Genomic DNA, 56012 nt, shown 5'->3' on the forward strand with positions numbered 1-56012 from the left:
TCCGGTGAGAAGCCGGTGCGGACGCGCCACTGTATCCGGGACGTAGATCCCGGGAGCCAGGTCGCTTGGCCACCGTGACCTCGTTTGTTGGGACGCGTCATCCCTGAGGAGGCACTATGAGTGGCCTGACCACTCCCACGTCCGTTCCCTTCCCCCGCCTGCGCCCATGGCTGCTGGCCGTACCCCTGCTCCTGTTGGTGGCCTATCTGGTCCTGATGGACAACGGAGCGATCTCACAGACCGGCAACTACCTCCACGAACTCATGCACGACGGGCGGCACCTGCTCGGCGTGCCGTGCCACTAGGGGTCGGCGTGGTGCGCACCCTGCTGGTCAGGGGGCTGCTTCTGGGCCTGCTGGCCGGGCTGATCGCCGGTGGTTTCGCGTTCGCCTTCGGCGAGCCGAGTGTGGACAGCGCGATCGCCCTGGAGGAAGCCGCCCAGCCGCCCGCGGCCGAGGCGGCCGGTCACAATCATGGAGAGGAGGCGGTGGTCAGCAGACCCGGCCAGAAAGCCGGGCTGTTCCTGGCCACCGGGTTGTACGGGCTGGCCGTGGGCGGAGTGTTCGCCCTGGTGTTCGCGGGGTTGCGGGGGCGGGTCGGCCCTCGCTCCGAGGGCGGGCTCGCGCTGGCCGCCGCGGCCACCGCTTTCGTGGCCATCATTCTCCTTCCATTCCTGAAATATCCCGCCAACCCACCAGCGGTCGGCGATCCGGAGACGATCAACAGCCGCACCCTGCTCTACGTGATCATGATCGGGGTCGGGCTGGCCTCGACCGCGATCGCGGTGGCGAGTGGGCGGCGGACGCAGGGCGGGCCGTGGGCACGCTGGCTCGTCACGGTGGTGACGTTCCTGGTGCCGGTGATCGCCGCCTGGGCGCTGCTGCCCGCGGTCAACGAGGTGCCCGCGAACTTCCCCGCGACCTTGCTGTGGGAGTTCAGGCTCGCGTCGCTGGGTACGCAACTGGTCTTCTGGACCGCGTTCGGCGTGCTCTTCGGCTGGGCCTGCGATCGAGCGGCCCGCCGCCCGGCCGCGGTTCCCGTCGCGGTGCCCACACCGAGCTGAGAGAGGTGCTGTTCGTACGGCAGGCCGGCACACCGGGAACGCGGTCGGCCTGCTTCCCCATGGACGAGAACGCCGACCCGTCGAGCCTAGCCAGAGCCGCCGCCCTGGCCAGGGCCAGATCCTGGACGGGTCTCGCGCTGGTGGCCCCGGCCAGGGCCGCCGATCAGACCGCCGCCGCCATGGGACTGCGGCCGTCGGTGGTCCAGGCTCTCGCGGAGGCCGATCACGGCAGTTGGCGCGGCCTGCCGTACGCGAAGGTCGCGGAGGCCGAGCCGGACGCCCTGGCGAGCTGGCTCGCCGACCCGCACGCCACGCCCCACGGCGGGGAGAGCCTGGCCGCGCTGGCGGCCCGCGTCGCGGCCTGGCTCGACGCGGAACGCCGGTCCCCCGCCATCGTGATCTGCGACGTGGGAGTGATCAGGGCCGCCCTTGGCCACGCGCTCGGGCTGAACCCCCTGGTCACCACCCGCTTCGACCTGGCGCCGTTGTCCACCACCGAACTGTCCAGCACACGCGGCGGCTGGCGCGTCGCGCATGTCAACCGGAAGGCCACCCTTTGATCGTCACCTACCCGTTCAGCGCCGTCGTCGGGCTCGCGGACCTGAAGCTGGCGCTGGTGCTCAACGCCGTCTCGCCGCGCGTGGGCGGCGTGCTCGTACGCGGCGAGAAGGGCACCGCCAAGTCCACCATCGTCCGCGCGCTGGCCGCCCAGCTCCCGCCCGTGGACGTCGTGGCGGGCTGCCGCTTCGCCTGCGATCCCGCCGCACCGGGCGACGAGTGCCCCGACGGGCCGCACGAGCCGGGCGAGCAGTGGCTACGCCGCCCCGCCTCGCTGGTGGAGCTGCCCGTCGGCGCCTCCGAGGACCGCCTGGCCGGCTCGCTCGACGTGGAGCGGGCGCTGACCGAGGGCGTGAAGGCGTTCGAGCCCGGCCTGCTGGCCGCCGCGCACCGCGGCGTGCTCTACGTGGACGAGGTGAACCTGCTCCACGACCATCTGGTGGACCTGCTGCTGGACGCGGCCGCCCTCGGGATCTGCTACGTCGAACGCGAGTCGGTGTCGGTACGGCACGCGGCCCGCTTCCTCCTGGTCGGCACCATGAACCCGGAGGAGGGCGAACTACGGCCGCAACTCCTCGACCGCTTCGGCCTGACGGTGGAGGTGAAGGCGTCCCGCGACCCCGCCGAACGGGCCGAGGTGGTACGGCGGCGCCTGGCCTTCGACGCCGATCCCGGCGCCTTCGCCGCCCGGTGGACGGCGGAGGAGTCTGCCCTGGCCGAACGGATCGCCCAGGCCAGGGCCAGGGTGCCCGGGGTGCGGCTGCCCGATGTCCGGCTCACGCAGATCGCCACGGTGTGCGCCGCGTTCGAGGTGGACGGCCTCCGCGCCGACCTGGTCACGGCCAACGCCGCCATCGCGCACGCCGCCTGGCAGGGCAGAGACGTCGTGACGACCGAGGACGTACGTGCCGCCGCCCGTTTGTCGCTGCCGCACCGGCGGCGGCGTGACCCGTTCGACGCGCCTGGTCTGGACGAGTCGCTGCTGGAGGACCTGCTGGCCCGGACGGGAGGAGACGACCCTCCCGACGGCTCCGACGATCCCGGAGGCGCCGACGGCCCTGGCGATCTTGGGGGTCCCGACGATCCCGGTGGTGCCGGAAGTCCTGGAGGTGCCGGTGGCGCCGACGATCGCGCGGCCTCCGGCGATCCTGCGGCCTCCGGCCCTGGCCGCCCGGACGGCGGGCCCGGAGACGCCGTGCCCGGCGGCCCGGCGGATGCGCACCTCCAGGACCCGGCGGGCTCGGCCGAGGAGCGACCCGGAGGCCCCAGCCGGGGCGCGTCCGGGGGCTCGGGTCAGGACGGGTCCGAGGATCCGGCGTCCTCAGCGGCGACGCCCGGAGGCGGCCAGGTGGCGGTGGTCGCGGAGCCGTACCGGGTGCCGCTGTTGAAGGTGCCGGGACTGGGCGAAGGCGTGGCGGGGCGGCGCTCGCGGGCACGGACGTCGCACGGCCGCGCCACCGGCTCGCGGTCGCCCGCCGGACGGGTCCGCGACCTCCACCTGCCGGCGACCATGCTGGCCGCGGCGCCGTACCAGAAAGAACGCGGACGCACCGGACCCGGCCTGCTGCTCCGCGAGGGCGACCTGCGCGAGGTCGTGCGCGAGGGCAGGGAGGGCAACCTCGTGCTGTTCGTGGTGGACGCGAGCGGCTCGATGGCCGCCCGCAAGCGGATGACCGCGGTCAAGACCGCCGTCCTGAGCCTGCTGCTCGACGCCTACCAGCGGCGGGACAAGATCGGCCTGGTCACTTTCAGGGGCGCCACCGCCGAGCTGGCGCTGCCGCCGACCTCGTCGGTCGAGGCGGGCGCCGCCAGGCTCCGCTCACTGCCCACCGGGGGCCGCACCCCGCTGGCGGCCGGGCTGGTACGCGCGGCGGAGGTGCTGCGGGTCGAGCGGTTGCGCGACCCCGCGCGGCGCCCGCTGCTGGTGGTGGTGACCGACGGCCGCGCCACCTCGGGCGGAGACGTGGACAGGGCCGCGGCCCTGCTCGGCGGTACGGCGAGCGTGGTCGTCGACTGCGAGAGCGGCCCGGTCCGGCTCGGCCTGGCCGTCAGGCTGGCGCGCCGGCTCCGGGCGCCGGCCATCTCGCTCGACTCGCTGTCCGACCTCGGCTCGGTCGTACGTGACTACAGGAAGGCGGTCTGACATGCCGCAGGGCAGGCCCGAGGTCGTCCCGGACGACGGACTCACCACGCGGCAACGCCGCACCAGGCCGTTGCTCATGGTGCACACCGGCCCCGGCAAAGGGAAGTCGACGGCGGCCTTCGGGATGGCGTTGCGGGCCTGGAACCAGGGCTGGCCGATCGGCGTGTTCCAGTTCGTGAAGTCGGCCAAGTGGCGCATCGGCGAGGAACGGGCTCTCACCGTACTCGGCGCCACCGGCGAGGGCGGTCCGGTGACCTGGCACAAGATGGGCGAGGGCTGGTCGTGGATCCAGCGGCCCGGGACGGAGGAGGACCACGCCGCCGACGCGCGCGAGGGCTGGGCGCAGATCAAGCGCGATCTGGCCGCCGAGACGTACCGCTTCTACGTGCTGGACGAGTTCACTTACCCGCTGAAGTGGGGGTGGCTCGACCTGGACGACGTACTGGAGACGCTCACCACCAGACCGGGCAGCCAGCATGTGGTGATCACCGGCAGGGACGCGCCCGAACGGTTGCTGGAGACGGCCGATCTGGTGACCGAGATGGGTAAGGTCCGCCATCCCATGGACGCCGGGCAGAAGGGGCAGAAAGGCATCGAGTGGTAGTCCCGCGCCTGGTCATCGCGGCGCCCTCGTCGGGCAGCGGCAAGACGACGGTGGCGACCGGCCTGATGGCCGCGCTGCGGGCTCGCGGGCTGGCGGTCTCGCCGCACAAGGTGGGGCCCGACTACATCGACCCCGGCTACCACGCGCTCGCCACCGGCCGTCCGGGGCGCAACCTCGACCCGTTTCTGGTCGGTGAGGAACACGTGGTGCCGCTGTTCGCGCACGGTGCCGCGGGGTGCGACATCGCGGTGGTCGAGGGTGTGATGGGCCTGTTCGACGGCAAGGGAGAGACGGACTTCGCCTCGACCGCGCACGTCGCCCGCCTCCTAGGCGCGCCGGTGGTGCTGGTCGTGGACGCGGCCAGGCAGAGCCGGTCCGTGGCCGCCGTCGTGCATGGTTTCGCCACGTTCGATCCGCGGGTGCGGGTGGGCGGGGTGGTGCTCAACCGCGTCGGGTCCGACAGGCACGAGGAGCTGTGCCGGGCCGCACTGGCCGAGGCGGGAGTACGGGTGCTGGGCGCGATCCGCCGCGACGACGCCGTCGCCACGCCCTCCCGGCACCTCGGCCTGGTGCCCGCGGCGGAACGAGCGGCCGAGGCGGTGTCCACGGTGGACCGGCTCGGCACGCTGGTGACCCGCTCGTGCGACCTCGAAGCCCTGGTACATCTGGCCCGCTCGGCACCTCCACTGACCGACACTCCCTGGGACCCGGCCGCGGCGATCGGGGAGCTGACCAACGAGGTAGCGGGCGGGATGACCCGCGAGGCGACCGGCGGGATGACCGCCGGGGTGACCGGCGAGGTGACCGCCGGGGCGACGGGCGGGGTGACCCGGCAGGCGGGCCGTGGTCCGGATCGGGCTGTGGTGGCGGTGGCGGGTGGGGCGGCGTTCACGTTCGGCTATGCCGAGCACGTAGAGCTGTTGCGGGCGGCAGGGGCCGAGGTGGCCGTGTTCGACCCGCTGCGCGATGAGGCCCTGCCCGCCGGGACGGGCGCGGTGGTGATCGGCGGCGGGTTCCCCGAGATGTACGCCGTGGAGCTGTCCGCCAACGAACCGCTGCGCGCGCAGGTGGCGGCCTTCGACGGCCCCATCGCGGCGGAGTGCGCCGGACTGCTGTACCTGTGCCGGGAACTGGACGGGCAGCCGATGTGCGGACGGGTGCCCGGCGTCGCCCGGATGAGCGACCGGCTCACGCTGGGCTACCGGGACGCGGTGGCCGTCCGGCGATCGCTGCTCACCGAGCCGGGCGAGCGGTTCAGCGGACACGAGTTCCACCGGACCGTGGTCGACTGGGCCGTGGCCGAACGGGCCACGGTCGAACGAGCCGCAGTCGAACAGGCCGGCGAGCCGCTCTTCCGCTGGGCGGGCGGCGCCGACGGGTTCGGCGATCCGCTGCTCACCGCGTCCTACCTGCACCTGCACTGGGCCGGCAGCCCGGCGTCGGCTCAGCGGCTGGTGTCGTCCTCCAGGTCACCCTCGGTCTTGAGGTAGACCTCCCGCAGCCCGTCCATGACCTCCGGGTCGGGATGCGCCCACATGCCCCGCTCGGCGGCCTCCAGCAGGCGTTCCGCGATGCCGTGCAGCGCCCACGGGTTCGACTTCGCCATGAACGCCTGGTTCTCCGGATCGAGCACGTACGTTTCCGTCAGCTTGTCGTACATCCAGTCGGCCAGCACCCCCGTCGTGGCGTCGTAGCCGAACAGGTAGTCCACGGTCGCGGCCAGCTCGAACGCGCCCTTGTAGCCGTGCCGCCGCATCGCGGCCAGCCACTGCGGGTTGACCACCCTGGCGCGGAAGATCCGCGAGGTCTCCTCGGACAGCGTCCGGGTGCGTACGGCGTCGGGGCGGGTGCTGTCGCCGACGTAGGCGGCCGGTGCCTTTCCGGTGAGCGCGCGGACCGTGGCGACCATGCCGCCGTGGTACTGGAAGTAGTCGTCGGAGTCGGCTATGTCGTGCTCGCGGGTGTCGACGTTCTTGGCCGCCACGGCGATCCTGCGATAGGCGCTCTCCATGTCGGGCCGGGCGGCGACGCCGTCGAGGTCACGGCCGTAGGCGAAGCCGCCCCAGACCGCGTACACCTCGGCCAGGTCCGCGTCGTCGCGCCAGTTGCCGCTGTCGATCAGCGGCAGCAGACCGGCCCCGTACGCGCCGGGCGCGGAGCCGAAGATCCGCATCGTGGCCCTGCGCTCGTCGCCGTGCGCCTCGGTGTCGGCGGCGACGTGGGCGCGGACGTAGTTGTCCTCGGCGGGTTCGTCCAGCCCGGCGGCCAGCCGTACGGCGTCGTCGAGCATGCTCACCACGTGCGGGAAGGCGTCTCGGAAGAAGCCGCTGATGCGGACGGTCACGTCGATCCTGGGACGGCCCAGTTCGGCGAGCGGGATCGGCTCCAGTGTGGTCACCCGGCGGGACGCCTCATCCCATTCGGGGCGGATGCCGAGCAGGGCCAGCACCTCGGCCACGTCGTCGCCGGCCGTACGCATGGCGCTGGTGCCCCAGACGGACAGGCCGACCGAGCGCGGCCAGTCGCCGGTGTCGGCACGGTAGCGCTCCAGCAGCGAATCGGCCATGGCCTGGCCCGTCTCCCAGGCGAGCCTGCTGGGCACCGCGCGCGGATCGACGGAGTAGAAGTTGCGCCCCGTCGGCAGAACGTTGATGAGCCCGCGCAGCGGGGAGCCGCTCGGCCCGGCCGGGACGTATCCGCCGTCCAGAGCGTGCAGGAGGTGGTCGAGCTCATCGGTGGTACGGGCCAGCCGGGGGACCACCTCGGTGGCGGCGAAGGTGAGGATCCGCGTCACGAGCTCCAGCCGCCCCATGGGGTGGTCAGCCTCAGCCGTCGTGAGGATCGTGCGGGCGATCTCCGGCGCCGCGTCCGGTGCCCAATCCCGTGCCTCCATCGCCTCCACCAGGGCGCGGGCGGTCGACTCGGCGGTGTCCACGCTGGTCAGGCTCGCCGTGCCGTCCTCGGCCAGGCCGAGCGCCTCCCGCAACCCGGGCAGGGTCTCCCTGCCCGCCCACATCTGCCTGGCCCGCAGCATCGCGAGCACCAGGTCCACCCGGACCTGTCCCTCGGGCGCCTGGCCGAGTACGTGCAGGCCGTCACGGATCTGCGCGTCCTTCACCTCGCACAGCCAGCCGTCCACGTGCAGGATGAAGTCGTCGAACTCGGTGTCGTGCGGCCGATCGGCCAACCCCAGATCGTGGTCCAGCCGGGCGGCCTGGATGAGCGTCCAGATCTGCGCCCTGATCGCGGGCAGCTTGGCCGGGTCCATCGCCGCGATCGAGGCGTGTTCGTCGAGGAGCTGTTCCAGCCGGGCGATGTCGCCGTACGTCTCGGCGCGGGCCATCGGCGGCACCATGTGGTCCACCAGCACCGCGTGCGCCCGCCGCTTGGCCTGCGTACCCTCGCCCGGGTCGTTCACCAGGAACGGGTACACGAGCGGCAGATCACCCAGCGCCGCGTCCGTGCCGCACGAGGCGGACATACCGGCCGACTTGCCCGGCAGCCACTCCAGGTTGCCGTGCTTGCCCACGTGCACCATCGCGTGCGCGCCGAACTCCTTCGACAGCCAGCGGTACGCGGCCAGGTAGTGGTGGCTGGGCGGCAGGTCGGGGTCGTGGTAGATGGCGATCGGGTTCTCGCCGAATCCGCGCGGCGGTTGCACCATCACCACCACGTTGCCCGCCCGCAGCGCGGCCAGCACGATGGCGCCCTCGTGCACGAACAGCTCGCCCGGTGGCGGGCCCCAATGGCGTTCCATGTCCGCGCGCAGGTCGCCGGGCAGCGTGCGGTACCACTGCCCGTAGGACTCCGCGGAGATGCGCACGGGGTTGCCCGCGAGATGCTCCTCGGTCAGCCAGTCCTGGTCCTGGCCGCCCGCGGCGATCAGCGCGTGGATCAGCGCGTCGCCGTCCTGCTCGGCCACGCCGGGAAAGCCGTCCCCCAGGTCGTAGCCCGCCTCGGCGAGTCTGGCGAGCAGTCGCACCGTGCTGGCGGGGGTGTCCAGGCCGACCGCGTTGCCGACCCTGGAGTGCTTGGTCGGGTACGCCGACAGCATCACGACCAGGCGGCGCTCGGCGGGCGGGGTGTGCCTGAGCAGGCCGTGCCGTACAGCGAGGCCGGCGACCCGTGCGGCCCGCTCGGCGTCGGCGACGTAGACCGTCAGCCCGTCCTCGTCGATCTCCTTGAACGAGAACGGCACCGTGATGATCCGCCCGTCGAACTCGGGGATCGCCACCTGGGAGGCGGCGTCGAGCGGAGACAGACCGTCGTCGTTCTCCTCCCACGCCTGTCTGCTGGTCGTCAGGCAGAGCCCCTGCAGGATCGGCACGTCCAGCTCGGCCAGCGCGCCCACGTCCCACGCCTCGTCGTCGCCACCGGCGCCCGCGGTGGCCGGACGGGAGCCGCCCGCGGCCAGTACGGTCACCACCAGCGCGTCCGCGGTACGCAGGAGGTCGAGCAGACCGGCCTCCGCGGTGCGGAGTGAGGAGCAGAAAATGGGCAGCGCCCGTCCGCCCTTGTCCTCGACCGCCTGGCACAGGGTCTCGACGAACGCGGTGTTGCCCGCCACGTGATGCGCCCGGTAGTAGAGCACGCCGACCACCGGCCCGCTCTCCCCCCGCGCGGTGCGCTCCAGGCGGCCCCAGGTGGGCGTGGGCTCGGGCCGGGCGAACCCGCGGCCGGTCAGCAGAACGGTGTCGGACAGGAAGGCGTGCAGCTCGGTCAGGTTGGCGGGCCCGCCGTGCGCCAGGTACGCGTGCGCCTCCGCGCAGACGCCACCGCTGACCGTGGACAGCTCCATCAGCTCGGCGTCTGGGGCCTGCTCGCCACCGAGCACCACCACCGGGCGCGGTCCCGCCAGCAGGTGGTCCAGCCCTTCCTCCCAGGCCCGGCGCCCGCCCAGCAGTCGTACCACGACCAGGTCGACACCCTCCAGCAGGGCGGGCAGGTCCTCGGCCGCCAGCCTGGCGGGGTTGCCCAGGCGGTAGGCGGCACCGCCGGCCCGAGCGCTCAGCAGGTCGGTGTCGGAAGTCGAGAGCAGCAGGACGGTATGGCTGTCGCCGAGCACGGCGCAATCCTCCCTCGGGGTCCTCGCCCCAGTAGCGGGTGTCACGACGGCAGGAGTCTCCTGGCTCCCGGATCAGCGCTCGCCCCGGCCTTCCCATCCGTCGCCGGACAGTGGCCTTCGTGGGGTTCGCTCCCCGGTCACAGTGGCGGGACCGCGCCGGTTTCGCACCGGCTTCCTCCCTTTGCCATCGCCTCCCGATCAGACCACGGCAGGGGCGACCACCGCAAGAAACTGGCGTTACCATCCTCTTCGTGTCCATAGCCGACTTTTCCGGACGTGTGCGCCCCGACGCCTGTCCGGGGGCGCTACAGGTGCACGAGGCCGCCGACGGCCCGCTTGCTCGGGTCCGCCTGCCCGGCGGCGCGGTGTCGGCCGCCCAGCTTCGCGAGCTGGCCGCCTGCGCCACCGACCTGGGCTCCGGGGTGATCGAGCTGACGTCCCGGGCGAACGTCCAGGTGCGCGGCCTGCGCTCGGCCACCGCCTTCGCCGAGCGGATGGCCTTTGTTGGGTTGCTGCCGTCGGCCGCGCACGAGCGGGTACGCAACATCGTCGCCTCGCCCCTGAGCGGACGCGGACCCGCGGGCCTGCTCGACACGCAGCCGCTGGTGGAGGCGCTGGACCAGGCGCTGTGCGCGTGTCTCCGGCTGGCCGGGCTGCCGGGACGGTTCCTGTTCGCGCTGGACGACGGGAGTGGCGACGTGGTGGGGCTCGGCGCGGACGTCACGTTCGTTGGGGGCACCGGCCGGCTGCTTCTGGCGGGGAGGGACTCCGGGCTCTCCTTGCGTGGGGAGGCGGCCGTGTCCTACATGATCGCCGCAGCCGAGGCGTTCCTCGACGAACGGGAGAGCGCCTCCGCGCTTGATACCGAGGTCCGGCAGGAGAGCGCCTCCGTGCGCGAGGGCGAGGCCCAGCGTGACAGCACCGCGTGGCGGATCGGGGAGCTGGAGGACGGCGCCGCCAGGATCGCCGCCCGGCTGGGCGGCGTCGCGGTCGACAGCCCGCCATTCGCTCCGGAGACACGGGGTGCGGGGCTCACCGAGCAGCGGGACGGGCGCGTGGCGCTGGAGGCGGTGGTTCCGCTCGGCCGGTTGACCGCCGCCCAGGCCCGCGCGATCGCCGCCGCCGCCGAATCCGGCGTCGCCGTGCGGCTGACGCCGTGGCGGACCGTGGTGCTCCTCGATCTGCCGCCATCCCACGCCGACCACGTGGCGCGGGCGCTCGACGCCGCCGGGCTGGTGACCGATCCGGCGTCGCCCTGGGTGGGCGTGACCGCCTGTACCGGCCGCCCCGGCTGTGCGAAAGCGCTGGCCGACGTACGGGAGGACGCGCGGCGCTGGGTGGCGGACCGCGATGGCCCCACGGCCATGCCCGTGCACTGGGCCGGTTGTGAGCGGCGTTGCGGGCTGCCCCGGGGGCCGGTCATCCAAATGGTCGCCACAGCCGACGGATACGTCGCCGCAACCGACGGGCACGTCACCACAACCGACTGATACGCCGCCACAACCGACGGATACCAGGAAAGGCAGCAGTGACCGACTACATCCGTGACGGCGCCGAGATCTACCGGCGGTCGTTCGCCACCATCCGTGCCGAGACGGACCTCAGCGGGATCCCGCCCGAGGTGGCCCAGGTGGTGGTGCGGATGATCCACGCCTGCGGCATGACCGACCTGGTGAACGACGTGGACTGGTCACCCTCGGTCGTCACGCGGGCCCGTGCGGCGCTGCGCGGCGGCGCTCCCGTGCTCTGTGACGCCATGATGGTCGCCTCCGGCGTGACCAGGCGCAGGCTGCCCGCGGGCAACGAGGTGCTGTGCACCCTCGGCGCTCCGGGGGTGGCCGAGCTGGCCGAGCGGCTCGGCACCACCCGCAGCGCCGCGGCGCTCGAACTCTGGCGCGACCGGCTCGACGGCGCCGTGGTGGCCATCGGTAACGCGCCGACGGCCCTGTTCCGGCTGCTCGAACTGGTCGCGGAAGGGGCGGGCAGGCCCGCGGCGGTGCTCGGCATCCCCGTGGGGTTCATCGGCGCGGCCGAGTCCAAGCGGGCGCTGGCCGAGAGCGGCCTCGAATACCTGGTGGTGCACGGCCGTCGCGGCGGCAGTGCGATGACGGCGGCGGCGGTCAACGCCATCGCGAGCGAAGCGGAGTGATCACGATGACCGGACGGCTGTACGGGGTGGGCCTCGGTCCCGGCGACCCTGAACTGGTCACGGTGAAGACGGCCAGGCTCATCGGCGAGGCCGAGGTGATCGCCTACCACGCCGCCAGGCACGGCCGCAGCATCGCCCGCTCCATCGCGCTGCCGTACATGAAGGAAGGGCAGATCGAGGAACTGCTGCTCTACCCGCTGACCACGGAGACCACCGACCATCCGGGCGGGTACCAGGGCGCGCTCGACGACTTCTACGCCGACTGCGCCGCCAGGCTGGCCGCGCATCTGGACGCGGGCAGGACCGTGGTCGTGCTGGCCGAGGGCGACCCGCTGTTCTACGGCTCCTACATGCACCTGCACAAGCGGCTCGCGCACCACTACCCGACGGAGGTGGTGCCCGGCGTCACCTCGGTCAGCGCCGCCTCCGCCGTGCTGGGCCGTCCGCTGGTGGAACGCGACGAGGTGCTCACCGTGCTGCCCGGCACGCTGCCCGCCGAGGCGCTGGCGGAGCGGTTGCGCGCCACCGACTCGGCCGCGGTGCTCAAGCTGGGCAGGACGTTCTCCAAGGTACGCGACGCGCTGGCCGAGGCCGGGCGGCTGGACGACGCCTGGTACGTCGAGCGCGCCACCATGGGAGCCGAACGAGTGGCGCCGCTCAAGGACGTGGACCCGGGCGACGTACCGTACTTCTCGCTGGCCCTGCTCACCAGCCCGGCCGAACGGACCTTCGTCCCCTCCCCCGCGCCGGCCGAGGTCACCGGCGAGGTCACCGTGGTGGGGCTCGGCCCCGCCGGACGGCCGTGGTTGACGCCGGAGGCGCAGGAGGCGCTGGCGGCGGCCACCGACCTGGTCGGGTACGGCCCGTACGTGGACCGGGTGGCGCCGAACCCGCGCCAGCGCCGCCACCGTACCGACAACCGGGTCGAGGCCGAGCGGGCCAGGCACGCGCTGGATCTGGCGCGCGAAGGCGCGCGGGTGGCGGTGGTCTCCTCCGGCGATCCCGGTGTGTTCGCGATGGCCAGCGCCGTGCTGGAGGCGGCGGTGGACTTCCCGGACGTGCCCGTGCGCGTGGTGCCCGGGCTGACGGCCGCGCAGGCGGTGGCGAGCCGGGTGGGCGCGCCGCTGGGCCACGACTATTGCGTGCTGTCGCTGTCCGACCTGCTCAAGCCGTGGGAGGTGGTGGCCGACCGGCTGGCCGCCGCGGCCCGGGCCGATCTGGTGCTGGCGCTGTACAACCCGGCCTCGCGCAGCCGTACCTGGCAGCTCGCCGCCGCCCGCGACGTGCTGCTGGAGCACCGTGACGCGGCCACCCCCGTGGTGATCGGCCGCGACGTCGGCGGCGCGCACGAGAGCGTCACCGTCACCACGCTCGGCGAACTGGATCCCGCGCGCGTGGACATGCGCTGCCTGCTGATCGTCGGCTCCTCGACCACCCGCGTGGCGAAGAACGGAACCGTCTACACCCCGCGCCGCTATCCGTGAACCCACTCCACGGCCGCCGCCACGGTGTCCACCAGCCGGACACCCTCGGGCAGCGGCGGCCGGTTCACCATGATCACGGGTAGCCCGAGCCGCCGGGCCGCGGTGAGCTTCGCGGTGGTCAGCTGACCGCCGCTGTCCTTGGTGACCAGCACGTCGAGGCGGTGCTCGCGGATGAGCGCGAGTTCGCCTTCGACGGTGTACGGCCCGCGGTCGAGCAGCACGTGCACGTTGGCGGGGACGGGCGGCTCGGGCGGATCGACCGACCTGGCCAGCAGCCACACCCCGGCGAGCCCGCTGAAAACCGGCAGGCTCCGGCGCCCGGTAGTGAGGAACACCCGCGCAGGCTCGGGCAGGAGGTCGGCGGCGGCCCGCAGGGAGCCGACCCGCTGCCAGGCGTCGCCCGGCTCCTCCTGCCAGCCCGGTCGCCGCAGCACCAGCAGCGGCACACCCGTGCTCGCCGACGCGACGGCCGCCGAAGCGGTCATCCGCGCCGCGAACGGATGGGTGGCGTCCACCACCGCGTCGACTCCCTCGGCGACCAGCCAGGCGGCCAGCCCCTCAGGGCCGCCGAACCCGCCCTCGCGCACCTCGCCGACCGGCAGCCGCGGGTTGGTGACCCGCCCGGCCAGGGACGACACGACGCGCACACCCGGGTCGGCGGCCAGCTCCGCGGCCAGCGCCCTGGCCTCGGCCGTGCCACCGAGGATCAGGATCCGTCTCACGTCCTCGTCCCGGCCGACGCTGGCGAGGGTCACGTCCTCGTCCCGGCCGGCGCTGGAGGGAGTCATGTCCTCGTCCGGTCGGCGCTGTAGAGGTGGCTGTCGGGGAACTCCGACGCCGACAGCACCCGGCCCACGACGATGACCGCCGTACGCCGGATCCCGGCCGCTTTGACCTGGCCGGCGATGTCGGCCAGCGTCCCGCGCAGGATCACCTCGTCCGCCCTGCTGGCCCGCGCCACCACCGCGACCGGGCAGCCCAGCCCGTAGGACGGCTGCAACTCCGCCACCACCGCGTCGATCCGCTGTACGGCCAGGTGCAGCACCAGCGTCGCGCCACTCGCCCCGAGCGTCGCCAGGTCCTCGCCGTCGGGCATCGGCGTGGCGCGCCCCGAGACGCGCGTCAGGATGACCGTCTGGCCGACCCCGGGCACGGTCAGCTCCCTGCCGAGCGAGGCCGCGGCCGCCGCGAACGCCGGCACCCCCGGGACCACCTCGTACGGCACCCCGAGCGCGTCCAGTCGCCGCATCTGCTCGGCCACGGCGCTGAAGACGGACGGGTCGCCGGAGTGCAGCCGCGCCACGTCCAGCCCGGCCCGGTGCGCGGTCACCAGCTCTGTGACGATCTCGTCGAGCGTCAGGTTCGCGGTGTCGACCAGTCTGGCCGCCGGCGGGCAGGACGCAAGGAGCTCGCGGGGCACCAGCGAACCGGCGTACAGGCACACCGGCGCGGACTCCAGCCGCCGCACCCCGCGTAACGTGATCAGGTCGGCGGCTCCGGGGCCGGCCCCGATGAAGTACACGGTCATGGCACGTCCCTCCTGGGACCCTCCCCGAGCAAGCACACGGTCATGGCAGGTCCTTCCTGGTCACCGACCAGATGGTCACCGGCATCGCGGGCCGCCATCCGGTGAAGGCCCCGACGGGCGAGGCCCGCTGTACGGCCAGGCGCACCAGATCGCCGCCGAGCCGGCCGTACCACTGCCCGACGACGGCCTCGGACTCCAGGGTGACGGCGTTCACCACGAGCCTGCCGCCGGGGCGCAGCGCCGCCCAGCAGCGCTCCAGCAGTCCCGGCACGGTGGCGCCGCCACCGACGAACACCGCGTCCGGCGCGGGCAGCCCCTCCAGCGCCGCCGGAGCCCGGCCTTCGACGACCCGCAGCGCGGGCACCCCGAGGGCGTCGGCGTTGCGCCGGATCGCGGCGGCCCGGTCGGCCCGGCTCTCGATCGCCACTGCCGCGCATGACGGGTGGCCGCGCAGCCACTCGACGGCGATGCTGCCCGCCCCCGCTCCCACGTCCCAAAGCAGCTCTCCGGGCAGGGGCGCGAGCCGCGACAGGCTGACCGCGCGGACCTCGCGCTTGGTGAGCTGGCCGTCGTGCTCGTACGCCGTGTCGGGCAGCCCGGGGACCAGCGCGAGCGGTTCGGCGTCCGGCCCCGCCACGCACTCGACGGCGATCACGTGCAGGCCGGACCGGGCGGCGGCCGTCCAGCTCTCGGCCGTTCCCGCCTGCGCGCTCTCCGCCGCCGAGCCCAGGTCCGACAGCACGGTCATCGGGCTCGGGCCGTACCCCCGCTCCACGAGCAGCCCGGCCACCCGCGCCGGGGCGTCGAGACCGGAGCCCAGCACGACGACCCGCTGCCCGGGCAGCACGGCGGCGTTCAGCGTCGCCAGGGAGCGGCCCACCAGGCTGACCACCGTCACCTGCTCGACCGGCCAGCCGAGCCGGGCGCACGCCAGTGACAGCGACGACAGATGCGGCAGCACCCGCACGCGGGCCGTGCCGAGCAGGCGCACCAGCGTGGAGCCGACGCCGTAGAACATGGGGTCGCCGCTGGCCAGCACGCACACCTCCCGGTCCGCGTGGCCGTCCATCAGCGCGGGCAGCGCGGGGAGCATCGGCGACGGCCACGCGACCCGTTCGGCCGCTGAGGGAGGGATGAGGTCGAGCTGTCTGGGACCGCCCATGAGCACCTCGGCCGCCTCCAGCGCCCGCCGCGCATCGGGGGCCAGCCCGGCCCAGCCGTCCGCGCCGACACCCACGACGGTGATCACACGTTGCCCAGCACGCGCACCACCCGGATCTCCACGACGACCCGGGACGGGTTCGGCCGGGGCGGCTTGTAGCGGGCGGCGTAACGGCGCTCGGCGTCCGCGACCTGCTCCGGCTCGGTGCGCAGCACGGCCCGGCCCTCCAGCGTCGACCAATGGCGGCCGTCGACCTGGCAGAGCGCCACCCGCGCGCCGTCCGGCACGCACTCCGCGATGAGCCGGGCCTTGTACGAGGTCCCGGAGGTGATCACCCGGGCGGTGCCGGTGGCAAGGTCCAGCGTCGCGCCGACGGGCACCACGTGCGGCGTGCCGTCGGGACGGACGGTGGCGAGCGTGCACAGGTGCCGCTCCTGCCAGAACTCGGCGAACGGTTCGCCCTGCTCGACCAGGTTCACGAGGCTCCTTGGGTGATATGCGATGGCCAGCCTATATCCGCCGTTCTGGCACACTCTTACGGATCAACTACCTCCGGCTGAAGCCGGTGGTTTGCTCTCACGGTCCCGTCTGGCTGAAGGGAGGCCGGTAGCGTGTGGCTGGTTGATGACAGCCCAGCCCGTAATGCCGCGTGTGGCGATGTTGCGGGCCGCGATGTGGTCGGCGTGCCCAGCGAGGCCACACCGGGTGCAGACGAACCGGCCCCGCGCCGGCCGATTCGCCCTGGCCACCCACCCGCACTCCGGACAGCCCTGCGAGGTATACGCAGGGTCGACCAGCAGGAAGTCGACTCCGGCGCGGGCGGCCTTGTAGCGGGTGAACGCGATCTGCTGGGCGAACGCCCAGCCGTGCAGGGTGCGCCGCTGGAACCGATGAGCCCTGACCCGCCCGCGGATACCCCGAAGATCCTCCAAGGCGACACCACGACCGGTGCGTTCGGCTTCACGCACCACAAACTTGCTGATTTGATGGTTGAGGTCGGTCATCATCCGATGCTCACGCCCCGACAGGCGGCGCAACACCCGCCGCGCCGCAGAAGTGCCCTTCTTCTGCAACCGGCGGCGCTGGCGATGCCGCCGCTCCCGCAGCGTACGCACGTGGCCATTACCGCCGATCGGGCCGGGGAGGGCCGGGCCGGGCAGCACCACCCGGTCGGAGGTGACCGCCAGGTTCGCCACCCCTTGATCCACCCCAAGAAAGCCGCCGACCGGCTTGCGTACCACCGGTTGGGGCAGGGTGAGGGCGACCTGCAGCAGCCACACCCCGCGCCGGCAGACCAGGTCGGCCTCCCCCCTCGGCAACGTATCCACGGCCTTGAGATCTTCCGGCCGGCCGCTGTAAGGGACGATGACGCGGCCGGTGGGAGTCCACAGCGACACGGTGCGGGCGTCACGGTTGAAGCTGAGCAGCCGGGCGTCGTAGGGGACGGCGCCGTGCGGTCGGAAGATATGAGCCCGTTTCTTGGTGGAGCGCCGGTTGGCGTACGCGCCGGTGACCCGGGCGATCGCCCGCACCGCCGCCTGCGCGCCGAGCCCGGCCACCCGCGCCCGCACCTCGTAATAGGCCAGCCGATGCAACTCCACTACCGCAAAGACGCGATGCTGCCAGGCCAGCCGGGACACGACGGTGGCCGCCTCATTGCACAAAAGCACCGCTGCCGCCAGCGCCTCAGCCTGGACCGGCGTCGGCGTGAGCCGCAGCTGCACGACCGTGGGCAAGCCGTGCCGTTTGGCGGCGGAGCGACTGATCGCCATCACGCACCTCCTGTCACAGCATCCTCACCCACCGCACACATTACCGAACGTGACCGAGTCTTTCCATACTGTTTTCGAAAGGAGAGGTGGTGCTTCCTCCCAGCCCTGAAGGACCGGGTCTCCGCGCCGCCATTCAGATGAAGCGGCTAATCATCATCGGCATCGGGGCCGGCGACCCCGACCACCTCACGCTTCAGGCGGTCAAGGCCATCGCCGCCGCCGACGTCTTCTTCATCGTGGACAAGGGCGAGGTCAAGCACGACCTCGTCCAGCTCCGGCAGGATCTGATCCAGGAGCACGGCCGCGCCCCGTACCGGATCGCCGAGGCCCGCGACCCCGAGCGCGACCGGACTACCCCCGCCTACGCCGCCGCCGTCGAGGACTGGCGCGCGCGCCGCGCGCTGGCGTGCGAGACCCTCATCCGCGACGAGCTGGCCGACGGCGAGACCGGGGCGTTCCTCGTGTGGGGGGATCCCGGTGTGTACGACAGCACGCTGGCCATCGTCGAGCAGATCCTGGAGCGCGGGCACGTCGTCTTCGACTATGAGGTGATCCCCGGCATCAGCAGCGTCGCCGCGCTGACCGCACGCCACCGCACCAGCCTCACCCAGGTCGCGCGGCCCGTGCATCTCACCACCGGCCGCCGCCTGGCCCAGGAGGGCGCCACCGCCGACGACGTGGTCGTCATGCTGGACGCCCACTGCTCCTTCGCCGGCCTCGACGACTTCACCATCTACTGGGGCGCCTACCTGGGCACGCCCGACGAGATCCTGGTGTCCGGGCCGGTGGCCGAGGTCGGCGACCGCATCCGCGCCCTGCGCGCCGAGGCGCGGGAGCGCAAGGGCTGGATCATGGACACTTACCTGCTGCGGCGCACGTGAGCGAAGCGGCTCACTCCCACGGCTGCCGGTACGACGGCTGGTAGGCCCGCAGCCGCAGCCGAAGGGTCAGCGTGACGGTCGTGCCCGCCGGTAGCTCCACCGTGAGGTGCGGCCCGTTCACCGCTAGCTCGGTGCTCGACGGGACCGGCTCGTGGTGGATGTACTCGGTGTCCCGGCCGGTCCAGCCGGGCTCGGCGCCGGTCGCGGTGGCGGTGACGATCTCGTGCTCGCCGAACGCGCCGGCCTGGACGACGATCACGCGGTCGTCGGTGGCCGAGAGGTTGACCAGCGTGAGCACGGTCGCCTCCGGCTCGATGGCGCTGACCAGGGCGGCGACCTGGTCCGGCACGCCGGGACGGCGGCGTGTCGCGTCGAAGTAGCGGACCCTCGCCTGCTGGAGGCCGCCGTTGTAGATGACCTGCGGGCCGCCCCACATGAGCTGGGCCAACGCCTCGGTCACGACCGGGTTGACGTTCTGCCACAGGTGGATCGCCTCCTCCGGCAGGTCCCGGTCGGCGTTGGCGAGCAGCAGGGCGATGCGGCGGCGGGCCTGGGCGTGCGCGGCGGCGAGGATCTGCTGGGGGTAGTCCGGATTGTCGCCGCACAGGTAGGCGTACCAGGGCTCCTCGTGCCCGGCCTCCTCCTTGTCGCGGAACGGCCGTACCGTTGCCCAGTCATAACCGGTCGCGGCGCGCAGCGCGTCCAGGCGGGCTCGGTCCTCGGCCGCGCCGGTGTGGTGCCACAGGGCGAACGGGACCGAGGTCTGGACCGGGTTGTAGTCGAACCAGCCCTTGTCGCTGTGCCGGTACGGCACGAGAAGGGTGGGAGTGTCCACGTCAGAGCCGAGATGAGCGCGCCAGCGGCCCTGGTTGGCCGAGTCGCTCTGGCTGAACGGCAGCTTGACGCCGAGGCCGATGACGGCGTCCAGCAGGGAGCGGACCAGGTCCAGGTAGCCGTCGTCCCGCGTGGCCAGCGCGGCGCTGAGCGCGCCGACGGCGGTCGCCTGGCCGACGCTGTACATGCCGTGCGGCCAGGTCCAGCCGTAGTGCCCGCCGTACCAGCGCCCGTCCAACTGGCTGCCGACCACACCGTCCAGGCCGACGTTGTCCGGGATGACGCCGCCGTTGTCCTGGGCCCGGCGCTGCCAGGCTCCGACGTACTCGCGCAGCCAGGCGGCGTACCGCTCGTCGCCGGAGACCAGGAAGGCGTTGCAGACCAGGCCGGCCACGCTCAGGTTGCCGGCCGCGTCGCCCCTGCCCAGCCGCTCGCGCATCTCCGCGCCCAGTCGCGGATCGTCGGTGAGCGCCGGGACCGGCGCGTCGGCCGGCAGCAGCCAGTCGAGCGGATAGCCGTACTGGGCGGCCTCCGCCTCGGTCCAGGGATACGCGGGGGTGTCGGACACCCCTTCCCGGGCTCCCCCGCTGCCGTTGTGCGGGGCCTTGATGATGCGGTGCGCGGGGTCGTAGTTGGCCGGGCCGAGATAGAGATCGGCGAACCGGGTCGCCCGGTCCGCCCAGGCCGCCGGGTCGGCGGCGGTGAGGAAGTAGGTGAAGAGCAGGCTCTCCCCCTGATGGAACCAGTCGTAGCCGATCTCGAACTCGTCGGCGAACATGCCGAGCTCGGTCATCTGGGCGACCACGCCGTGCCAGTGGTGGGCGCACGCCGGCAGCAGGTCGTCCGCGCCGCCCAGCAGGTAGAGCTGGGGCCAGTTGAAGAACGGTTCGAAGAAGTCGTCCGCGCCGTCACGGGTGGACAGCCGGCCGGTGTAGCGCAGCGAACCGTCAGGCCGGGTGTACCGGTCGGCGAACAGCCGCCACCCACTGTCCAGCAGGTCCAGCAGCGCGCGCTGGGACAGCGCCCACGCCGGCGGGTCGATGACGGGGACGCTCGCCGTGACAACCGGCGGGCGCCGGGCGGAGCTGGTCATACGATGAGTACTCCTCATCCCTTGGTCGCACCGGCGGTCAGCCCGGCGACCAGGAAGCGCTGTGAGAACAGGAACACGAGCAACACCGGGGCGATGGAGACCAGGGTGGCCAGCACCAGTTCGGGCGGCTGCACCTCGGCGTTGGCCCCGACGACGGGATTGAAGGTGGGGGTCGCGGCCAGCATCTGCGTCAGGCCGACCTGCATGGGGTAGTTGCCGCTGTTCGGCAGCATCACGTACGGCAGGAAGAAGTTGTTCCAGTTGTTGACGAAGCTGAAGAAGGCGACCAGCGCGACCACCGGCTTGGCCAGCGGGAGCGCCACCCGGAAGAAGGTCGCGGACTCGCTGCAACCGTCCAGCCGGGCCGCGTCCAGCAGCTCGCCGGGGACGCTGGTGGAGAAGTAGATGTAGGCCAGGTACACGCCGAACGGGAAGAACGACATCGGCAGCACGACCGAGGCCGTCTTGTTGACCAGCCCGAGATAGCTGAGCTCCAGGAAGATCGGCAGCACCAGGGCGGTCGCCGGCATCAGCATCACGACCAGGGTGACGATGAGCAGCAGGCGCCGGCCCGTGAAGCGCATGAGCGCCATCGCGTACCCGGCCGGGATGCCGACCAGCAGGGTCAGCGCCACCGAGAGCGCGGAGTAGACGACGGAGTTCGTCATCCAGGTCAGCACCGCCCCGTCCTGGAAGGACATGAGGTGCTGCCAGTTCGTGACGAGCGAGCCGATCGAGCCCGGGGACAGCGGGTTGCCGTGGATCAGGTCGGCCGGGCTCTTGGTCGAGGCGAGCAGCAGCCACACCATGGGCAGGACGAAGAACAGCGCGAAGGCCAGCAGCAGGACGGTGACGAGTCCCCGGCCCACCACACGGGCGACGCCCGCGGTCGGATCAGTCCGCATCGAACAGACCTCCCTTCGCGACGAACAGGCCGGCGCAGCACAGCGCCACGATGAGCAGGTCCATCGCGATCGCCGCCGAGCCGTTGAAGTCGTTCTGGTCGAAGGCGTACAGGTAGGCGAGCTGGTTGAGCGAGTAGTCGGTGCCGACCACGCCGAAGCTGGCCTGCGAGACGAGCTGCGGCTCGACGAAGAGCTGGGTGCCCGCGGCGAGGGACAGGATCAGCATGTAGACGATCCACTTGCGCAGCATCGGCAACTGCACCCGCCACGCCGTCTTCACCGGCCCGGCGCCGTCCACCTTGGCCGCCTCGATCACCGTGTTCGGGATGCTGTTCAACGCGCCGTACATGACCACGATCCAGCCGCCCGCGCCGGTCCAGAAGGCGATGACGGTGAAGATCCACGGCAGGTGCCCTGGCGCGATCACCTGCACGAGCGTGCTCCCCCACAGCGAGCGGACGAGACCGTCCACCGGGCTCACGGACGGGTCCAGCATGAACAGCCACAGCAGCACGCTCGACGCGCCGGCCAGCGCGCCCGGCACGTAGTAGACGAACCGCAGCGCGGCCCGGGACCAGCGCGAGGTGAGCCGGTGCACCACGAGCGCGAGCACCAGGACCAGCACGGTCAGGGTGACCAGCCATAACACCAGGTAGGTCGCCACATGCCCGACCGCGGACAGGAACCGGTAGTCCTGGGCGGTACGGACGAAGTTGGCGATGCCGGCGAAGCGCCCGTCGCCGTCGGTGAAGGCGAGGTAGAGCGCGTACACCGTGGGCGCGACCCCGAACGCGATCAGGAGCACCACGTACCCGGAGACGAAGACGTGCCCGGCGGCCGGCCGCCAGGGACCGGAGCGGCCCCTGGCGTGGGTGGCGACGACGCTCACTTGGTGACCTGGTATCCGGACACCTGAGCCTGCTGCTCGATCGCCGTCTGCCAGTCCGGGAGCAGGGACTCGATCGTCTTGCCCGCGGTCTGGCCGGGGATGACGGTCTTGGCCCACACCGCCTCCGCGCTGAACTCGGGCGAGCCCCAGCCGGACCAGACCTGACCGGCCGCGGCGGTGATCGGCGCGGCGATGTCACCGGCGTAGTAGCCGCTGTCCTGCTGCTTCTTGATCCACTTCGTCGCCGCGGCGGAGAAGGCGGGGTAGCCCGGCGAGAGGGCGACCTGGTACTCGTCGGCGGTGGCGACCCAGCTGATGAAGTCCTTGGCCGCCTGCAGATGCGCGGTGTGCCGTGACAGCCACCAGGTGCCGCCGCCGACGTTGCCGGTCACCGGCGGGTTCTGGTCCGCCCAGTGCAGCGCGGGGCCGACCGCGAGCTCGCCCTTCGGGGTCTTGAGCGTCCCCTGGAACACCGCCCCGCCGTACCAGGCCGGGCCGGGCAGCATGAGCACCTTGTCGCCCTGGTTCTTGGCGAAGTCGGGGCCGAACAGCGGCAGCATGGACATCGTCTTGTTCGCGACCAGCTTGTCCAGCATCCGCGCGGTCCGTACGCACTTGGCGTCGGTCACCTTGACGGTGATCGCCTTGGCGCCGGTGACCTGATTCGCCGGGCACTCGCCGCCCCACATGTAGATCTCCGGCGCCCACGCGTCACCGGCCGTGCCGACGATGTATCCCGGGTGCTCGGCGGCCACCTTCTCGCCCAGCGCCTGGTAGTCCTCCCAGGTGGCGGGCAGCGTGTAGCCGAACTTGTCGAGCAGCTTCTTGTTGTACCAGAGCACCACCTGGGCCAGGTCGTTGCGCAGGCAGTAGACGGTGCCGTCGACGGAGCACACGTCGAGCGCGCCCTTGGCGAAGCCGCCGAGCGTGGCCTCGTCGAGCAGACCCTTGTTGAGCGGGGCGACGAAGGCGTCGTCCCCCTGCGAGGCCCAGGAGGCGGTGTTGTTGTCGGTGGTGAACACGACATCGGGCCAGCCCTCGCCGGCTCGATTGAACAGTTGCACCTTGGTCTTGAGGGTGTTGGAGCCGTTCGCGTTGCCGTCGTAGGTGACGATGTCCAGCGGTACGCCGGCGTGCGCGGCCTGGTAGGCCTTCGCGGCGTCGAGCCGGGTGGAGTCCACCCAGACCACGAGCTTGCCGTCCTTCTTCTGCTCGGCGGTGGTGAACCCGTACGGGGAGCCGGTGCCGGTCGGCTTCGACGAACCCGCGGGGTTCGGGGGACCGCAGGCCGCGACGGCGAGAAGAACCGCGGCTGCGGTCACCACCGACAGGCTTCGTCGTCTCATTGGGGCCTCCGTTAACGCCATGTTTCGAGATATGACATCATACCTATGACGTCTTCACAATGGTCTATACTCAGAAGCTGTCGCAACCAGCGGAGGGCATGTTGACTCAGCACGCGGAAGGTCCCTGGACGGACGACCCGGTGCGACCACACCCACCCGCGAAACGGCCACGCCGCGTCCGGGCTCCCAAGCTGGGCACCACCGTGGTCGAGCAGCTGGTCGACGACATAGTCCGCGGTGCGCTGAGACCCGGTTCGACGCTGCCGCCCGAGGCCGAGCTGTGCGAGGAGTTCGGCGTCAGCCGCACGGTGATCCGCGAGTCCGTCAAGGTGATCCAGGAGAAGGGCCTCGTCCGGATCGAGCACGGCCGCGGCACCCAGGTCACCGACCCGCGGCAGTGGAACCTCCTCGACGACGTCGTGCTCACCTCAGTGATCGCGCACGACGAGAACGTCACCTTCCTCGACGAACTGGTCACGGTACGCACCGCGCTGGAGGCCGAGATGGCCGCCGCCGCGGCCCTGGCCCACACCCCCGACGACGATCAGCACATCGCCGAGGCGCTGGGCGTCATGCGGTCCAACCTGGCCTCCGCCCCCGATTTCGGCGCCGCGGACGTCCGCTTCCACGACGCGATCATGGCGGCCTCCCGTAACCGGCTCGGGCGGGCCGTCGTCAACAGCATCCATGACAAGGCCCGCACCAGCATGCGCTACCACGGCGAGTACAACGAGGTGGTCATGCGCCAGACGCTGGACGAGCACCAGGCGATCAGCGACGCGATCTCGGCCGGCGATCCGGAGGCCGCGGCGGCGGCGATGCGCACGCACATCCTCGACTCCTGGAACCGCCGGCGTCCCGCACAGTGAAACAGCGATGGCCCCGAAGCGAGTCGCGCTTCGGGGCCATCGCTGTTGGCTGCGGCTACCCGCAGTGTTCGAGTGGGCTGTCGTAGGTGGAGGTACCGGCCTTACCGCCCCACCTGACGCACTTGTCTGCCGCGCTGGCCCGCACCGGGCCCGCGTAGTAGCTGAAGTTGCCGCTGTCGGTGATGCGGGTCTGGCCCTCGACCTCCAGGTAGGCGCTGGTGGCCGTGGCCGTGCCGAGGTTGGTCTGCTTGATCGTGGCCACGCAGTTGACACCGGTGCTCGTGTTGTAGGTCAGGTAGACCGTGCCCGCCGTCCCCAGAGCCGCCGAGTCGATCACCGTGAAGCCGCTGCCGCACACCGACTCGGGAGTGTTGGGGTTGGTGCCCCCGCCGGTGCCTGTGACGTACTGCATGTACTTGGTCCAGTTCCAGTTCGGACCGGGGTCGGTGTGGTCGGCGCCGGGGACCTCGCTGTGGCCGAGGATGTGGGTACGGTCCTTGGGGATGCCGTAACGGTCGGCGATGTTGCGGACCAGCGCGGCCGAGGAGCGGTACATCGTGTCGGTGAACCACGAGGCCTGGTCGACCCATCCCTCGTGCTCGATGCCGACCGATCGCCTGTTGTAGTCGCCCGCGTGGAAGGCCCGGTCCTTCTCCCTGACCGTCTGCGTGATGGCGCCGTCCGACGAACGCACCACGTAGTGCGCCGACGTGGGGTTCGGCCTGGGCCCGGTCTGGAACCAGTCGATCGTCCCGGCGTACGTGCCCTGGGCCACGTGGATGACGATGCGGTCGATCGCGTCGCTGGTCGGACGGTTGGAGACGGCGTAGTTGGTGCTGTGCGCCGGTGCCCACGCCGCCGACGGGTAGTCCACCGACGCCGCGAGCGTGTTGGTCTTGCCCAGCTCCTGCGCCTTGGCGTAGTCGCCACGGTCGGGCTGGACGGTCCGCGGCGTCGCCGTGAGGGTCTCGCCGGCCGGCGTGGTCGCGCGGATCCCCTGGGACAGCTGGTCGTAGACGGTGTCGGCGTACAACCGGGCGACGTCCGCCGAGGAGGCGTGGCCGTACTTGGCCACCGCCTGGTACCACTTGCCGGCGTCCTTGCGGGCCGCGCCGTCCAGGCCGAGCTCGTCGGCGTAGGCCCGCAGCACGGCGGCGCCGCCCGTGATGTTGGCCGCGTCGTCCGCCTTCAGGGCCGAGACGGGCTGCTTCGTCAGCGTGGCCGCCCGCTCGAGCGTGTGCGTGACGGGGTTGCTGACCAGGTGCATCACCCCGTAACCGCCGCTCGCGCTGGGCTGGCCGCGGTGCCCGTCCAGGTGGGTTTCTGAGTAGGCGAGCGAGACCAGCAGGTCGCGAGGCACGTCGTACGTGCTGGCCGCGCGCGCGAACGCGTCGGTCATGGGATCGGCGGACACGGCTCCGGCCGGTTGCCCGGTGAGCATCGAGAGGGGGATGAGCGCGCCGACGAGCAGCGCGGCTGAGCGGCGGAGTCGGACCAACGGAATCTCCTCGGGGGGCAGCGAAAGGAGTGGAGGCCGCGTGCGGCATCCGCTGTTGATCAAGCGTGCGACTTCGGCGTACAGAATTCGTACAAGGACCGGCCGGTCGCGATCTCAGCTGCTCGGCTTGTGCGTGCTCCAGTACTCGTCGGCGGCGCGCTGGATGTCCTCAAGGACCTTCTGGTAGCCGTCCGGCTTGACGACGAAGGCGCTGAAACCGTCCAGCGCGGCGGTGAGCACGGGCGGCGGGGTGGCCTCGAAGTAGCGGTTGACCAGGCGGTACTGTCCGCTGCCCGCCGCCTTGCTGACCTCAGCGATGGCCGCGTCGCTGATGGTGACCTTGGGGTTGGCCGAGACGTCTCCCCTCGTGGTGGCCCACTTCTCCTGCGCGGCCGGGGTCACCCACCACTTGAGGTATTTCGTACTGGCCGCTGGATCGGGCGCCTTGGCCAGCGAGCACAACGGGCCGCTCTCGAAGATCATCGAGGTCTTGGGCAGCGTGGGGGTGACGTTCGGGATCGTGAAGAAGCCGTAGTCGGTGCCGGCCTTCATCTCACGCTGCGTCATGCTCGTGTTGAACCACGTGCCGAACGACACCATCGCGGTCTTGCCGGTCTTGAGGACGTCACCCGGATCGGTCTTGTCGCCGGGGTTGTTGAAGTAGCCGGCGTCGATCATCGACTTCCACCGCTTCATCACCTCGACCACGCCCGGATCGGTGTACTTCGCCTGGCCGGTGGAGAGGCGGTCGTACAGGTCGGGGTCGGTGCCGGCGAGGAGCTGCTCGAACCAGACGAAGGAGAACAGCACCGAGGTGTGGTAGAACGCGGGCACGCCGTTCTTCTTCAGCGTGTCAGCGATCTTGATCAGCTCGTCCCACGTGGTGGGGGGCTTGAGGCCGTACTTGTCGAAGACCTTCTTGTTGTAGAACATCCCCCAGTAGGCGGCGTTCAGCGGCACGCAGTACTGCTTCCCGCCCACTGTGTAGTACTTCGCCAGGTCCGCCGAGAGGTCGCCGTTCTTGATGGCCTCCTGCCAGAGCGCGGTCGTCTCCGCGAGCTGCTTCTGGGCGACGACCTCGGCCAGGCTGCCGCCCGTCGTCCAGGTGAACAGGTCGGGCTTCACGTTGGTGCGGAAGGACGCCTTGATGAACGCCTGGTACGTCGGCTCGTCGGTATAGCCGACCGGCTTCATCGACAGGCCGATCTGCTGCTTGGACAGGGCGCCCATCTCGTCGAAGTACTTGCTCCAGGCGCCTTTGTCGTTGTACAGCTTCAGCTCGGTCTTGGCGGCCCCCTTCGGCGTGTCGCCGGAGGAGCAGCCCGTGAGGGCGAGAGGGGTGATGGTGGCGCAGATGGCGGCCATACGCAGAAGACGCGACCGGATCATGCCCGGCCTCCTGTTCGATCTTGGGGGGTGACTTACCTGAACGTCTGTGGGGAGCGCATGATCGCGTCCGCTGGGGTGGAGCGAACCGCCGCACTGTGCGTCCTTCGCCCAAGTGAAGTCATCTAATCACTTGATGTGTGGGGTGTCCAGGGTCGCCGCGGGAACCACCGCACGCCGGGTGGCCTCCCGATAGTCGCGGGGCGCCATGCCGTACTTGTCGTGGAAGAGTCGGCCGAAGTACGACTGGCCGGAGAAACCGCAGCGCTGGGCGATCGGGCCGATGCCCTCCGTCGTCGTGGTCAGCAGCAGGGCGGCGTGCTCCAGCCTGCGCCGGGCGACGAAGGCGATCGGGGTGCAGCTGTAGTGCGTACGCATGGAGCGGGCCAGATGCCCCGGACTGACCGCGGCCATCGCCAGCAGCCGGGGCAGCCCCTCGCGCAGGTTCTCCTCGCGGCTCATCGCGACGCAGGCCGCCACCAGCCAGCCCGGCCGCTGGTCCACGGCCGTGCCATCGGCCCGTTCCAGGAGCGGGACCACCGCCGTCCACAGTCCGACCAGGTCGAGCACGCGGGGCACGCCGGAATAGGCGGCCAGCACACGGACGAACTCCGCCGCGATCGGCCCCTCCGGATCCGTGCCCGCCGTCAGGGGAAGGTCGCGCCGATCCCAGTCCGCCGTGCCCGCCAGCCCGGCGAGATCGGCGAAGGCGCGCCAGCGCTCACTGGGGAAGGCGATGTTGATGAAGCGCATCCCGTCGGCCGCCTCCCCTGCGAACTCGTGCCGGTCATGCGGCCGGACCAGCACCACATCACCCGCCCGCAGCTTCTGCTCCGTCTCGCCGACGCGCTGCACGCCGGCCCCGGCGGTCACGAAGACGAACTCGTGGAAATCGGCGTGACTGTGCGGCTCGGGCCGGTCGCGACGGCCGCCGCTCACCGGCACCAGCGCCGCGTGGTACGGCAGTCCGTACGCGAAATCCACCCAGCGCAGCACAGTCGCCATGTCAGGAAATTAATAGTTATGGAGCGGCGAGTGCTAGTAAGTCGTGGCACAGAGGCCGAAGAATCCAGATCGATGTCCGTTTTGTTGTCACAGGAGCACATCGTGATCAAGGAAGTCGGCCAGACCCTTCAGGACTACGACCGCGACGGCTACACCATCTTCCGGAACGTCCTCGACCCCGGACTGATCGCCGAGGCGAGCGACCACGTCGCCTGGCTCCAGGCCAAGCACCCCGACCTCAACGGCGAGGACCTGGGCACCGAGCTGGTCGCCGGCGACCCGTTCTGGGTGCGGCTGGTCGGCGACGATCGGCTGCTGGACATCGCCGAGCTCTTTCTCGGCCCGGATCTCGCGCTGTTCGCCTCGCACTACATCAGCAAGCCGCCCTTTTCCGGCAAGGCGGTCCTGTGGCACCAGGACGGCGCCTACTGGCCGCTGGAGCCGATGCGGGTGATCACGCTCTGGCTGGCCGTCGACGAGTCCACCCCGGAGAACGGCTGCATGCGGGTGATCCCCGGTTCACACCGGGAAGCCCTGCACGAGTTGCGGCAGCGCGACGACATCGAGAACGTGCTCGGCTCGGAGAGCGCGGTGACCGTGGACGAGTCCAAGGCCGTGGACCTGGTGCTGTCGCCCGGCGATGTGGAGGTGCACCACCCGAACATCCTGCACAGCTCCAACGCCAACACCTCCCCCAAGCGCCGCTGTGGGCTGACCATCCGCTACATCCCGACCTCGACCCGGATCACCAGCGACGAGCAGCCGTTCGTCTCCGCGCTGCTGCTCCGCGGCCGCCCCGGCGCGAACGTCTACCAGCCGTTCCCGCAGTACGTCGAAGACGAGCACATGCCCTTCTCCGGCGCGGGCGTTTCACGCGTGGGCTCATTGGGAGGATAAGGAGCGATATGCAGGCCCCGGTGCGGTTGGCCGGGGCCTGCAAGATACTACTTGACCAGAAGGATTCACCGGTGGCACCGAAGGTGCCGCGCGACTTGGAGGTTCACTGATGGCGCCGATCGTGGCGGTCACCCGACCGACCCTGCCGGGCACCGGCCTCGAACGGCTCGGCCAGTTCGCCGAGGTACGCCGCTGGACCGAGGACGTGAACCCGACGCCTGACCAACTACGCGACCTCCTCACCGGCGCGGACGCGCTGCTGTGCCAGAACTCCGACCGCGTCGACGCGGCGGTGCTCGAAGCGGGCGAGCGGCTGCGCGTACTGGCGCTGCCGAGCGCCGGCTACGACGGCACCGACGTCGCCACCGCGCGGTCCCGCGGCATCATCGTCACCAACACCCCGGGCGTCCTGCACGAGACCACCGCCGACCTCGCCTTCGCCCTCATCCTGATGGCACGGCGGGGCCTGCTCGCCGCGGCGGACAGGCTCAGAACCGGCAGATGGACCGAGAGCCGGCTGGACGCCTACCTCGGTCTCGACGTGACGGGAGCGAGCCTGGGCCTCATCGGCTACGGCGAGATCGGGCAGGCCGTGGCCCGCCGGGCGGTCGGGTTCGGCATGACCGTCCAGCACACCTTGTCCCGCAAACCCGACGACGCGCTCTCCCGGGCGGTGTCCCTGGACAAGCTCCTGAGCACCAGCGATGTGGTGTCGCTACACGTACCGCTCACCGAGCAGACCCGCCACCTGATCGGCGCGGCCGAACTCGCGTCGATGAAACCCACCGCCACCCTCGTCAACACCGCCCGCGGCGGCGTCCTCGACGAATCGGCCCTCCTCGCCGCCCTGCGGGCCGGCCGCCTCCACTCGGCGGGCCTGGACGTGTTCGACCGCGAACCACGCAACGGCGTCGGCGACCCTCTGCTGGAACACGAACGGGTGGTGGCGCTCCCACATGTAGGCTCGGCCACGGAGGCCACCCGAGCCCGCATGATCGACCTCGCCGTGGACAACATCATCGCCGTCCTGAACGACAAGCCACCCCTCACCCCGGTTCCCTGACCGAGAGCCGCTGGTCGCTCCTGGTTCGCGCTGATCCCCGCTTCGTCGGTACGGCCTGATCGGCAGGCCGGAGGTCGTCGCCATCGGTACGGGCGTAACGACAGATCGGCGCCGGTGTGCTCAGGCACACCGGCGCCGATCTTGACACTCGCGGAGGCGACCAGCCGCCCTGTCGCGCCTTACAGCGGGCTGAGTTCAGCAGGCCTGGTCATCCCGCGCATCGCACTGAAACGGAATCGTCAGCCGGCCACAGGCAGATCCGTGTCGACCGGGACCGGGACGGGCGCCGGTTCGAACCTGCAGTGGTGACGGTGGCCGCAGTGGTGATGATGGTGGTGATGATGGTGATGGCGGTGACCAGGGTCCAGTTCGATCCTGGTCGCCGACGACGCGGGTGTCAGGGTCACCGTCGGCGTCGGCGTCGGCGTGCGGGTCACCATCGGCGTCGGTGTCGGTGTGCGGGTCACCGTCGACGTCGGCCTCGGTGTGTGGGTCACCGTTGGCCTGACAGTCGGCGCCAGCGCCGGACCCACCACGGGCGGCGACGGGCGAGCCACCTTCGGGGTCACCACCGGCGTCACCTTCGGCGTGACCACCGGCGTCATCTTCGGGATGACCAGGGGCGTCGCCTTCGGGATCGCCAGGGGCGTCGCCATGGGAGCCGTCTTCGGGGTCGCCTTGGGCGTCGCCATCGGGGTCGCCTTGGGCGTCACCTTAGGGGTCGCTTTGGGCGTCGCCATTGGCGTCAGCGTGCGGATCACCGGCGGCGTACCAGCCGGTGCGACCGCCAGCCCCCCATCGGGACACGCCGGCGGGGCCACCAATGGACACGCCTTCGAGGAAGCAGCCGTGGAAGCGGTCGGAGTGACCGTCGGCCCCACCGTCGGCTTGCCCGCCATCACCGCCGTCGAACTCCCAGTCGGCGTCACCATCGGACACCCCGCCGGAACCGCCTCGGGACACGCCGGAGACGGTGCCATGGGACACCCCGACGAAGCCACCATCGGACACGCCGGAGACGGTGCCATCGGGCATCCCGCCGGAACCGCCTCGGGACACGCCGGAGACGGTGCCATGGGACACCCCGACGAAACCGCCATCGGACACGCCGGAGACGGCACCACCGGACACCCCGACGAAACCGCCCTCGGACACGCCGACGATGGCGCCATCGGTGTCACCGTGGGTGCGGGAGCGCAGCCGTGTTTGATGATCGCGGTCGGGCTCACCTGCTCGTTACAAGCCAGCACCCGGCCATCGACCGTCGTACCGCTTGTCACCGAGATCGATGAGAGCGCAAGGACGGTGCCCATGAAGGTGGAGTTCGCGCCCAGCGTCACCGAGCTGCCCACCTGCCAGAACACGTTACAGGCCTGAGCACCGCCGGTAAGGATGACCTCGCTGGCTGAGGCGGTCACGAACGTGGAGGCGATCTGGAAGATGAAGACGGCGTCGGGATCGCCCTCGGCGTCGAGGGTGACCGTGCCGTTCAGTTCGAGCGAGGACGTGGACTTGTAGATGCCCGGGACCAGCGTCCTGTCATCGAGGTCGCCTGAGACGCGCTTTACCGGGGTTCGACGGGCTTTCTTGTAGGCGGCGGCCAGGTCGGCCTGTGCTTTGAGTGCCACGGCGTCGGCCGCGTGCCGCGCCCCGACCAGCCGGCCCGGCGCGAGTCCGGTCACCGCGCTGCCCGGACTCACGCCCAGATCACCGGCGATGATGCTTGAACCGGTGTTCGTGACCGTGGTCCCGGCCAGGACCGCGAATTTCCCGGCGGTTGCGAGACCCGCCTGCGATTCGGCGGCCTTCGCACTGGATTGCAATGCGGCTAGCAAAGCCCCGGCGAGGATGAGTACGAAAGCCCCCGCGAGCAGAGAGACCCGTCGCGAACGACCACAGACTACTTCCATTTAGCGAATCTTTCCTATAGGAGAGCACGCCGGATACAGCCGACTGCCACAAGTGCAGTGGCCAAACCGTCCGAGCCATGGGACCCCCAACCAGCCGAAGATCCCTGCCTCGCAATTCGGCATGCTATCCGTAGAGATCAACGATCTCAGAGTGCCGACCGGCAAAAGAAAAGCAAAGCCTCTATCAGTTTTCCGCCAAATTCACAAGCCACCCGATAAACAGACTTTTCCCAAAGAGGCCCCGAAAGCGGGAAGGACGGCCCGCGCTAAGGAAGGATCGCGTCGACGTAGCCGCCGTCGACGCGAATCGCGCCACCAGTGGTGGCCGAGGCGTACGGCGAGCTGAGGTAGACGACCATGTTGGCGATCTCCTCGGGCTCGATGAGGCGCTGAAGCAGCGACTGCGGGCGGTGCCGCCGCATGAACTCGCGCTGCGCCTGCGGCCACGGCAGATCACGAACGCGCCTTCATCCCAGGCAGGTAGGCGCGGGTGAGACGGACGGCGGCCAGCGGGATCACGTCCGCCTCCGGCACCTCGCTCCGGATCCGGCCGGCGGCCTCCTCGACAGTGGCGGACGTACGGCCATTGACCGCGACACGCGCACCCGCCCGGGCCAGGCCACCCGCGATGGCCGCCCCGATGCCCTGCGTGGATCCCGTGACCAGCGCGGTCTCCCCAGTGAGATCGATGAACATACGGCCCCTCCTTCCCTCCACTCATGAGAGCACTCGGATGACAGCGCCCGCGCATCGCCACAGCCGGCCAGGAAAAGGAAAATAAAGCCCCTATCACTTATTGGCTAAGCCTCAGGTCGTCAAATAAACAGACTTGTCCCGGGAGTGCGATGGCCGCATGAATTAAGGTCGCCAGTGCCATACGTAGACTGCTGGTCGCAAGCCGAGGATCGCGTTTCATGTCAACGAAAAAAATTGGTCTCCTATTGGAGGTTTCCTTGCCTGATCGATTTGGCGTCGACAAGCCGATCGCCTGGAGCACGGCCCTGGCCGCCCCGATAATCCTGGCTACGGCCTGCGGAACAACCACGCCACCCCCACAGCAAGCACCACCGGCCGCCGTGCCTCGCCAACAGGTCCTCCCGGCACCGGTGTCGGCCGAACAACTGGCGCAGTTGCCGCGTGCCACGACCTACGCGAAATTGCGCGGGGCACCGAAAGATGCCACGCCCTTCGCCCCGGCAAAAGGACACGTGACGCACCCCGAACAGCCACAGGTGGTTTACGCCCACCCCGGCGGACCGCCGGTGGCGATATTGCCGACCAGGACACTGGGCGGCCCGACGTGGGTGCCCGTGGTGGAGAAGCGAGCAGGGTGGGCACGCGTTCTGCTGCCGAGCCGGCCGAACCGGTCGACAGGCTGGATCTATGAAGCAGGCGGCGGATTGCGGAATGCCTACAGCGCCTACGACGTGCGCATCGACTTGTCCGCTCACCGGCTCACGGTGTTCCAGTCCGCTCGCGAGCTGGGACGGTGGAAGGTCGCCGTAGGCGCCCCGTCAACGCCCACGCCATTGGGCCGGACGTTCTTGCTCGCCTCACTGATTCCCAAGCATGCGACGTACAGCCCACGCATGCTGCCACTGGGCACGCACTCGAGAGTTCTCCGCACCTTCAGCGGCGGACCCGGCACGATCGCCGTGCACGGCTGGCCGGACAGATCCGTGTTCGGCCGAGAGATCAGTCACGGCTGCGTGCGCGTCCCAGCCCCCGCCCTGCGCATCCTGTCCCGTATCCCGCTGGGCAGCTCCGTCATCATCAAACAATGAAAAGCTGCAAACATCTGCAATTCATGAATGTCGCATCCCGCTCCGGACCACGGCCAGGGGGCACGGGGAGTGGTGCAGCATGGCCTGGCTGACCGAGCCCATGACCAGCCCGGCGAAGGCGCCGTACCCGTGCGACCCGACCACGAGCAGGTCGGCACCCTCGGCGCCCTGACGCAGCACCTCGACGGGGTGGCCACGCACGGCCTCCTCGATCACGTCGATCTCTGGATGCTCTTCGCGATATGCCGCCAGCACGTCGCGCAGTACGAGCCGCCCGCCCCGCTCAGCCCTGTCCGAGAGCTCCGCGGGCTCCGCGGGCTCCGTGGCCTCGAACCCCCGCCAAGCATGTACGACCCGCAGGCTCGCACCACGCAGCCCCGCCTCGGCGAAGGCGAAGTCCAGCACCCGGCGGCGGGACTCCGGCGAGCCATCCACCGCCGCCACCAGCTCGCCACGGGACTGAGCCGGCAGTTGCCGTACGACGACCACGTCGCATGGGGCATGCCCGGCCACCCCGTACGCCACGGACCCCACCAACAGCCCGCGCACTCCCCCGAGTCCGTGGCTGCCGATGACCAGCAGCTCGGCCTCGTTCGCCGCCTTGATCAGGGCGACTCGGGGATCGCCGGGCAGGAGCACCGTCGTAATGCTGATCTTCGGCTGTTCGCGGTGGGCCCGCTCCTCGGCCGCGGCCAGCACCATCGCGCCACCGTCGCGCATCCACTTGGCCACCGCCGCGTAGCGGCCCGACTGGGCCTCGCAGACCCATCCCGGCATGGCGTGCGCCACGGTCAGTGGCACCTCTCGCAGCGCGGCCTCCATGGCAGCCCATCCGGCGGCCTCGAGCCCCGCTCGCGAGCCGTCCACCCCGACGATGATCACGTTTCGCCCCCTTCACCGCCCCCTTCCCATGACATCGCCCTCCAATCAGCTGGCCTAGCGCCAAACGTCCTCCCAGGTCAGGACCTTGGCCCCTTGCGCGGGGCAAGCGCGACGCCCACCCTGCGGGCGAGGGTGGGCGTGGCGCGGCCGGGAGCTACCGCAGGTACGGGTTGCGCTGGATGATCGGCGACCGGCCGAGTCCGAGGGTGGTTCCGGCGTTCGCGAGCGCCAGGCCGATCAGCACGATGGAGTAGATGATGTGCTCGTCCATGAACGGGTTGTTGGCCAGGGGCAGCTCGGCCGCCCACATCAGGACCAGCATGAGAGTGCCGGTGACGGCGGCGATCCGGAGGCCGACGCCCAGGATGAGCGCGGCGCCGATGCCCAGCAGGCCGAGCATGAACAGCCAGTCCACCCACGGCTGCCCGGCCAGGCCGGAGAAGAAGCCGCCGAGCGCGTTCTCGCCGGTGCCCTTGAGGAACCCGGTCGTCGGGCTGCCGCCCGAGAGCCAGGCGTTCTTGGCTGGGGTTGCGAAACCCCAGCCGAAGGTCTTGTCCAGGAACGCCCACAGGAAGATCCAGCCGATCGAGATCCGGGCGACCGCCCAGACGTAGTCGACCGGGCGGCGCGCCGTCTCGCTGAGTTCGGTGTTCATGACGGGGTTGGCGGCGCTGGTCATGACGGTCCCCTTTCTTTCCCTGGTTTTTCTTATGGCTTGAGCACACTCCTTTCGCGGTCTCGGAGGCAGTGCCGTACGGCCCGCCGTACCGGGACCTTCGGCCCTGAAGCGACCACCCGCCCGGGACTTACGGCCCTACCGGACACCCGGCCCCGGAGCTGTGATGAAGGCACCGGAACCCCTCAGACACCCGAGGTGATCGCCATGACCATGACCGTCGCCGACGTGATGACCTCCGCCGCCCACGTCACCACGCCTGACTCCCCCATCGTGCTCGCCGCCCGGCTGATGGACCGTCATGGTGTCAAGCGGCTGCCCGTCGTGGACGCCGACGGCGGACTCGTCGGCATCGTCAGCCGCCGCGACCTGTCGTCAGCAAGCACACCGAGGCCATCGCCGCCGTCCGGATGGCCGAGGGCGTCGACGGCGTGGTGGCCGTACGTGACGAGCTGAGCTGGAAACACGACGACGTCATCGACATCCCGGTCTGGGGCGGCGCCTGACTCGACTTTCCCAGGCTCTTACAGCAGTGGCGGGGTGACGATGAGGTCCTCCGTGTCGTAGGTCAGCTCGGAGACGACGTCCACCACCCCCTCGACCTCGCGGATCCTCGCCACCAGCGCCACGGTCTGCGACTTGCGCCGCACCTTCCCGCCGATCGTCACGACGGCCTTGTCGACCTCGATCGAGAACGCCTCGCGGTCCGGGAGCAGCGCGGCTATGTCGGCGAGCACGTCGGCGGCCGGGCGGACGAAGACCCGCAGCACGTCCCTCTGGTGCAGGGTGCCGCAGATGTGCCCGGTGGCCGGGTCGACCACCGGCACCTGCCTGATGTGCTTGTCGTGCATCAACCGCGCCGCGTCACGGACGGACGTGTCGGGGGTGACGGTGATCGCCGGCGTGGTCATCAGCTCGGCCGCCTTCACGCCGGCCGCCTTCTGATGCTCCTGCCGCCGCGTGCGCGACTCGAACATCGAGACGCTGTGCCGCACCGGGTCCGTCTCCTTGAGCAGCAGGTCGTCCTCGGAGACCACGCCCACGGGCCGCCTCTCGGCGTCGATCACGGTGACCGCCCCGACCGCGTAGCGCTCCATGGCCGCGACGATGTCGAGGAACGACGAGTCTTCGAGGACGGCGATGGCCACGCGGCCCATGACGTCCTTGACCAGGATTGTCATTGTTCGTACCTCGCTTTCCCATCTCACGTTCCTCCGCGGCGGCCGGTCTCGGCAGCGCCGAAAGTCCCTAATTCGCCGGCCAAGGGACTCTAAGCCACCTTTGACCTGCTAAAAGGCCACGATCCGGGAAGGAAGAAGGACACCACAGGACTAGGAGACGATCATGGCAGCCACCGGCGACCTCGGGCGTCGCATCGCCCATCATCGCGAGCGGCTCGGTCTGACCCTCGAACAGGTCGCCGACCGCGCTGACATGTCACCCGGCTACCTCCAGTACCTGGAGGAACACCCCGGCACCCCCACCGCGGAAGCCATGTACCGGCTGGCCGGAGCTTTGGAGACCAGTGTCGAAGATCTCCTCGGCGGCGGCGTCGACCGGCCACCGGGCCGTGGCCGGGCCAGGATGGCTCCGAGGCTGAAGAGCCTGGACCGCGAGGAATGCCTCAAGCTGATCGAGCCCGGCGGCATCGGCCGGGTGGCCTTCAACGGCTCCCACGGCCCGACCGTGCTGCCCGTCAACTACCAGGTGCACGAGGGCTCCATCGTCTTCCGCACCGCCTCGGGCGGCCCCATGGACCAGGACCTGCGTACCGGCCTGGAAGGCGTGGAGATCAAGGTCGGCTTCGAGGTGGACCAGATCGACGAGGCCCAGCGCGAGGGCTGGAGCGTGCTCGTCCAGGGCCCCGCCCACCACATACCTCCCGACGAACTGCCGGAGGTCACCGTCACCCCCTGGGCGGGCGGCGAACGCCACCTGTACATCCGCATCAGCCCGCAGCAGGTCACCGGCCGCCGCATCGACAACCTCTGATCCATCGAACCAGAACCCCGGCCGGGCCGTATCTGACGATGTGAGCGCCGATCAGATCGGACCCGCCGGCCGCGTCGTGCGCGCCGCGGTGTTCGCGGTCGTCTGCGTGTACGCCGCGCTCGGCATGCACGTGCTGGCCGGTGGCCCGCGCGCCGGGCTGGGAATCGTCGCCGCCGCCACCGCCATGACAGGCGCGGGGGCGTACGTCCTCGCGCGCCGGCGGCGGAGTATGGGGACGCTGCTGGCCGCCTCCTTCGCCGCGCAGTACGGCATGCACCATCTTTTCGGCTCGGGCGTCCCGTTGACGGGACACCACGAAGGCGGGCTGTCCGCCGGGCTCGGGATGCTGACGGCGCACGTGCTGGTCGCGACGCTGTCGGCCTGGTGGCTGGAGCGCGGCGAGACGGCGCTGGCCACCCTCCTGTTCCTGCTGGCCTGCTCGCTCCGCGACCTGTGGCGGCCGCTCACCGACGTGCTCGCGCCACCCGCGACGACGCGCCGCGTGGCGCCGGTCGTGGCGGTCGCGCCCGCCATCCGCGCGTCCCAGGTGCTGGCCTGGGCGCTGTGCCGCCGGGGGCCGCCTCAGTAGGCAGGCGACGCTGTCGCGCTGCTCCGCTGATCATTACCGGCTCCGTGTGTCGCCGGGTATGACCGCGTGGATCGCCGTCGTACCCGGGAAACCGCACGTCCGGTCCGTCATGACCGTACGGCGCCTTACCGCGAACACGACCGTACGACGACCGCGGCCCTCGCCATGCTCGTCACCGTACGACGACCGCGGTATCCGCCGTGATCGTGAGTCTTCGCCGCGTGAGCGTGCGTCCGGTCATGACCGTCCCCGCTGTTCGCGCGCCTTCGGCGTGCGCGTCTCCGGAACGGAGAAGTTCATGACCTCTGTAGAGGTACGGCCGGAAACCAGCCAGCCCACCCCGGTCCTCTCGTCCCAGCGCTACCGCGTCGTCTGGCGCTGGCATTTCTACGCCGGGCTGTTCGTCGCCCCCGTCCTGCTCGTCCTCGCCGTGACCGGATCGATCTACCTGTTCAAGGAGCCGTTCGAGGCGTGGCACTACGCCGACGTCCGTACGCTCGCCGCACCCGTGACCACGGCCCGGCCCCTGTCGGAGCAGGTCGCGGCCGCCCGCCAGGCCCGGCCCGGCGCGGCCGTCATGTCGGTCATTCCGCCCACCGCCCCGGACCGGACCACCCGGGTGATCCTTCAGGGCGCCGACACCGGGCCGTGGGCCCAGGGCATCTCGGTCTACGTCGACCCGTCCACGTCCCGGGTGGTCGGGCAGATCGACGACGCCACCACCTTCATGCGTGTCGTACGCACCATCCACGGCGAGCTGATGTCGGGCACCATCGGCGACCGGGTCGTCGAGATCGCCGCGTGCTGGGCGCTGATCCTCATCGCCACCGGCACGTACCTGTGGTGGAGCGGCCGCCGTACCCACAAGCGGGCCAAGCGGTCGGGCCGCGGCCGGCTGCGCCGCCTGCACACCCTCACCGGAGTCGGCGCCGGGGCTGCGGTCGTCTTCCTCGTCCTCTCCGGCCTGCCCTGGTCGGGCGTGTGGGGTGACGGCCTGCAGCGCATCCAGGACAGCACCGGTTCGACCTATCCCAGCGCGGACGCCTTCCCGCACACCTCGACGCTCTCCGGAGACCTGTCCACCAACCCCGACGCCAAGGTGCCCTGGTCGGCCGAACGGCTCCCCGTACCGCAGTCCGACGGCCACGCCGCGCACGAGAGCGCCGGCGGCGTGCTGCAACGGGGCGCCCTGCCCATCGAGCGGGCCCTGGCCGCCGCCCGCCCGGTCCTGCGCGACTGCCGGCCCGCCGAATGCGACATCAAGATCCTCCTCCCCGCTGACGCGAAGGGCGTCTACACCATCGTGACCGACAACCGCCGCGACCCGGCCGCGGCCCAGACGCTCCACATCGACCAGTACAGCGGCCGGGTGCTGGTCTCCTACGGCTGGGCCGAGTACGGCATCATGGCCAAAGCCGTCGAACAGGGCATCGCCCTGCACGAGGGCCGCCGCTACGGCACCGCCAACCTGCTCGTCATGCTCGCCGCCTGCCTGGCCCTCATCATGCTCGTGGTCACCGGCGCGTGGATGTGGTGGAAGCGCCGCCCGCGCGGGCGCGCCGGGGCGCCGGCCCGCGCCACCAACAGGCGGACCACGTACGGAGTGATCGCCATCATGGCGGCGCTCGGCCTGCTGTTCCCGCTCGCGGGCATCACCATGGCGGTCGTGCTGCTGCTCGACTGGCTGGTGCTCCGGCGGATTCCGGCGGTGGCGCGGGTGATCGGCTGACAACGGTCAGGGTTCTCGATAGTCGGCGGCGACCCCGATCAGCGAAATGAGGCCGGAGGCGAACTCCATCGCCTCCGCGTGCCCCTCGCTGAACGGCGGCTGGAAGCCCACTCCCTCCCACTTGCGGGTGGTGGGGTTCCACAGGTCGCTGCCGACCTCGAAGTCCCACCCGAAGATGCCGTGGTCGTACCAGAGCTCGTCCGCGGAGTTGCCCGCCGCCGAATACAGCACGTCGGTCACCGGCCCGGTCTGCTGGGGCCAGGTGACCGTGCCGCGTTCGGCGGCGATGGCCTGCTCGATGGTGCGGGCCGAGCGCAGGAAGTACGCCTCCTGCCGGGCCGTGGGCCGGGGCAGGGTGACCCGGCCGTCGAGTTTGTAAGCGCCGGGCGGCCACATGAAGTACCCGCCGTAGCTGTGGACGTTCATCGCGAACTTGATGTTGCGGTACGTCCGCGCCAGCCAGACGACGTTGCGGCTCTCAGGCTCGGAATGTTCGGCGGGCCCGGCGAACGTACCGCTCTGGCAGTTGGCCGAGGCGCCGAAGTACCCGTCGGACAGCGATCCCACGGCGTAGTTGCGATTGACGTCCACGCCCCAGGTGTCGCGGAGCGCCGGGTCGGACTGCTGCGCGGGGCAGTGGTTGGTCATGTTCTTACGCTGGGAGTTGAAGTCGTAGAAGCTGTAGTTGGCGCCGTCGGGGTTGACCGTGGGGACGATGAAGATGTCGGTGCGGTTCAGCAGTTCGCGCGTCGCCGCGTCGCGCGGGTAGTTGCGCAGCAGCCGCTCGGCCGCCTCGATGGTGACCAGCGGCCCCACCCATTCCCGGGCGTGTTCCTGGGCGTAGGCGAGCACCCCGGTACGCGAGCCGTCACGATGGACGCCGACGCGCAGCGCCAGCACCCGCCACGGCGCGCGGGAGACGCCGGCCGGCGCCTTGAGGAAGTCGCTCAGCTGGGTGAGCGGCACCGGCGCCATGACGCCCAGCCCCGCGTCCGTGCGGTAGGTCGCGGCCTTGACGGCGCTGCCCGGTGTCGCGTTGATCGCCGCCACCACCTGTGCCGCGGTGCTGGCAGGCGTGCCGGAGCCGTCGGTCGCCAGGCTGACCGTGAGCTGCTTGCCGTTCACCGTCACCTGTAACGGCCGGTCGGCGGCGCCGGGGTTGACGAGCTCGATGGCCAGGTCGTTGCCGCCCTCGGAGCCGTAGGCGTTCGAGGTGACCACGACGGCGGCGCCGGGCACGGTACCGATCAGGGCTTGGGCGTGCCGCCGGTAGCCGTTGGTCGGGTTCGGCAGCGTGATGATGTCGGTGAGCTTGGGGAAGCGCTGGTGCAATGCCTTGACCCGCTCGTTGAGCTGCGTCGGCGGCATGTACTGGCTGACGAAGTCCTTCTGGTAGCCGGGACCCGTGCGATCGGGCCGCTCGCCGTCGGGCCACTCTTTGACCCGCGCCTCCGCCTTGCCACCGGCCGCCGACGTGACGGTGATCCACTGCGGCTGGTTCTCGGCCGGCACCGGAGTGCTGAGCTGGTGACCCAGGTACGCGCCCGCGTCGACGTACGGCACCAGCGCCGCCTGCCCGCTGGAGCCGCGTCTGCCCGTCCAGCTCGCGCTGAGCACGGCCGCCGCCCCGGCGTTGCTGGACGCCTCGACCGACAGGAAGTACCCGTCGCGGGACTTGAACCAGACCGCCCGCTCGATGACCAGTTGGTCCTGCGCGGCGCCGCTCTTCGGCGTCTTCTGGGCCGGTGTGCCGGACGCCAACGTGGCGCCGAGCGAACCGAGCCCTGCCAGCTGGGTCGGTGTGACGACGGCGTCGATCTGGATGCTGCCGTCCGCCTGCGGCCGTACCCGCTCGGTCAGGTCGGCCCCTGAGGCCACCAGCCGCTCCATCGTGGCCTGGTCCGGCACCGAGAGCGTGACCAGCGAGGCCGGCTCCGGATCGGACGGCCCGGCGACCGCGGGGACGGACGTCCCCGCGGTCAGGGATGTCGTAAGAAGAACGATCGCCACAACGACTGCGGACGCCCGTAAGCCACGCATCGGCTCCTCCTGGATCACCGGTATGGAGATCAGTGAAGGCCGACTTGACGAAACAGGCAAGACCCACTCAAAAGAGGTGTAACGGTCGAACTACCGCGGGAGTTGTATCCCGGAGCGGTCTTGCGGATAAAAGGTTGACCTCTATCTCAAACCGGCGGTTGACGCGCAAAACGACGTCGCTTCGTAGCTTGAGGCGCGGTTTCCCCTGAGGGCCCGCTTTGGAGGAGAAGTGATGCGACGTTCCCCACGCTGGTTGGCGCGTGCGCTGGCCGGATTACTGCTGATCGCCGGAGTGGTCGTGGTCCCGGCAGCCGCGGCCCAGGCTGAGACGTGTTCGACGACCCTGCCCCTTGCCGACGGCTACGGCATCGCCTGCGTACGCGTGGACCGGCACCCGCAGGCCGACGGATCCGAGCTGCGGGACGTCACGATGACCTCCACGGCGATCTTCCAGGCGTCCGGCGGCACTCCGGCGATCAGCCCGCTGGCCCAGCCGATCACCGTACGGATCTACCTGCCCGACGACTACGACCCGGACAGGAGCGCCCGCTACCACTCGCTCTACCTGATCAACGGCGGCGGGGACAACTACGACGAGTGGACGACGAAGGCCGATCTGGTGTCCCTCATGGCCTCCGTGCCCGCCTATGACGGCATCGTGGTGATGCCGACCGGCGGGATGACCGGCTGGTACAGCGACTGGGCCGGCCGCACGGACGGATATTTCTCGCCCAAGTGGGAGACGTACCTCATCTCGCAACTCATCCCGTGGATCGACGCCAACTTCAACACCATCGCCGACCGATCCGGGCGCGGGCTGGCCGGGATCTCGATGGGCGGCTTCGGCACGCTCAAGTACGCCGCCGCGCACCCCGACGTGTTCTCGGTCATCGGCGCCATCTCCCCCGGCACCGACCTGCGGGCCCCGGCCGCCCAGCGGACGATCTCCAACTCCATGTGGCTGTCCGGCGCGGCGATCAACCTGTTGGATCGGGGGGTGTACCGCGTCAACAAGTACGAGAACGGCATTCTGGTGCTCGACCAGGACCAGCAGCGGCGCTACCGGCTGGACACCCTGTTCGGGCCGCACACCACCGCCGTCGTGAACGGCACGACGGTCGACGACTGGCCGTCCGCCAACCCGGCCGAACTGGTGACGGAAGGCAAGTACGCACCGTACAGCGGCAAGTTCGGCCTGTACGCGGGCGGCTGCGCGGACCTTCCGGGCCCGCCCAACCGACCTGAGTACGCCAACGGCCACCAGCCGGCTCCGGCCGAGTGCGCCTACGACACCAACGCCGATGCCGACGCCCCGATGGCCGGTGAGGCCATGCTCGGCGCGTACGCGAGCGTCTTCGACACCACGCTGACCAGCCTGGGGGTCGACCACCGGTACTGCTACGGCACCGGCGGCCACGACTGGAACTCCTGGCCCGCCAACCTGGTGGACTTCCTCCAGTACGCGTACGGCACGGCCCCGGCGTTCTGCCCCAACGCGTAACCGAACGGGCACGCGGCGCAGGGTGGGGAGGCGGCTCGCCTCCCCACCCTGCGCCGCGTAAACCTACGGCGTGCCTACGCCGTTCTTCTTGGCGTGTTTCGCGGCCTCGCGCCCGGCCCAGTGGAGCACGTGGTCGGCGACTCTCTCCCACTGGGGAGCACCGAGGACGAAGTGCGGCATGCGCGCGAACTCGTGGTATCCGGTGACCGCACGGGACTTGCGGTAGCGCTGGTAGGTCTGGCGGACCAGTGAGGCGGGCACGGTGTGGTCGGCGCCGCCGGCGATCAGGAGCAGCGGGGCACGGGTGTCGTTCTGGACGTTCACCCTGGTGGCTGAGTGGAGCCGCAGGTTGGCGGTGGCGGCCTGGAACAACGGCCGGCCGGGGGCAGGCACGTGGTAGCGCTGGTAAATCACCGCCGACTCGGGTTCGCTCAGCGTGTTGGTGAACGCGTAGTGAAACTGCTTGGCGGTCAGCGCCACCGTCCGGGAGCGGTTGACCGGGTTGGACAGGACGGGAAAGGCCGCGCGCAGGCTGCTGATCGGCAACCGCAGCACGCCCTGGATGGGGGCCGTGTGGATGGCCACGCCGGCGGCGCCCAAGCCACGGTCCAGCAGGATCTGGGTGACCAGGCCACCGAAGGAGTGGCCGATGATGATGGGTGGCCGGGTCTGCTCGCGGATGATCGCCTCGTAGTGGTCGGCGACCTCCGTGACGCCCAGACCGTTCATGACCTCCGGGGACTTGCGCAGGGCTTCGACCTCGATCTCCATGCCCGGCCAGGCCGGGGCGATCACTTCGTGGCCGAGTCGGGTGTAGTGCTCGATCCACTGCTCCCAGGCGCGCGGTGTCAGCCACAGCCCGTGGATGAGGATGATGGCTGGTTTTGTCGGGGTGTTATGGGGTTCGTTCATGGGGGTTCTCCTGCGTCGGGGTAGCCGACATCCGTGGAAGTTGCAGGGCACGCGCCGCGGCAGCCGGAGGAAACGGGCAGTTCACGCCCAACTCATCTCGCCAGCTGATAACCCGGAGCCGGTTCCCCTCATTGAGGGGCGTTCTTGTGGATCTCCGGTGTCGGGGGCTGGGCAGGCTCGGCGGGCGGCGCCGGCGACCGGCCCGCCACCTCCTGCTGAGCAGCTCGGCGTAGCTGCAGGATCCGGCCGGTGCCGGGGATGGCCACCGCGACGATCCCGCCGATGGCCGCCAGCAGCATAGCCACCCCCAAAGGGAGAACTCCGCTCAAGCCGAGGAAGGAGATCTGGACCTGCTGACCGTTCTGCAGGACGAAGATCAGGAGAAGCAGGAGCACGAGCGTCCCGGCCACCAATGCCACCCACCACCCGCCGACGCGGGTGCGCCGCACGGTGAACCGGCGCCTGAGCGACCTCACCGGCTTCGTTTCGCCGGGCGGGAGCTGTGCACTGCTCATACGTTCAAGTCTCCTTCCGCTTTTGAAGGCGCTGGAACGAGCAGGTGAAGGTCGCGGGGCGCGGCCCGCGACGTCAGAGTGTGGCCATCCTCGAGTCTCTCGGCTCAGTGGCGCTCAGTTGTCCGTTGCCTCGGCGAGGCCGCCGTGCGTGCCCCCGTCGAGGAGGTGTGCCCCGGCGTCGTGCAGAGTGATGCCGAAGCGCGCGCTGCCGGCGGGCATCCAGTCGCTGTCCGCGTTGATCGCTTTGAAGCGGGTCTCGCGGGTCGGGCCGTCGCCGACGAGGTGGCCGCGGAGGTGGCCGGCGCTGTTGTACACGGCCCAGCGGCCCGCGGCCACCTGCGGCATCGAAGCCGGGTTGTCCTTGAGCCACTGCGCGTTGGCCGCGTGCTCGGCCCGCTCGTCGACCTCGGTGGGCGGGGCGGACTCCATCGTGGCCGGGGCTTCGGTTTTGCGAGGACTACTCATATTGCGTCCCGCTCTCAGGATTGTGGCTGGCGTCCCCCGATACATCGGAGGAACACTCGGTGCCTGGGGACCATGCTATCGGCGTACACCACCTGTCACCGACCTGGAACTTCAGGAGCTCCCGCACCTTGCTCCCGATCACGATCGCGGCGGCGCCCGGTCGCCTGGCCGTCGCCGGTCATGTTTTCTCCTTGTCGTGCCAACTGTCGCGCATATAGCGAGGGCGGGAAACAAGCAATCACCGGTCCGGTTATCACCGCGATTGATGTGCATTCGCCGGCGTATGCATGGATGTGGTCACCTTCTCCAGCGGCACGGGCGGAACCACCGTCCGGATTTCCGTCCGCCTACCGGGCTGACGCCTCGCCGGGTGTCACAGCGGCGGGTCAGCGTCTACGGCCGAGGGGGCGGGAGGGAGGGGCGATAGGCCGGGGTGGGCGGCGCGGGCGACCACCTCCCGTGCGAGTTCGGTCAGCTGCCGGCTGTGGTCGCGAGCGTGCTGGCGCAGCACGGCGAAGGACTGCTCCATCGGCAGCGTGTAACGCTCGCTGAGCATGCCCTTGGCCTGTTCGATCACCACCCGGCTGTTGAGCGCGTGCTGCAACTGTTCGGACAGGATTTGGCCTTCCCGGATGGCGCGCTCCTGCAGCAGCCCGATGGTGGCGATGTCGGCCAGGGCCTGGGCGAGCGCGACGCTGGGGGCCGCCAGTTCGCCTGGCTCGTGGCGGAACAGGTTCATCGCGCCGATCACCTGGTTGCGCAGCCGCATGGGCAGCGCGTCGACTGCGCGAAACCCGTTGACGCGGGCCTGCTCGGCGAAGCGGGGCCAGCGCCGCATGGTCTCCGTCGTGGCCAGGTCGGCGCAGTGCACGGACTGGCCGGTCGCGAAACAGTCCAGACAGGGACCCTGGTCGGTTTGGAGCTGGAACAGCTCCAGCAGCCGGCTCTGCTCACTGGAGGCGCCCACCAACCGCAACTTCTCACCGGGGGCGGCGAACAGCAGCCCGGCGGCGTCGACGTCGAGGAGTCGCACGCACTGCTCGGCCAGGCCGTGCATGAAGTCGATGACGTCGAACCCGGTGACCAGCGTGTCGGCCAAGGTGATGAACGCCTGGGCGACCTGCAACGTCGGGCCGTTGGACGGGGAGAGGTCCACGCCCAGCAGCCTACGCCGCCGACCCGGCGATCCGGTGGGAACTCCTGGCTACCCGATCGCGGGACCGGCCCCCTGGTCGGTGATGTGCCCGCCCTCGTTCTCCCGCTCGTCCGAGACTTCCTGGCCCGCCCGACGGGCACTGCGTGTGGCGGGCAGACGGGCGATGGTGAGGAGGTCGACCGGCCACAGTCCGGTCGTGTCCTGAGCGCCGAGCTTGAGCGCGGCCTCAGCGGGCCCGCTCGCGGTGTCCGGTGGGATGACCAGCAGGACGATCGGCTCGGCACCCGCGAGGATCAACGTGATCACGTGAGGGTCGGTGTTGCGGAACCAGCCGACCTTGATCTGGCGCCCTGGTGCCGGGATACGACGCGGGATGTGGTCCCACGTGTCCTTGCGCACGCCGACCCGCAACGTGGTCTGGTCGAGCCGCTGATCGACGGCGGCAATGAGCCCGGGCAGCTCTGCGGCCGCGTCGCGGGAGTGGGGCCACCACGCCCCGTCCACCACGGATCGCCGGCTCAGGACGGGATTCAGACTGAGCCGCATTTCGGAGTCGATGGCGGGAACCGCGGAAGCGACAGCGCTCAGCGGCTTGAGATGAGTAAGAACGGACGCCTTCATGGTCGCCTGACCTGTCTGGCCCACTACGAGGAGGCCGACAATCGCGGATCGCCGCGGGCGACGCCGACCTGAGTGCCAACGCACGAAATGTCCTCGGTACTCGAACTCTACCTCACCAGGGAAGAGCGTCCCGGACGACAGGAGGTTGATCCGATCAGGAGGGCGGGAGTAGGGTCGGGTGATGTTAATCGTTTAACGTTGACGCGAGGGAGCCCGGGATGACCACCCACGCGCCGATCATCATGCCACGTCAAGACGCTCGAAAAACCGATTTCCCCTATAGGAAATACCATGTTATTCGACTAACATGAGACCCACGGCGCGACAGGTCGCCGAGCTGGCGCAGGTGTCGGTGGCGACCGTGTCCTATGTGCTCAGCGGCCGGGACCGTCCCGTCGCCGCCGAGACGAGGCAGCGGGTGCTCGACGCGGCCAGGCAGCTCGGCTACACGCCCAACCAGGCGGCCAGGAGCCTGCGCAAGCGCCGGACCCAGCGGGTCTGCCTGGTTCAGGCCTCGCTCGGCGGAAATCCCAGCGACGAGCGACTGGCCAGGGACCTGCACGAGATGGCCGACGTACACGGCTACTCCGTGATCACGCTTGCCGTCTACTCCGAGGGCCGCGCGCGAGCTGCGGCCGACGTGCTGCGGAGCGGGATCGCCGACGGCGCGCTGGTCAATCAGACCGGTGACCACCTCACCCACGACCTGCTGGCCGAGATCGTCGCCACCGGGCTGCCGATGGTGGTGGTCCGCAACGAGAGCGTGCCGGACGGCTGCGACGTCGTACGGACACCGGAGACCCAGGTCAGCACAGAGGCGGTCGAGCACCTGCTGGCCGAGGGCCGGACTCGCATCGCCTTCATGGCCCACCGCGAGGAGCTCTACCGAGACCGTCCCACCGGCAGGCTGCTGGGCTACACGACGGCCCTCGACCGGCACGGCGTGGACCGGCGGATCATCGTCTCCGGCGCGGACGACCGCGTGGCGGCCTATCAGTCCGCCACCGAGCTCCTGCGTGCTCCCGACCGGCCGGACGCCATCTTCGCGGCGTCCGACCGGGCGGCGATCAGCGTGATCAATGCCGCCAGAGACGCCGGGCTGGGCGTGCCCGGCGACGTCGCGGTGATAGGCGTCGGCAACATCGACGAGGGCCTCATCAGTAACCCGCAGCTCAGCACCGTCGGCCCGCTCAGACACGACTACACCGACGTCGTGCGCCTGCTCTTCGACCGCCTCCAGGCCGAGGAGCCCCTGCCCGCCCGGGAGATCGTCCGCCCCTGGACGTTCCTGCGGCGGGGCTCTTCCTGAAGGCGTTTGACAGAAGGGAAACCCGAGATGTCCCCCGATCTCTCCCGCCGCGACCTGCTCCGCCTGGCTGGGGCGGCCGCCGCCGTACCGGTCCTGTCGTCCTGCGCCGGAGCCCCGGCCGCGCGGACCGCCGCCCCCGGAACGTTCACCGTCTACTGGAACGCCGGGCACGATTACCAGGCCTATCGCAAGGTGGTCACCGAGTTCGAGCAGGCCAACAAGGTCAAGGTCAACCTCCAGAAGTACCAGTGGCCCGACCTGCGCACCCGGCTGCTCGCCGACTTCGCCTCCGGAACCGCCCCCGACGTGGTGGAGGAACCCGGCGGGTGGGTGCAGGAGTTCGCCATCTCCGGCAACGCCCGCTCTCTCCAGGACTACGTCGACCGCGACGGCGCCGCGATGGGTTTCCCCGCCGACTGGCGCCCGGCCACCGTCGAACGCAACTCCTACCAGGGCAAGGTGTACGGGGTCCAGCTCCACCTGACCTGCAACACGCTCTTCTACAACAAGGCCATGCTCCGGGACGCCGGGCTGGAACCACCCACCACCTGGCCGGAATTCCTGGCCGCCGCCCAGAAGTTGACCAAGGAGGGCGTGTACGGCGTGGCGCTCAACCAGGACTATGCCTACGGCTGGCCCTGGCTGCTCCAGGCTGGAGTCAGCGCGTACGACCCCAAGACCGGAAAAGTCATGACTCCGGTGGCGGATGCGGTGACCGCCATGCAGTTCCAGGCGGACCTGATCCACAAGCACAAGGTCGCCCCCGTACCGGTGTCGAGCACCGACTACTCGGGCCCGCAGAAGCTGTTCTCGGCCGGACGCGCCGCGATGATCCTCACCGGCCCGTGGGACCTCGGCCCGATCAGGACGGCGAGCCCCGACCTGGAGCTGGGCGTGGCCCCACCGCTGAAGGGCGAGCGGCAGGCCACCCTCGCGGCGGGGGTCAGCATGTTCGTCCCGGCCAAGGCGGCCAGGCCCGACCTGTCGTGGGACTTCATCAAGCGCGTCACCACCCTCCAGACCGAGCAGGCCGCCACCAAGGAGGTCGGCATGCTGATGCCCCGCACCTCCTGGGCCGGCCTGCCCGAGGTGCGGGCGGACCCGGTCATCAAGGTCTTCGCCGACGCGCTCGGTTCCGCCGTCGACGCCTCGCAGGAGGTACGCCTCACCGGGCAGTTCGGCAAGTTCGAGGAGCAACTCAAGGTCATGTACCAGGAGGTGCTCATCCAGAACCAACCGGCCGAGTCGGCGCTGAAGAAGTTCAGCGAAGCGGCCGAGGGCTTCCTGCGATGATCCGCCGCAAGACCCTGGCGGGCCGGTACGCCCGGACCGCCTACCTGTTCCTGACCCCGGCGATCCTGTTCTTCGCGGCCTTCTTCTACCTGCCGATCGGCAACGTGGTCGCCACCAGCCTGCGTACCGGGCCACAGGCCGACCAGTTCGCTGGCCTGGCCAACTACGGTCAGGCACTGGCCGACCCGGCCGTGCGCCACTCGTTCCTGGTCACGATCGTCTTCGCGGTGGCCGTGGTGGTCGGCTCGATCGTCCTCGGGCTGATCCTGGCCATGGCGCTCGACCAGCCGCTCAAGGGGCGGGTGGCGTTCCGCGTGCTGCTGCTCGTGCCGTACCTCACCTCGGTGGCGATCGTCGGCCTGCTCTGGCGCAACATCCTGGATCCGGAGCTCGGCGTGCTGAACCGGCTGCTGGCCGCCGCGGGCCTGCCGGAGCAGCAGTGGCTCAACAGCGCTCCGCTGCTCACGATCGCCGCCGTCACGCTCTGGCAGAGCGTCGGCTACACGATGGTGCTGTTCCTGGCCGGGCTGCAGGGCATACCCGAGACCTTCCACGAGGCGGCGAAGATCGACGGCGCCGACGCCTGGCGCCGGTTCTGGCGGATCACGCTGCCGCTGCTCGCCCCCACCACGCTGTTCGTCTCGGTGATGGCGGTCATCTCCGGGCTGCAGGCGTTCGGCCAGGCGTACATCATCACCAACGGCGGGCCGGGCGACGCCACCGACCTGTCGGTCTTCCACATCTTCAACGTCGCCTTCCGCACCAGGGACTTCGGCTACTCCTCGGCGCAGTCGGTGCTGCTCCTGGTCGTGATCGTGGCGTTCACGCTGGTCCAACTCCGGGCCGGGCGGCGTGGGGAGGTCCAGTACTGATGCGCCGCGCCCTGCTCCACACCCTGCTCGGGCTCGCCTCACTGGTGACAGTCCTGCCGCTGCTCTACATGCTGTCGCTGTCGCTGCAGACCGAGGCGGAGACGCTGTCGGCGCACGCGGTGCTCTGGCCGGACTCGCCCCAGTGGGGCAACTACGCCGAACTGTTCGCCCGCGCGCCCTTCGGCGACTTCATCGTCAACAGCCTCGTCGTGGCGGGCGTCATCACGCTGGCGCACCTGCTGTTCGACCCGCTCGTCGGCTACGTGTTCGCCAAGTTCCGCTTCCCGCTGCGCAACACGTTGTTCGTGGCGCTGCTGGCCACGCTGATGGTGCCGTTCTTCGTGCGCATGATCCCGCTGTACGTGCTGATGGCCAACCTCGGCTGGCTCAACACCTATCAAGGGCTGGTCACGCCGTTCCTCATGGACGCGTTCGGCATCTTCCTCATGCGGCAGTTCATCCAGCCCATCCCGGACGACCTGATCAGCGCGGCCCGCATCGACGGCGCGTCCGAGCTGGGCATCTACCGGCGCATCATCCTGCCGCAGACCAGGCCGGCGCTGGCCGTGCTCGGGCTGTTCACCTTCGTCTTCCAGTGGAACGAGTTCCTGTGGCCGCTGGTCGCCACCACGACGCCCGAGATGCGCACCATCCCGGTGGGGCTCACCCTGTTCAACCAGGAGTACTTCACCCTGTGGCACCTCACGGCCGCGGGCTCGGTGATCCTGTTCGTTCCCACCGCCGTCCTGTTCATCCTCACCCAGCGCTACTTCGTGCGCGGCATCGCCCTGACCGGCCTTCGATAGGAGTACCTTCTTGCGTCCGAACGTGATCGTCGTCTTCACCGACCAGCAGCGCTGGGACACCGTGGGCCCCTTCACCCCGAACCTCGACCGGATGGCCAGGCACGGCACGCAGGCCACGGTCGCGCTGACCCCGCAGCCGGTGTGCGCGCCCGCCCGCGCGGCCCTGCAGACGGGCCGCTATCCGACCACCACCGGGGTGTACCGCAACGGCCGCGTCCTGCCCGCCGAGGAGCGCACGCTGGCGCATCACTTCGACGCGGCCGGATACGCCACCGGCTACATCGGCAAGTGGCACCTGGCCGCCACCGAGCCGGTGCCCGAGGAGCTGCGCGGCGGCTACCGCTCGTGGCTGGGGGCCAACGCGCTCGAGCACACCTCCGACGCCTACCGCACGATCGTGTACGACGAGGCGAACGACCCCGTCTTCCTGCCCGGTTACCGCTCCGACGCGCTGGTCGACGCGGCCGTCCGGTTCGTCGCCGACCACCACGACGAGCCGTTCTTCCTCTTCCTGTCCTTCATCGAACCGCACCACCAGAACGAGGTGGACAACTACCCGGCCCCCGACGGCTACGAGGAGCGCTACCAGGGCCGCTGGACGCCGCCGGACCTGGCCGCGCTCGGCGGCACGGCCGCCCGGCACCTGGGCGGATATCTGGGCCAGGTCAAGCGGCTGGACGAAGGGCTGGGGCGGCTGCTCGACGCGCTGAAGAGCATGGAGCTGCTCGACGACACGATCGTCGCCTACACCTCCGACCACGGCAACCACTTCAAGACCCGCAACGGCGAGTACAAGCGGTCCTGCCACGACGCTTCGCTGCGGGTACCGCTGGCCGTGCGCGGACCCGGGTTCGACGGTGGCGGCGCGATCGCCCGGCCGGTCAGCGTCATCGACCTGCCGCCCACGCTGCTGGAGGCCGCCGGACTGCCCGTACCGGAGAACATGCAGGGCCGGTCGTTCCTGCCGCTGCTGGGCGATGCCCGCGCGCCCTGGCCGGACGAGGTGTTCTTCCAGGTGAGCGAGTCGGAGGTGGGCCGGGGCATCCGTACCTCGCGATGGAAGTACTACGCCGTCGCCGAGGACGCCGACCCGCTGACCGCGCCCGCCTCCGCCCGCTACCGCGAGCAGGCCCTGTACGACCTGGACAACGACCCGCACGAGCTGGTCAACCTGGCCGGGCACCGGTCCCACCTGGAGGTGGCGGCGGAGCTGCGGGTGCGGCTGCTGGGCAGGATCGTGGCGGCGGGCGAGGCCGAGCCGGTCATCGAACCGGCCGCCGAGGTTGACGGCCGCGAGCAGGCGCTACCCGACCCTGCCGTCCGGCTGCGCGGCCCGAAACCGACCAGGTTCGGCCACCAGCCACGCGCCTCATAGCGACACGGTCCGGAATCCGGCGTTGGCCATCGACGAGTCCGGTGTGTTCGAGGAGCGTGCCGAGTTGCGGTAGCGGTTGCAGTAGGAGTCGTGGCACAGGAACGAGCCGCCGCGCAGCACCCGGACCGTGCCGCGGGCCGGACCGCGCGGATCGGCGGCCGGGGAGTAGGCGTAGTAGTCAGGGGCGTACCAGTCCGAACACCACTCCCACACGTTGCCGACCGTCTGCCAGAGCCCGTACGCGTTGGGCGCGAACGTACGCACCGGGGCCGTGGTCAGGTAGCCGTCGGCCAGCGTGTTCTCGGTGGGGAACACGCCCTGCCAGATGTTCACCGGCCACTCGTCCTCGGGCAGGTCATCACCCCACGGGTAGCGCGCGCCGACGAGGCTGCCCCGGGAGGCGTACTCCCATTCGGCCTCGGTCGGGAGGCGCCGCCCGGCCCACGAGCAGTAGGCGACCGCGTCGTTCCAGCTCACGTGGACCACCGGGTGGTCGGCCTCCGCCGCGGACAGGGCGCCGCCCGGGTGCCGCCAGTCGGCGCCGCGGACACCGACCCACCAGGGGGTGCCCGCGGCGGGGCCCATCACGTCCTCCGGGCCGGCCGCCAACGCCAGGTGGAAGACGGCGGAGAAGCCGTACTCCTCGGCCTCGGTCCGGTAGCCGGTCGCGTCGGCGAAGGCGGCGAAGGCGGCCGTCGTCACGCTGGTCGCGTCGATGGAGAACGGCGACAGGACGACCGGGTGGACGGGCCCCTCACCGTCGCCCCAGTTACCATCCCCGGTGGCGTCTCCCATCTGGAACTCGCCGCCGGACAGGTCCACCTGCTCGATCGGGTGCGTCCCCCGCGCGGCGAACCGTACGGGCTCCATCGGGGACGCCGGCGTCGCAGGCGTGCAGCAGCTGTCCGACATCCTGGTCACGATACTGGGGTGCCCTGACCAGCCGACGCGCGCCCTCATCGGTAGGTCGCCTCGTCGAGCCCGCTCATCGTCGGGTCGTAGGAGACGTCGCCGACGTCGTACATCGACGTCATCCAGTGGTAGAAGTTGTCACCCCGATCCCGCAGCACCTGGTACAGCCGCCGCATCAGCCGTCCGCGCACCGCCTCCATCTCGGGATGCGGGTAGACGTTGAGCAGTTCGTCCGGGTCGGTGAACAGGTCGTACAGCTCGTTCGTCGAGTCCGGGTTGACGACCAGCTTGTAGCGGTCGGTCCGGATCATCCGCTGCGGGTACGGGAAGTGGTGGCCGTGGAACTCGCAGACGATGTCCTGCTCCCACGCCACGTCGTCAGTGGACGCGAGCGGCACGAGGCTGCGCGAGTCGACGGCGGGAGCAGGGTCGAGGCCGGCCAGTTCGAGGATGGTCGCCGTGCAGTCCAGCAGGCTGACGAACTCCGACCGGACGACCCCGGGCCGCTGCCCCGGGACGCGGAGCAGGCCGGGCGTGCGGTAGATGTCCTCGTACATCGCCGGGCCCTTGTCGTGCAGCCGGTGCGCGCCGGTGAACTCGCCGTGGTCGCAGGTGAAGAACACGGCCGTGTCGTCGACCAGCCCGAGGCGCCGCATGGCGTCCATGACCCGGCCGATCTGGGCGTCGATGAGCGCGACGTACCCCCAGTAGACGGCGATGAGCTTGCGCGTCACCTCCAGCGGCATGGTGTCGAACGTCCAGTGCGCGCTGTAGTTGGCCTGCACCTGCGGCTTGCCGGCGAAGGTCTCCGCGATCGACTTGGGCAGCTCGACCAGCTCGGGGTCGAACAGGTCGAAGAACTCGTCCGGCACGATGTACGGCAGGTGCGGCCCGAAGAAGTTGAGCTGAAGGAAGAACGGCCGCTGCTCGGCCGCGTACCGTTCCAGCAGCTCGATCGTCCGGGTCGCCAGGTAATGCTCGAACGTCGCCTCGACCGGCTGGCTCAGCCGCGCGGCCAGCAGGTTGCCGGGCCCGCCGTTGGGCAGCGTCCCGCGGATGTGGTCGTGGATCTCGTACGGCGGCAGGTCGTTGGCGGCCAGGTAGTCCAGATAGTCGGGATGATCCACGGGGTTGTGCCACCCAGGCAGGTCCGGCCCGTCGAACCCGAAGTCGGCCGCCCGCCGGTGGTGCCCGACGTGCCACTTGCCGATGAGCCCGCAGTTGTACCCGGCCTCCCGCAGCGCCTGGGAGAAGGCGAACTGCCCGTCGGGCAGGTCCTCGATGTAGCCGACGTTCCGCTCGTGGTTGGCGAGCAGCTTGTGCCGGAACGGGGCCTGCCCGGTGAGCAGGCTGGCCCGCGCCGGCGTGCAGATGGCGGTCGGGGTGTACCAGCGGTCGAACCGGGTCCCGGTCCTGGCCAGCTCGTCGAGGACCGGGGTGGCTGCCAACTGGTTCCCGTACGCGCCGAGGGTGTCGACGCGGTGCTGGTCGGTCATCAGGAACAGGATGTTCACTTGGCGGCGCCCACGAACAGGTCGGCCGTGTAATAGGTCTTGGGTGCGACGGGGCCGGTGAGCTTGCCCGCGCCGACGAAGTAGTCGTTCATGCCGGTCAGCCACTTGTCGATCGTGCCGTCCTTGGTGTAGCCGTCCAGGTCGGACAGCGACAGCACCTTGGAGTTGGCCGCGTCGGCCTTCACCTGGTCGGCCGGCTGGTTGAGCATCTTGGCGGTCGAGGCGACGGTCTCGTCGAGGTGGTCGCTGCGGTACTGGATCGCGTCACGGAGCACGGCGATGACCTTCTGGGCCTTGCCCTGGTCCTTGGCGACGACGTCGTTGCCGGCCACGAACGCGGTCGGGAACGACACCGTGTCGGCGAAGTCCTCGTTCTTGGCCAGCTCGACCAGGTCCGGAACGGCCTTCTTGATCGTGGCGATCGCCGGATACCAGAAGCCGGCCGCGTCGATCTGCTTGGACGTGAACGCCGACACGATCGTCGCCGCGTCCATCGGGACGATCTTGACGTCGTTCTTCGTCAGACCGGCCTTCTTCAGGGCGAGCGTGAGGATCATGTCGCCGGAGGTGCCCTCGGGCACGCCGATCGTCTTGCCCTTCAGGTCGGCCATCGTGGCCGTGCCGGCCTGCGCGATGACGCGGTCGGCGTTGCCGAGCGTGTTCATCGCGACGACCTTGGCCTTGCCGGTGGCGGGCAGCCACATGGCGCCCGGGCCGATGTAGCCGAAGTCGAGGTCACCGGTGCCCAGCGCCTGGATCTGCAGCGGGCCGTTGGTGAAGACGCTGGTCTTCACATCGATGCCGTGCTTCTTCCACAGGCCCTGCTCGTTGGCGACGGCGAGCAGGCTGGCGCCGTTGAAGTCGCCGATGTAGCCGAAGTTGACGTGGGTGCCGGCGTCGCCCGACGAGCAGGCGGCCGTGCCGAGCGCCAGGAGGATGGCGGCAGCGGCTAGGGGTGTCTTCCT

General features: G+C 70.4%; 51 protein-coding genes, 1 pseudogene and 2 riboswitches (3 of these 54 only partly in view). Of the genes and pseudogenes, 24 read left to right on the forward strand and 28 right to left on the reverse strand.

All coding sequences use genetic code 11. From position 1 onward, the window contains the following. A riboswitch (adenosylcobalamin (AdoCbl) riboswitch) is annotated at positions 1-116 on the forward strand; it begins 33 nt to the left of the window's first position. Genes ACGFNP_RS36645 through ACGFNP_RS36670 form a run of 6 tightly spaced genes read left to right on the forward strand, consistent with a single transcriptional unit; the run spans position 117 to position 5858 of the window. Continuing rightward, a complete protein-coding gene (locus ACGFNP_RS36645; RefSeq protein WP_214640246.1) occupies positions 117-305 on the forward strand; it encodes a CbtB domain-containing protein in 189 nt (62 codons plus the stop codon). A gap of 8 nt (positions 306-313) precedes the next feature. Continuing rightward, entirely contained in the window at positions 314-1063 is a 750-nt protein-coding gene (locus tag ACGFNP_RS36650; protein ID WP_393326593.1) for a CbtA family protein, read from the forward strand. Between the two features lie 5 nt (positions 1064-1068). Then, a complete protein-coding gene (locus ACGFNP_RS36655) occupies positions 1069-1623 on the forward strand; it encodes a histidine phosphatase family protein (RefSeq protein WP_393326596.1) in 555 nt (184 codons plus the stop codon). Beyond that, on the forward strand, positions 1620-3764 hold the full coding sequence (locus ACGFNP_RS36660) for a magnesium chelatase subunit D family protein (RefSeq protein ID WP_393326599.1): 2145 nt from the start codon (positions 1620-1622) through the stop codon (positions 3762-3764). Before ACGFNP_RS36655 ends, ACGFNP_RS36660 begins: the two co-directional genes overlap by 4 nt. Position 3765: 1 nt before the next feature. Next, on the forward strand, positions 3766-4368 hold the full coding sequence (gene cobO / locus ACGFNP_RS36665; RefSeq protein ID WP_393326601.1) for a cob(I)yrinic acid a,c-diamide adenosyltransferase: 603 nt from the start codon (positions 3766-3768) through the stop codon (positions 4366-4368). 8 nt (positions 4369-4376) lie between these two features. Further along, entirely contained in the window at positions 4377-5858 is a 1482-nt protein-coding gene (locus tag ACGFNP_RS36670; protein ID WP_393327498.1) for a cobyrinate a,c-diamide synthase, read from the forward strand. Here the strand turns inward: ACGFNP_RS36670 and cobN are convergent. Continuing rightward, a complete protein-coding gene (cobN, locus tag ACGFNP_RS36675; RefSeq protein WP_393326603.1) occupies positions 5813-9433 on the reverse strand; it encodes a cobaltochelatase subunit CobN in 3621 nt (1206 codons plus the stop codon). The genes ACGFNP_RS36670 and cobN overlap by 46 nt on opposite strands. 30 nt (positions 9434-9463) lie before the next feature. After that, positions 9464-9671, reverse strand: a riboswitch (cobalamin riboswitch). 13 nt (positions 9672-9684) lie between these two features. Between cobN and cobG the strand changes: the two genes are divergently transcribed. Genes cobG through ACGFNP_RS36690 form a run of 3 tightly spaced genes read left to right on the forward strand, consistent with a single transcriptional unit; the run spans position 9685 to position 13066 of the window. Then, the gene (cobG, locus tag ACGFNP_RS36680; RefSeq protein WP_393326606.1) at positions 9685-10923 is read left to right on the forward strand and encodes a precorrin-3B synthase; all 1239 of its coding nucleotides are present in this window, start codon (positions 9685-9687) and stop codon (positions 10921-10923) included. Between the two features lie 38 nt (positions 10924-10961). Continuing rightward, a complete protein-coding gene (locus tag ACGFNP_RS36685; protein ID WP_358317984.1) occupies positions 10962-11582 on the forward strand; it encodes a precorrin-8X methylmutase in 621 nt (206 codons plus the stop codon). 5 nt (positions 11583-11587) lie between these two features. Next, a complete protein-coding gene (locus ACGFNP_RS36690) occupies positions 11588-13066 on the forward strand; it encodes a precorrin-2 C(20)-methyltransferase (RefSeq protein ID WP_393326609.1) in 1479 nt (492 codons plus the stop codon). Here the strand turns inward: ACGFNP_RS36690 and ACGFNP_RS36695 are convergent. The 5 genes from ACGFNP_RS36695 to ACGFNP_RS36715 all read right to left on the reverse strand — a co-directional run bounded on the left by ACGFNP_RS36695 (position 13057) and on the right by ACGFNP_RS36715 (position 17528). Continuing rightward, a complete protein-coding gene (locus ACGFNP_RS36695; protein ID WP_393327501.1) occupies positions 13057-13788 on the reverse strand; it encodes a cobalt-precorrin-6A reductase in 732 nt (243 codons plus the stop codon). The two genes, ACGFNP_RS36690 and ACGFNP_RS36695, sit on opposite strands and share 10 nt — an antisense overlap. 62 nt (positions 13789-13850) lie before the next feature. After that, on the reverse strand, positions 13851-14594 hold the full coding sequence (cobM, locus tag ACGFNP_RS36700) for a precorrin-4 C(11)-methyltransferase (protein ID WP_393326612.1): 744 nt from the start codon (positions 14592-14594) through the stop codon (positions 13851-13853). Positions 14595-14634: 40 nt separating this feature from the next. Further along, on the reverse strand, positions 14635-15843 hold the full coding sequence (gene cbiE, locus ACGFNP_RS36705) for a precorrin-6y C5,15-methyltransferase (decarboxylating) subunit CbiE (RefSeq protein ID WP_393326614.1): 1209 nt from the start codon (positions 15841-15843) through the stop codon (positions 14635-14637). Beyond that, positions 15840-16235, reverse strand: a complete 396-nt coding sequence (locus ACGFNP_RS36710) for a pyridoxamine 5'-phosphate oxidase family protein (RefSeq protein ID WP_358317980.1) — start codon at positions 16233-16235, stop codon at positions 15840-15842. The genes cbiE and ACGFNP_RS36710 overlap by 4 nt, the downstream gene beginning before the upstream one ends. 63 nt (positions 16236-16298) lie before the next feature. After that, complete coding sequence (locus ACGFNP_RS36715) at positions 16299-17528, reverse strand: RNA-guided endonuclease InsQ/TnpB family protein (protein ID WP_393326617.1); 1230 nt, start codon at positions 17526-17528, stop codon at positions 16299-16301. Between the two features lie 137 nt (positions 17529-17665). On the opposite strand from ACGFNP_RS36715, the gene cobF reads away from it, so the two are divergent. Beyond that, on the forward strand, positions 17666-18409 hold the full coding sequence (cobF, locus tag ACGFNP_RS36720) for a precorrin-6A synthase (deacetylating) (RefSeq protein ID WP_358317978.1): 744 nt from the start codon (positions 17666-17668) through the stop codon (positions 18407-18409). A 10-nt stretch (positions 18410-18419) separates the two neighbouring features. On the opposite strand, the gene ACGFNP_RS36725 is transcribed toward cobF, so the two are convergent. Genes ACGFNP_RS36725 through ACGFNP_RS36740 form a run of 4 tightly spaced genes read right to left on the reverse strand, consistent with a single transcriptional unit; the run spans position 18420 to position 23476 of the window. Continuing rightward, entirely contained in the window at positions 18420-20336 is a 1917-nt protein-coding gene (locus tag ACGFNP_RS36725; RefSeq protein WP_393326620.1) for a hypothetical protein, read from the reverse strand. 14 nt (positions 20337-20350) lie between these two features. Continuing rightward, the gene (locus ACGFNP_RS36730; protein WP_393326622.1) at positions 20351-21241 is read right to left on the reverse strand and encodes a carbohydrate ABC transporter permease; all 891 of its coding nucleotides are present in this window, start codon (positions 21239-21241) and stop codon (positions 20351-20353) included. Then, on the reverse strand, positions 21231-22130 hold the full coding sequence (locus ACGFNP_RS36735; RefSeq protein WP_358317975.1) for a sugar ABC transporter permease: 900 nt from the start codon (positions 22128-22130) through the stop codon (positions 21231-21233). Before ACGFNP_RS36735 ends, ACGFNP_RS36730 begins: the two co-directional genes overlap by 11 nt. After that, a complete protein-coding gene (locus tag ACGFNP_RS36740; protein WP_358317974.1) occupies positions 22127-23476 on the reverse strand; it encodes an extracellular solute-binding protein in 1350 nt (449 codons plus the stop codon). The genes ACGFNP_RS36735 and ACGFNP_RS36740 overlap by 4 nt, the downstream gene beginning before the upstream one ends. A gap of 140 nt (positions 23477-23616) precedes the next feature. Between ACGFNP_RS36740 and ACGFNP_RS36745 the strand changes: the two genes are divergently transcribed. Beyond that, positions 23617-24345, forward strand: coding sequence for a FadR/GntR family transcriptional regulator (locus tag ACGFNP_RS36745; protein ID WP_358317973.1), 729 nt, complete (start codon positions 23617-23619; stop codon positions 24343-24345). Between the two features lie 55 nt (positions 24346-24400). Here the strand turns inward: ACGFNP_RS36745 and ACGFNP_RS36750 are convergent, their stop codons facing one another. From ACGFNP_RS36750 to ACGFNP_RS36760, 3 genes are all read right to left on the reverse strand, one after another. Then, positions 24401-25843, reverse strand: a complete 1443-nt coding sequence (locus ACGFNP_RS36750; protein WP_393326627.1) for an N-acetylmuramoyl-L-alanine amidase — start codon at positions 25841-25843, stop codon at positions 24401-24403. A gap of 114 nt (positions 25844-25957) precedes the next feature. Beyond that, positions 25958-27232 carry an ABC transporter substrate-binding protein gene (locus ACGFNP_RS36755; protein WP_393326630.1) on the reverse strand — a complete coding sequence of 425 codons (1275 nt, stop codon included), beginning with the start codon at positions 27230-27232 and terminating at the stop codon, positions 25958-25960. A 126-nt stretch (positions 27233-27358) separates the two neighbouring features. Then, complete coding sequence (locus ACGFNP_RS36760; RefSeq protein ID WP_393326633.1) at positions 27359-28234, reverse strand: AraC family transcriptional regulator; 876 nt, start codon at positions 28232-28234, stop codon at positions 27359-27361. A 102-nt stretch (positions 28235-28336) separates the two neighbouring features. Between ACGFNP_RS36760 and ACGFNP_RS36765 the strand changes: the two genes are divergently transcribed. Together ACGFNP_RS36765 and ACGFNP_RS36770 are read left to right on the forward strand one after the other, a co-directional pair. Further along, positions 28337-29131, forward strand: a complete 795-nt coding sequence (locus ACGFNP_RS36765; protein ID WP_358317969.1) for a phytanoyl-CoA dioxygenase family protein — start codon at positions 28337-28339, stop codon at positions 29129-29131. Positions 29132-29240: 109 nt separating this feature from the next. Next, positions 29241-30194, forward strand: coding sequence for a D-glycerate dehydrogenase (locus ACGFNP_RS36770; protein WP_358317968.1), 954 nt, complete (start codon positions 29241-29243; stop codon positions 30192-30194). A 239-nt stretch (positions 30195-30433) separates the two neighbouring features. Here the strand turns inward: ACGFNP_RS36770 and ACGFNP_RS36775 are convergent, their stop codons facing one another. After that, positions 30434-32104 (reverse strand): ice-binding family protein, encoded by a 1671-nt coding sequence (locus ACGFNP_RS36775; RefSeq protein ID WP_393326637.1) that lies wholly within the window; start codon positions 32102-32104, stop codon positions 30434-30436. Positions 32105-32370: 266 nt separating this feature from the next. Further along, positions 32371-32800: pseudogene (locus ACGFNP_RS36780) on the reverse strand (SDR family oxidoreductase). 218 nt (positions 32801-33018) lie between these two features. On the opposite strand from ACGFNP_RS36780, the gene ACGFNP_RS36785 reads away from it, so the two are divergent. Next, complete coding sequence (locus ACGFNP_RS36785; RefSeq protein ID WP_393326640.1) at positions 33019-33888, forward strand: L,D-transpeptidase; 870 nt, start codon at positions 33019-33021, stop codon at positions 33886-33888. A gap of 21 nt (positions 33889-33909) precedes the next feature. Here the strand turns inward: ACGFNP_RS36785 and ACGFNP_RS36790 are convergent, their stop codons facing one another. Both ACGFNP_RS36790 and ACGFNP_RS36795 read right to left on the reverse strand, forming a co-directional pair. Next, a complete protein-coding gene (locus tag ACGFNP_RS36790) occupies positions 33910-34770 on the reverse strand; it encodes a universal stress protein (RefSeq protein ID WP_393326643.1) in 861 nt (286 codons plus the stop codon). A 154-nt stretch (positions 34771-34924) separates the two neighbouring features. Then, positions 34925-35449, reverse strand: coding sequence for a hypothetical protein (locus tag ACGFNP_RS36795; protein WP_358317962.1), 525 nt, complete (start codon positions 35447-35449; stop codon positions 34925-34927). 204 nt (positions 35450-35653) lie between these two features. Between ACGFNP_RS36795 and ACGFNP_RS36800 the strand changes: the two genes are divergently transcribed. Further along, positions 35654-35902, forward strand: a complete 249-nt coding sequence (locus ACGFNP_RS36800; protein ID WP_358317961.1) for a CBS domain-containing protein — start codon at positions 35654-35656, stop codon at positions 35900-35902. Between the two features lie 68 nt (positions 35903-35970). On the opposite strand, the gene ACGFNP_RS36805 is transcribed toward ACGFNP_RS36800, so the two are convergent. Then, positions 35971-36627 (reverse strand): CBS domain-containing protein, encoded by a 657-nt coding sequence (locus ACGFNP_RS36805; RefSeq protein WP_358317960.1) that lies wholly within the window; start codon positions 36625-36627, stop codon positions 35971-35973. Positions 36628-36790: 163 nt separating this feature from the next. Here ACGFNP_RS36805 and ACGFNP_RS36810 point away from each other — a divergent pair, with 163 nt between their 5' ends. The 3 genes from ACGFNP_RS36810 to ACGFNP_RS36820 all read left to right on the forward strand — a co-directional run bounded on the left by ACGFNP_RS36810 (position 36791) and on the right by ACGFNP_RS36820 (position 39756). Then, on the forward strand, positions 36791-37438 hold the full coding sequence (locus ACGFNP_RS36810; protein ID WP_393326646.1) for a helix-turn-helix domain-containing protein: 648 nt from the start codon (positions 36791-36793) through the stop codon (positions 37436-37438). Positions 37439-37478: 40 nt separating this feature from the next. Beyond that, positions 37479-38027, forward strand: a complete 549-nt coding sequence (locus tag ACGFNP_RS36815) for an MFS transporter (RefSeq protein ID WP_358317958.1) — start codon at positions 37479-37481, stop codon at positions 38025-38027. A gap of 298 nt (positions 38028-38325) precedes the next feature. Continuing rightward, positions 38326-39756, forward strand: a complete 1431-nt coding sequence (locus ACGFNP_RS36820) for a PepSY-associated TM helix domain-containing protein (RefSeq protein ID WP_393326649.1) — start codon at positions 38326-38328, stop codon at positions 39754-39756. A 6-nt stretch (positions 39757-39762) separates the two neighbouring features. Here ACGFNP_RS36820 and ACGFNP_RS36825 read toward each other — a convergent pair whose 3' ends face one another. Then, the gene (locus ACGFNP_RS36825) at positions 39763-41796 is read right to left on the reverse strand and encodes a M14 family zinc carboxypeptidase (RefSeq protein ID WP_393326652.1); all 2034 of its coding nucleotides are present in this window, start codon (positions 41794-41796) and stop codon (positions 39763-39765) included. Between the two features lie 232 nt (positions 41797-42028). Here ACGFNP_RS36825 and ACGFNP_RS36830 point away from each other — a divergent pair, with 232 nt between their 5' ends. Further along, positions 42029-43297, forward strand: a complete 1269-nt coding sequence (locus ACGFNP_RS36830; RefSeq protein WP_393326654.1) for an alpha/beta hydrolase — start codon at positions 42029-42031, stop codon at positions 43295-43297. 63 nt (positions 43298-43360) lie between these two features. Here ACGFNP_RS36830 and ACGFNP_RS36835 read toward each other — a convergent pair whose 3' ends face one another. The 5 genes from ACGFNP_RS36835 to ACGFNP_RS36855 form a co-directional block, all read right to left on the reverse strand. After that, entirely contained in the window at positions 43361-44209 is an 849-nt protein-coding gene (locus ACGFNP_RS36835; RefSeq protein WP_358317954.1) for an alpha/beta hydrolase, read from the reverse strand. Positions 44210-44337: 128 nt separating this feature from the next. After that, positions 44338-44724: a lipopolysaccharide assembly protein LapA domain-containing protein gene (locus ACGFNP_RS36840; RefSeq protein WP_393326656.1), complete on the reverse strand. Its 387-nt coding sequence runs from the start codon at positions 44722-44724 to the stop codon at positions 44338-44340. 114 nt (positions 44725-44838) lie between these two features. Beyond that, the gene (locus tag ACGFNP_RS36845) at positions 44839-45189 is read right to left on the reverse strand and encodes a hypothetical protein (RefSeq protein ID WP_358317952.1); all 351 of its coding nucleotides are present in this window, start codon (positions 45187-45189) and stop codon (positions 44839-44841) included. Positions 45190-45562: 373 nt separating this feature from the next. Next, positions 45563-46345, reverse strand: coding sequence for a GAF and ANTAR domain-containing protein (locus ACGFNP_RS36850; protein ID WP_393326659.1), 783 nt, complete (start codon positions 46343-46345; stop codon positions 45563-45565). A 48-nt stretch (positions 46346-46393) separates the two neighbouring features. Next, positions 46394-46891, reverse strand: a complete 498-nt coding sequence (locus ACGFNP_RS36855) for a DUF5994 family protein (RefSeq protein ID WP_358317949.1) — start codon at positions 46889-46891, stop codon at positions 46394-46396. Positions 46892-47273: 382 nt separating this feature from the next. Here ACGFNP_RS36855 and ACGFNP_RS36860 point away from each other — a divergent pair, with 382 nt between their 5' ends. The 5 genes from ACGFNP_RS36860 to ACGFNP_RS36880 are packed head-to-tail and all read left to right on the forward strand — an operon-like array spanning position 47274 to position 52621. Then, positions 47274-48275, forward strand: coding sequence for a LacI family DNA-binding transcriptional regulator (locus ACGFNP_RS36860; protein ID WP_358317948.1), 1002 nt, complete (start codon positions 47274-47276; stop codon positions 48273-48275). A 27-nt stretch (positions 48276-48302) separates the two neighbouring features. After that, positions 48303-49568, forward strand: coding sequence for an ABC transporter substrate-binding protein (locus tag ACGFNP_RS36865; RefSeq protein ID WP_393326662.1), 1266 nt, complete (start codon positions 48303-48305; stop codon positions 49566-49568). Beyond that, a complete protein-coding gene (locus tag ACGFNP_RS36870) occupies positions 49565-50440 on the forward strand; it encodes a carbohydrate ABC transporter permease (RefSeq protein WP_393326665.1) in 876 nt (291 codons plus the stop codon). The genes ACGFNP_RS36865 and ACGFNP_RS36870 overlap by 4 nt, the downstream gene beginning before the upstream one ends. Next, positions 50440-51246 (forward strand): carbohydrate ABC transporter permease, encoded by an 807-nt coding sequence (locus tag ACGFNP_RS36875; RefSeq protein WP_393326668.1) that lies wholly within the window; start codon positions 50440-50442, stop codon positions 51244-51246. Before ACGFNP_RS36870 ends, ACGFNP_RS36875 begins: the two co-directional genes overlap by 1 nt. A gap of 10 nt (positions 51247-51256) precedes the next feature. Then, entirely contained in the window at positions 51257-52621 is a 1365-nt protein-coding gene (locus ACGFNP_RS36880; protein ID WP_358317944.1) for a sulfatase-like hydrolase/transferase, read from the forward strand. Here ACGFNP_RS36880 and ACGFNP_RS36885 read toward each other — a convergent pair. Further along, the gene (locus ACGFNP_RS36885) at positions 52616-53533 is read right to left on the reverse strand and encodes a formylglycine-generating enzyme family protein (protein WP_393326671.1); all 918 of its coding nucleotides are present in this window, start codon (positions 53531-53533) and stop codon (positions 52616-52618) included. The genes ACGFNP_RS36880 and ACGFNP_RS36885 overlap by 6 nt on opposite strands. A 44-nt stretch (positions 53534-53577) precedes the next feature. Then, on the reverse strand, positions 53578-55047 hold the full coding sequence (locus ACGFNP_RS36890) for a sulfatase-like hydrolase/transferase (RefSeq protein ID WP_358317942.1): 1470 nt from the start codon (positions 55045-55047) through the stop codon (positions 53578-53580). Further along, a protein-coding gene (locus tag ACGFNP_RS36895; protein ID WP_393326673.1) for an aliphatic sulfonate ABC transporter substrate-binding protein crosses the window boundary here: on the reverse strand, positions 55044-56012 show its 3' portion. It continues 3 nt past the right edge of the window; only the last 969 of its 972 coding nucleotides appear in the window; the start codon falls outside the window, past its right edge — the gene reads right to left on this strand; it ends in the stop codon at positions 55044-55046. Before ACGFNP_RS36895 ends, ACGFNP_RS36890 begins: the two co-directional genes overlap by 4 nt. Continuing rightward, position 56012, reverse strand: partial view of an ABC transporter ATP-binding protein gene (locus tag ACGFNP_RS36900; protein WP_358317940.1) — a 1-nt sliver only. It continues 785 nt past the right edge of the window; just 1 of its 786 coding nucleotides falls inside the window; its start codon lies beyond the right edge, outside the window; only part of the stop codon is in view: it crosses the right edge, with 1 base visible at position 56012. Before ACGFNP_RS36900 ends, ACGFNP_RS36895 begins: the two co-directional genes overlap by 4 nt.

It is taken from the genome of Nonomuraea sp. NPDC049269, from assembly GCF_043197155.1.
Lineage (GTDB): Bacteria > Actinomycetota > Actinomycetes > Streptosporangiales > Streptosporangiaceae > Nonomuraea.

Excerpts from the sequence above, each read along its gene's own strand:
- ACGFNP_RS36645 (WP_214640246.1), top strand. The coding sequence starts at position 117 with ATGAGTGGCCTGACCACTCCCACGTCCGTTCCCTTCCCCCGCCTGCGC.
- cobO (WP_393326601.1), top strand. The coding sequence starts at position 3,766 with ATGCCGCAGGGCAGGCCCGAGGTCGTCCCGGACGACGGACTCACCACG.
- ACGFNP_RS36690 (WP_393326609.1), top strand. The coding sequence starts at position 11,588 with ATGACCGGACGGCTGTACGGGGTGGGCCTCGGTCCCGGCGACCCTGAA.
- cobM (WP_393326612.1), bottom strand. The coding sequence starts at position 14,594 with ATGACCGTGTACTTCATCGGGGCCGGCCCCGGAGCCGCCGACCTGATC.
- ACGFNP_RS36715 (WP_393326617.1), bottom strand. The coding sequence starts at position 17,528 with ATGGCGATCAGTCGCTCCGCCGCCAAACGGCACGGCTTGCCCACGGTC.
- cobF (WP_358317978.1), top strand. The coding sequence starts at position 17,666 with ATGAAGCGGCTAATCATCATCGGCATCGGGGCCGGCGACCCCGACCAC.
- ACGFNP_RS36725 (WP_393326620.1), bottom strand. The coding sequence starts at position 20,336 with ATGACCAGCTCCGCCCGGCGCCCGCCGGTTGTCACGGCGAGCGTCCCC.
- ACGFNP_RS36730 (WP_393326622.1), bottom strand. The coding sequence starts at position 21,241 with ATGCGGACTGATCCGACCGCGGGCGTCGCCCGTGTGGTGGGCCGGGGA.
- ACGFNP_RS36740 (WP_358317974.1), bottom strand. The coding sequence starts at position 23,476 with ATGAGACGACGAAGCCTGTCGGTGGTGACCGCAGCCGCGGTTCTTCTC.
- ACGFNP_RS36755 (WP_393326630.1), bottom strand. The coding sequence starts at position 27,232 with ATGATCCGGTCGCGTCTTCTGCGTATGGCCGCCATCTGCGCCACCATC.
- ACGFNP_RS36760 (WP_393326633.1), bottom strand. The coding sequence starts at position 28,234 with ATGGCGACTGTGCTGCGCTGGGTGGATTTCGCGTACGGACTGCCGTAC.
- ACGFNP_RS36770 (WP_358317968.1), top strand. The coding sequence starts at position 29,241 with ATGGCGCCGATCGTGGCGGTCACCCGACCGACCCTGCCGGGCACCGGC.
- ACGFNP_RS36775 (WP_393326637.1), bottom strand. The coding sequence starts at position 32,104 with ATGGAAGTAGTCTGTGGTCGTTCGCGACGGGTCTCTCTGCTCGCGGGG.
- ACGFNP_RS36785 (WP_393326640.1), top strand. The coding sequence starts at position 33,019 with ATGTCAACGAAAAAAATTGGTCTCCTATTGGAGGTTTCCTTGCCTGAT.
- ACGFNP_RS36795 (WP_358317962.1), bottom strand. The coding sequence starts at position 35,449 with ATGACCAGCGCCGCCAACCCCGTCATGAACACCGAACTCAGCGAGACG.
- ACGFNP_RS36800 (WP_358317961.1), top strand. The coding sequence starts at position 35,654 with ATGACCATGACCGTCGCCGACGTGATGACCTCCGCCGCCCACGTCACC.
- ACGFNP_RS36805 (WP_358317960.1), bottom strand. The coding sequence starts at position 36,627 with ATGACAATCCTGGTCAAGGACGTCATGGGCCGCGTGGCCATCGCCGTC.
- ACGFNP_RS36810 (WP_393326646.1), top strand. The coding sequence starts at position 36,791 with ATGGCAGCCACCGGCGACCTCGGGCGTCGCATCGCCCATCATCGCGAG.
- ACGFNP_RS36820 (WP_393326649.1), top strand. The coding sequence starts at position 38,326 with ATGACCTCTGTAGAGGTACGGCCGGAAACCAGCCAGCCCACCCCGGTC.
- ACGFNP_RS36825 (WP_393326652.1), bottom strand. The coding sequence starts at position 41,796 with ATGCGTGGCTTACGGGCGTCCGCAGTCGTTGTGGCGATCGTTCTTCTT.
- ACGFNP_RS36830 (WP_393326654.1), top strand. The coding sequence starts at position 42,029 with ATGCGACGTTCCCCACGCTGGTTGGCGCGTGCGCTGGCCGGATTACTG.
- ACGFNP_RS36835 (WP_358317954.1), bottom strand. The coding sequence starts at position 44,209 with ATGAACGAACCCCATAACACCCCGACAAAACCAGCCATCATCCTCATC.
- ACGFNP_RS36840 (WP_393326656.1), bottom strand. The coding sequence starts at position 44,724 with ATGAGCAGTGCACAGCTCCCGCCCGGCGAAACGAAGCCGGTGAGGTCG.
- ACGFNP_RS36845 (WP_358317952.1), bottom strand. The coding sequence starts at position 45,189 with ATGAGTAGTCCTCGCAAAACCGAAGCCCCGGCCACGATGGAGTCCGCC.
- ACGFNP_RS36855 (WP_358317949.1), bottom strand. The coding sequence starts at position 46,891 with ATGCGGCTCAGTCTGAATCCCGTCCTGAGCCGGCGATCCGTGGTGGAC.
- ACGFNP_RS36860 (WP_358317948.1), top strand. The coding sequence starts at position 47,274 with ATGAGACCCACGGCGCGACAGGTCGCCGAGCTGGCGCAGGTGTCGGTG.
- ACGFNP_RS36865 (WP_393326662.1), top strand. The coding sequence starts at position 48,303 with ATGTCCCCCGATCTCTCCCGCCGCGACCTGCTCCGCCTGGCTGGGGCG.
- ACGFNP_RS36870 (WP_393326665.1), top strand. The coding sequence starts at position 49,565 with ATGATCCGCCGCAAGACCCTGGCGGGCCGGTACGCCCGGACCGCCTAC.
- ACGFNP_RS36875 (WP_393326668.1), top strand. The coding sequence starts at position 50,440 with ATGCGCCGCGCCCTGCTCCACACCCTGCTCGGGCTCGCCTCACTGGTG.
- ACGFNP_RS36885 (WP_393326671.1), bottom strand. The coding sequence starts at position 53,533 with ATGTCGGACAGCTGCTGCACGCCTGCGACGCCGGCGTCCCCGATGGAG.